Here is a 57,671-nt window from a genome sequence, read left to right on the forward strand (position 1 = left end):
GCCGGCCAGGGAGCCCTTGCCGGGCTACCGCAAGGTCATGCCCATGGTTTACTGCGGCCTGTTCCCGGTGGACTCGGAACAATTTGACAACCTGCGGGATGCCCTGGAAAAGCTACAGTTAAATGACGCCTCATTAAGCTTTGAGCCGGAAACCTCAGTGGCCCTGGGTTTCGGCTTTCGCTGTGGCTTCCTGGGACTGCTGCACATGGAGATTATCCAGGAGCGGCTGGAAAGGGAGTATGGCCTGGAACTCATAACTACCGCGCCCAGCGTAGTCTACCGGGTGGTGCGGACCGACGGCGGGGTGGAGATGGTTGACAATCCCACCGCCCTGCCGGCACCTAACTTGATTGACCATATTGAAGAGCCCTATGTCGAGGCCACCATCATGACGCCCAGGGAATATGTAGGGCCGGTAATGGAACTCTGCCAAGGAAAACGCGGTACTTTCCTTAATATGGATTACCTTTCCGAGAAAAGGGTGGCTTTAAAATACGACCTGCCGCTGGCGGAAATTATCTACGATTTCTTTGACCAGCTTAAGAGCCGGACGCGGGGCTATGCTTCCCTGGATTATGAAGTCAAGGGCTACCGGCCGGCGGAGCTGGTAAAGATGGATATCCTTATTAATAATGAAGTGGTGGATGCCCTGTCGGTAATCACCCACCGGGACCAGGCCTACCACCGCGGCCGGGCCCTGGTGGAACGCCTGCGCCAGCTGATCCCGCGCCAGCTCTTTGACGTGCCCATCCAGGCCGCCATCGGCAGCCGGATCATCGCCCGGGAAACCATCCCGGCGCTGCGCAAAAACGTCCTGGCCAAGTGTTACGGCGGCGATGTGACGCGGAAGCGCAAGCTCCTGGAGAAACAAAAGGAAGGCAAGAAGCGCATGAAACAGGTGGGCACGGTGGACATCCCCCAGGAGGCCTTTATGGCCGTGCTGAAGGTAGGGAAGTCGTAGGCTGTGGTCATCATATCTAAGACTGGCTTTAGTTTGGAGCGAGCGACTTGGCCCGAGCGGCGAATTGGCCTTGGTGAAGCCGAAGAGCGAGGGCGGGGCCGAGGACAGCGAGGCCTTCGGCCGGCCTTTGAGGCAAGGACGCCGAATAGGCCGGGAACCCCGCCTGAGCCTGAGGCTGAACCTTAGGCCAATCCGCAAGGGCCAGGGAGCGAGCGAAAACAAAGCCAGTCATATTTACATCCACATACCCTTCTGTATTCGCAAGTGCCATTACTGCGACTTCGTCTCCTATCCCAGCCGGTCACCGGAGGAAATGTCCGCCTACTGCCGCGCCCTGGAGCGGGAAATGGAGCTGATGTCCCAGAAGTGGCAGCCGGGGCCGGCGGCCACTGTTTATATCGGCGGCGGTACCCCGACCCTGCTCCCCGCTCGGGATCTGGAGCAGGTCCTGGAGGCAGCGGCCCGCTACTTCGGCCGGCAGCCGGGGGCAGAAGTTTCTATAGAGGCCAACCCCGGCACGGTAGATGAAGCTAAACTCCGGGACCTGCGGGCCGCTGGGGTGAACCGCCTCTCCCTAGGAGCCCAGGCCTTTGACGACGACCTCCTTGGTGCCATGGGCCGCATCCACCGGCGCCGGGACATCTACCAGGCCTGCGAGCTGGCGCGCCGGGCCGGCTTTAATAACATCAACCTGGACCTGATCTTCGGCCTGCCGGGCCAGACCCTGGACGGCTGGCGGGCTACCTTAAAGGAAGCCATTGCCCTGCAGCCCGAGCATATTGCCGCTTACAGCCTCCAGGTGGAGGAAGGTACGCCCTGGGGTAACCTGGCGGCTGCCGGCGAGTTACCCTTGCCCGGGGAAGAACTGGAACTGGCCATGTACCAGGAAGCCCGGGAAAGGCTGGCAGCTGCCGGTTACCGGCAATATGAAATATCCAACTTCGCCCGGCCGGGGTACCAGTGCCGCCACAACCTCACTTACTGGTTTAACCAGCCCTACCTGGGCCTGGGGGCGGCCGCAGCCTCCTCCTGGCAGGGCCAGCGCTGGCAGAATTTCAGCGACCTGCAGCTGTACCGGGACGCCTTATCCCGCGGCCAGCTACCCCGGGCGGAAATAGAAACCTTAACACCCCGCCAGCAGATGGCTGAAACCATGTTTATGGGCCTGCGCCTGCTGGCCGGCGTCGACTTGCAGGCCTTCCGGCAGCGTTTCGGGATTGACGCCCGGGAGATTTATGCCCGGGAGCTGGACCAGCTTTACCAGGTAGGACTGGTAGAGGAAAAAAACGGCCATTTAAGGCTCACCGAAAAGGGTTTGCCCCTGGCCAATGAAGTTTTTGTGCAGTTTGTCTCTAGTTCCTGTCCATCTTAAAAAGGCCAGGGGCCAGTACCTTTACCGCTACCGATGCGCCAGCACAAACAGCAAATGCGACCCTCCCATGAAGTTGCCGCCAGCAAGGGCTTCGCTGGCGGCATTATATTAGGGCCGGTTGGCCAGGGCAGGCAGCTTTTGCTTTTGTTTTGTATGCCAGTACAAAAATTAATGGGCAAGACTTGCAGACTGAGACAAAGGAAAGAGATCCAGGGATGTTGAAATAACCTTGTAATCAAGGCGATAATTCTTTTTATATATGTGAACGTTAGGACACTCGTAAATCTGAGGGGAGGTCGGCCCATGACCCCGGCGGACAACCTGGCCCGCAAGTGGGAAGGCATCCAGATCCTTTGCGAGGACAGGATGTTTGCTTATAACTTACTGCGCACCACCTTTATCCAGGAGCCTGCCCGGGAGTTCCTCGATCTCTTGGCGGGGGATGCCTTGATCCAGGTATTTCCCTTCACTGCAGAAAACCGGGAAATCGGGGCCGGGGTGGATCAGGTAAATAAATACCTGGAGAGGTATACCTCCCTGGCGGCGGACGGCCGGGGTGAAGAGTTGGAGAGGTTGCGGTGGGATTATACCCGGATGTTCGTTGGCCCCTACCAACTCCCGGCACCACCGTGGGAATCGGCCTATCTAAATGACGAGCGCCTTCTTTTGCAGGCAGAAACCCTGGCCGTCAGACGCGTCTATCTTAGTTACGGCTTTATCCCCAGGAACTATCACCAGGAGGCCGATGACCACCTGGGGCTGGAACTGGAATTCATGTTCCGGTTGAGCGAAATGGTGGCGGGGAAAATGGCCCTCAGGGATACTGCGGGAGCTGCGGCCATACTCAAAGACCAGGAGGCATTTCTGGCTGATCACATCCTGAAATGGGTGCCCCGGTTTGCCGGGGATGTAATGCATAGCTCGGCCACTGATTTTTACCAGGGGATGGCCCGCCTGCTGAAGGGATTTATCCATCTGGACCGGCAGGCCACAGCAGAACTTTTGCAGGCGATTGCTTGAGAGGGCGTAACGGGACTTTATCGGAGGTGAGGGGAGCATGAGTAATCTCATCGAAAAAGCCCTGGAATACAAAATGAACCGCAGGGCTTTCCTGAAATCGACGGCTGTTGCCTCGGCAGCCCTTACCCTGGCGGGCTGCAGCGGTGGTTTGACTCAAGTTTCCAGCGAAGAGGCGGCCCGGCTGGCCCGTAAGGAAGGCCGGTGGCTTTCCGCCGCCTGCTGGCATAACTGCGGCGGCCGCTGCCTGAATAAAGCCTATGTAGTTGACGGTGTGGTCGTGCGGCAAAAGACCGATGACACCCATCCCGACAGCCCTGATTTCCCCCAGCAGCGGGGCTGCGCCCGGGGTCGTTCCCAGCGCAAGCAGGTCTTCGGCGTCGACCGGCTGAAGTACCCCATGAAGCGCAAGCACTGGGAGCCGGGGGGCGGCAGGAAGGAACTCCGGGGCCGGGACGAATGGGTGCGCATTTCCTGGGATGAGGCCCTGGACATTGTAGCCGGCGAGATTAAAAGGATCAAGGAGAAATACGGCAGCAGGGCTATCTTTGTCGGCGGCGGCAATGAAATCAGCAATATCCTGGCCCTCTACGGCGGCTATGTATCCCATTGGGGTACTACCTCCTGGGGTTCCTGGCGTTACACCGGTGACATCATCGGCCTGGCGGATGGTTACTTTAATTTCAGCCACAACGACCGCTTTGACTTGCGCAATTCCCGGCTTATCGTCCTCTGGGGAGCCAACCCGGCCTGGAGCAGCCTGGGCAACCCCACCTATAACTACCTGCAGGCCAAAAAGGCCGGGGCTAAATTCATTTTTATCGACCCTATCTACACCGACGCGGCCCGGGTCCTGGGAGGGGAGTGGATCCCCATCCGGCCGGCTACCGACCACGCCATGCTCCTGGGTATGGCCTATACCCTGATTACAGAAGACGACCCGGGCACCAACCCGTTAATCGACTGGGACTTCCTGAACCGCTGCACCATTGGTTTCGATGCCGACCACATGCCGCCGGGGGTGGACCCCAAAGAAAACTTTAAAGACTATGTCCTGGGCACTTATGACGGCGTGCCCAAGACGCCGGAGTGGGCGGCGGAGATCTGCGGCGTCGACCCCGAAAGGATACGCAGCCTGGCCCGGGAGATCGCTACCACCAAAAGGGTCGCCCTCCTCACCGGCTGGGCGCCGGCCCGGGTCCGCAACAGTGATTCCTGGCCGCAGATGTTCATGACCCTGGGCTGCATGACCGGCCACATCGGCCAGCCGGGCCGGATGACGGGTGTCAGCTGCCATCGAAGCACCGCTGACGGCGGGCCGCCCCTGGTTCTCCCCGGCAGCAGCGGTTTGCCCGGCATTAAAAATCCAGTTGCCGACAGCATCAACGATAATGAGATTTGGGATGCGATTCTCAAAGGTAAATACACCGCCGGTTATAACGACATCCGGGAGATCAATATCCAGATGATCTACCACGGCGGCGGCGCCACCCTGCAGACCCGGGACGGGATGATTAAAGGCATTGAGGCCCATCGCAAGGTGGAATTTGTTGTTTCCCATTCCCAGTTCCTGACGACCAACTCCAGGTATGCCGACGTGGTTCTCCCGGTGACTACCGAGTGGGAACGGGAAGGGGGACTCCTTACCGGCAACCGGGAAATTTTAATCTACTACACTAAAATAACCGAACCGCTATACGAAGCCCGGGACGACCAGTGGATCGCTATCGAGATCGCCAGGAGGCTGGGCCTTGACCCCCGGCAGGCTTACCCAATCTCCCCCAAACAGCAGCTCTTCAACCAGCTGGCCGGGGCCAAGGTAATGAAGGAGGACGGTTCCGGGTTTGAGAAGCTGTTGACCATTACGGCAGCGGACATCGCCGCCTGGGGCGTCCAGGGCGAGCCCCAGCAGGGCCGGATCACTTTACAGGAATTCCAGGAGAAGGGGATTTACCAGGTACCCCGGAAACCCGGCGACAAACTGGGCTTTATCGCCCTGAAGGACTTCCGTGAGGACCCCCAGGGCCACCCCTTAAAGACTGCTACCGGTAAATTGGAGATTTATTCCCAGGCCCTGGCCAAAATGGTCAAGGATAAAGGCTGGACGGAAATCAGGCCCATACCAGCTTACAACCCGCCCCGGGAGGGTTATGAGGACACCTTTGCCGATTGGTCCAAAAAGATTAAGGGAGATTATCCTCTGCAGCTAATTACGCCCCATTATCTCCGGCGGTCCCACTCGGTCTTCGACAATATCCCCTGGCTGCGGGAGGCCTTCCCCAACCATGCCTGGATGAATCCAGTCGATGCCGCGGCGCGGGGGATTAAAGAGGGAGACACCATCCTGATAACCAGCCGGCACGGTAAGACTTTACGCCCGGTACACCTGACGGAACGGATAATGCCCGGGGTAGTCGCCTGTCCCCACGGCGCCTGGGTGGAGATGGACGAAAAGACGGGTATCGATAAAGCCGGTGCCGATAATATCCTCTGCGGGGCCATCCCTACGGGTCAGGGGACCTCGGGTTGGAACTCCTGCAATGTCCAGGTCGAAAGATGGACCGGGGCGCCCTTGCCGCCTGACGACCAATGGCCCCTGCGCATCGTTTTTTAGGGAGGCGGGATAATGGCTCAACTGGGCTTTTACTACGACATGACTGCCTGCATCGGCTGCAAAACCTGCCAGGTCGCCTGTAAAGATAAGAATAACCTGGAGGCAGGGGTGCTCTTCCGCCAGGTCTATACCGTAGAAGGCGGCAAGTTCCCGCACCCCTGGTTTTACCACATCTCCCTGGGTTGCAACCATTGCGCCCAGGCGCCCTGTGTCCGGAATTGTCCTACCGGCGCCCTCTATAAAAGGGAAGACGGCGTTGTCATGCAGGACCGGAATAAATGCATCGGTTGCCGCTACTGCGTCTGGTCCTGCCCCTACGGTGCCCCGCAATATATCGCGTCCGAGGGTAAAGTAGGCAAGTGTAACCTGTGCGCGGATTTAATTGACAGGGGCGAACAACCGGCCTGCGTCGCCGCCTGCATAATGCGCGCCCTGGACTGCGGCGATATTGAGGAACTGCGGCGGAAATACGGTGGCACGGCGGACATCAAAGGCCTGCCGGCCGCCAGTATAACCCATCCCTCTATTACCATTAAACCGGCCGATGCAGCCAGGAAATAAGAGCGGAAAACGGTCCCTTTAACCCCGGGGTGCCGGTGGCCATCAACAGGGGTGGCGAATGTGATTATTGATATCTGCCAGGAAACCCTGTCCCAGATCAAAAACCCTGCCCTGGCGAAATACGCCGGGATGTATACGCAGATTTACGAAGAATTTATGGAACAAGTCCGGAGTAGCGGTATAGACGTTGCCCGGGAGAATTGCCATAAAGAGACGCGGCGGCGAATAGAGGATTTGCGCCGGAAGGGTGTAGTCGTCCGCAACGACGCTAAGAGCCTGTATATCAACCGTATTTCCCCGGCGTGCCTGGCCTGCCAGAAGGGCGTGGGGAGCCTGACCTTTTTCATCTCCCTTCAATGCCACCGCCGCTGCTTTTTTTGCTTTAACCCCAACCAGGAGAATTACGATTACTACTCCCATAATAAAAGGGATTGCCTTCAGGAACTGGAGTTTTTACAAAAAACCGGCCGGGAAATAAACCACCTGGCCCTGACAGGGGGAGAACCCCTCCTCCACCCGGCAGAAACCCTGGCCTTCTTCCGCGCCGCCAAGGAGAAATTTCCAGGTGTTTATACCCGGCTCTATACGGCCGGCGACTTGGCCGGCAAAGAGATCCTGGCAGAATTGCAAAGGGCCGGCCTGGATGAAATCCGCTTTAGTATCAGGCTGCATGACCCGGAAGGGGTGCGGCGGCGTACTTACGAGCATATCGCCCTGGCCAGGAAGTATGTTCCCCGGGTAATGGTGGAAATGCCCGTCCTGCCCGGCACAGTTAAACCCATGCAGGAAGTTTTGCTGGAACTGGACCGCCTGGGCATCTTTGGCGTAAATTTGCTCGAGTTCTGTTTTCCCTTTAATAACGTGGAAATATACAACGAAAGGGGGTATAAGATCAAGACCCCCCCTTACCGGGTGCTTTACAACTACTGGTACGGCGGGGGGCTGCCGGTAGCCGGGAGCGAGCTGGATTGCCTGGAGTTATTAGCCTTTGCCCTGGAGAAGGGGTTGCAGCTGGGCGTTCACTACTGCTCCCTGGAAAATAAAAACACCGGCCAGATTTACCAGCAAAACTACGGCCAGGAAGTAGCCGCCACCCTGTATTTCTCGCCCCGGGATTACTTCTTTAAATCGGCCAAGGTGTTCGGTGACGACATTCCCCGGGTCCTGGAAGTCTTTAAGAAGATTAATTACGACCAGTATACCATCAATAAGCAATACCGTTATCTTGAATTTCATATCAGCAAGGTTCAAGAGCTGGCGGGACACGACATTGAGGTGGGTATTTCCACCAGCGTGATGGAGAAACGCCGGGACGGCAGCTACCTGCGGGAATTGAAGGTCGACCTGACGCGCCCGATAATATTTAATCCGGAAACCGACATTTAAGTCAAAAAGGAGGAGAGGGAGTATGGCTGAGGACACCAAACTGTGGCTCAAGCCCATCTCCAGGCGCAAGTTTTTAGCCCTCAGCGCGGCGGCGGCCGGCGGGGCGGCAGCCCTGGCAACCCTGTCATGGGACAGCAAGGCCGGGGCGGCAGGCGGTGGTGCTGCCGCTGCTACGGAGGAAACAATTATCCCCACCAGCTGCGTCCATAACTGCGGCGGCCGCTGTCCCCTGAATGCCCATGTTAAAGACGGTGTGATAACCTGGTTTACTTCCGATCAAGAAGGTAACGACAGTCCTGATTTTCCCCAGGCCCGCGCCTGCCTGAAGGGACGTTCCCAGAGGAAACGCCTCTACCATCCTGACCGGTTGAAATATCCCATGAAGCGGGTAGGTAAACGTGGCGAAGGCAAATTTGAAAGGATTTCCTGGGACGAAGCCCTGGATACCATTGCCGGTGAACTGCGACGCATCAAAAGCACCTATGGTAACGAAGCGATCTATATCAATTACGCCACCGGCATCTACGGCCAGATCAGCCAGTCCTGGATAACCCCGGCCTTTGGCGGGGCTTTGAAACGCTTTCTCAATATGTTTGGCGGCTTTCTCGGTTACTACAACACCTATAGCACGGCATGCTACAGCTATACAGCGCCGTTCACTTACGGGACGGTAGAGGGCGTAAGCCCGGACAACCTGCTGTATTCAAAGCTTATCGTCCTCTTTGCCGATAACTCGGCGGAAACCCGCATGGGCGGAGCCAATCACCATTATTTCCTGCTCCAGGCCAAAGAAAAAGGGGCGCGGATAATCGTAGTGGACCCGCGCTATACGGATACCGCGGTAAATGTGGCCGACGAATGGATCCCCATCCGGCCTACTACGGATAACGCCCTCCTTGCCGCCCTGGCCTACGTCATGATCACGGAAAACCTTCACGACCAGGCCTTTCTGGATAAGTACTGCCTGGGGTTTGATGAAGAGCACATGCCGCCTGATGTGCCTCCCGGCAACTCCTTTAAAAGCTATATCTTAGGTCTAGGTGAAGACAGGACGCCGAAAACGCCGGCGTGGGCGGAGGCCATTACCGGCGTGCCCCGGAACACCATCATTAAACTGGCGCGGCAAATCGCTACCATCAAGCCCTGCTGTCTCATCCAGGGCTGGGGTTGGCAACGCCACGCCTATGGCGAACAGCCGGTAAGGGGTTTACCGGTCCTGGCGGCCATGACGGGCAATATCGGCCTTAAGGGAGGGGGGCCGGGCCTGTACTACGGGGGCCACGGGGTGCCTGTAGCCTGGATGCCTGCGGGAGAAAATCCGGTCAAAGCTTCTATCCCCTGCTTCATGTGGACGGAGGCCATTGAGCGAGGCCATGAAATGACCGCTGCCGACGGGGTCAAAGGGGCAGATAAGCTCTCCACTGACATCAAGGTGGTCTGGAATTACGCCAGCAATACTTTGGTAAACCAGCATGCAGATGCCAACCGGACAGCCCGGATACTGTCCGATGAAAAGAAATGCGAACTAATAATAGTGCACGACATCTTCCTCACTCCCAGCGCCAGGTTTGCCGATATACTGCTGCCTGACGTCACCCACTTTGAACGGGAAGATATCGTTACTTTCGCCTCTGGCATCGGCTATGCTATTTACCATCAAAAGGTGATAGATCCACCCCATGAATGCCGGAGCCTCTACTGGGTCTGTAGCGAACTAGCCAAACGGCTGGGCTTTGGCGACAGGTACACCGAAGGGAAGACAGAAGAAGACTGGCTGCGCTATATTGTGGAGGAAACCCGCAAGGCGAATCCGGACTTCCCTACCTTTGAAGAATTCCGGCGCAAGGGTATTTATAAAGTGGCGCCCAGGGAACCCATTATCCCCTACAAAAAGCAGATTGAAGATCCGGCCAATAACCCCTTCAAGACGCCTTCGGGGAAGATAGAGATTTTCTCCCCCCGCCTGTGGGCCATGAACAACCCCCGGGAGATACCGGCCATCCCCAAATATGTCCCGGCCTGGGAGGGTCCGGAAGATCCCTTGAAGGAGAAATATCCCCTGCAGTGCATCAGTCCCCACTACAAGCGGCGGGTACATTCCACCTTCGATAATGTGGCCTGGCTGGAAGAGGCGGCCCGGCAAGAGCTATGGATAAACCCGGCAGATGCAGAGAAGCGGGGCATCCGGGACGGTGACCGGGTAAAGGTGTTCAACGACCGCGGTGCAACTATAACTTACGCCAGGGTAACCCCCCGGATTCTGCCCGGCGTGGTATCCTTACCCCAGGGCGCCTGGTGGACGCCGGATCCGGACGGGGTAGATACCAGGGGCTGCGTCAACGTCCTCACTAAATACCATCCCACGCCCCTGGCCCACGGCAACCCCCAGCACACCAACCTGGTGCAGGTGGTTAAAGCTTAAAGGCCGAAGCACCTGGATAAGCCAAAAAGATAAAAACAGAACGGAGGAGAAACTATGGCCGGACAGCTAGGTTTTCACGTCCAGCAGGACCGCTGTATCGGCTGCTTTACCTGCCAGATCGCCTGCAAGGATAAAAACGACCTGGAGGTAGGACAGCTCTTCAGGAAAGTCCATGAGATAGCCGGCGGCGGCTATACCGTGGTGGGCAACAACGCCGTTAAAGCCGACGTCTACGCCTACTGGATTTCAATAAGTTGCAACCACTGCCAGGAGGCGCCCTGCGTTAAGAACTGCCCCACCGGCGCTATGCAGAAGCGCCCGGAGGATGGGGTCGTCTTTGTCGATCAGAATAAATGTATCGGTTGCCGTTACTGCGTCTGGAGCTGCCCCTACGAGGCGCCCCAGTATAACCCCGAAAGCGGCAAGGTAGGCAAGTGCGACTTCTGCCGCGATCTCCTGGCCAAAGGGGAACAGCCGGCCTGCGTAACCGCCTGCCCCATGCGGGTACTGGATTTCGGCCCCCTGGACGAACTCAAGAAGAAATACGGCGGTACCAACCAGATCAAAGGCCTGCCTGACCCCAACCTTACCAAACCTTCAATTTTAATAACTCCCCACCGGGATGCAGCCCTGGGGAAATAGGAATGGGAGGAGAAGCTAATGGGTAAAGAATGGGCGCTGGTACTTTTCACCTTACTGGCCCAGATGAGCGTAGGTTTAATGGTCGTCGCCCAGGCCTTGAATTTAAAGCAGAGGGAAGGGCTCAAGCCGGTTCTCCTGTGGGTAGGCATCCTTATGGCGGCCAGCATGATTGTCTCTCTAGGACACCTGGGCAGCCCTGTAGGAGCGCCGCTGGCTGTTCTGAATTTGAAGACCTCGTGGCTCAGCCGGGAGATTTTCTTCTCGGCCGGGTTCTTCGTCCTGTGGCTGGTGAGTTACTATGTTGAGGTGCGCAGCGGGGCCGGTGAGGGGGCCAGGGCCGCCCTGGGCTGGCTGGCCGGCCTGTGCGGGATAATAGCCCTCGTCAGCATGGCCAACATCTATGTCCACACCATCCTGCCGGCGTGGGAGACGGCCTATACCCATATAGTCTTCTACAGTACGGCCCTGGTGCTGGGGGCCATCCTCTACGCCGTGCTGGCCTACCGGGCCCGGCAGGAAGGCCAGGGAAGCATGCTGAAAACAACGGTCATCCTGGCGGTCATCGGCGTGGCCCTGCAGCTGGTCAGCCTGCCGCCCTACCTGGCCAGCTTGAGCGCCGGACCGGTAGCGGCGCAGGAGAGTGCCCGCCTGCTCCTGGGAGCAGCGCCGGCCCTGGTATTGAGCCAGGCCCTGGCGATAATCGGTGGCCTTGTCTTTACCTTCCTGGCCCTGCGGGCGTACGGCGAAAATGGTTCGGCCCTGACGGGACAGTGGCTCTACGGCGCCCTGGCCCTCCTCATCCTGGCCGAACTAGCCAGCCGCTATCTTTTCTATGCCACCGGGGTCAGCATTATGGTCGGCCAGTTCTGAGTCAGGCTATCATATTATTACTTACGCCTGACTGACATTAACAAAGGATATGGCAGGTATCTTCTTCCACCTTCTTGACCGTGCGCAAGTAAAGTACGATAATATAAAGTGAGAATTTTAGTTTAGAAGCGGGCTGACCATGCCCGCTTTTTCAAAATGAGGGCGGGAAAACTCTGGAGACTATTGCCGGGAGCCTTTCAGGCCTATGCAACCATAACCTTGCCGGACCGCTGATTAACGGAGGTGGAGCTTGATGGCGCCGCGTTTTTACCGCCATACCTGCCCCCGGAATTGCTACAACACCTGCGGCCTGATCTCCCTGGTAGAAGGGGGAAAAATCAAGGAGCTGGCCGGCGATCCGGCCCACGGTTACAGCCGGGGACACCTTTGCCGTCTCGGCTACAGCTACCTGGAGATCTTCAACCATCCAGAGCGGGTGCTGCACCCTTTACGGCAGGAGCCCCGGGGTTCCGGCAACTGGCGCCGGATAGGCTGGGACGAAGCCCTGGCCCTCATTGCCGGTAAAATGCTGGACCTCAAGGGACGTTACGGTTCCTTTTTACCAGTCTTCTTTTACAGCAGTTCGGGTAACATAGGTCTCCTGCACCAGGCCTGGAACTGGCTGGCCCGCAGCCTGGGCGAGGTGACGGTAGCGTCGGGTTCCCTCTGCTGGAGCGCCGGCCTGGACGCCATGGTCTACGGTTACGGCACCCACAACCACCCCGACCCGGAGGTCATGGCCCGGGCCAGCTACCTGTTGCTCTGGGGGGCCAACCCGGCCTGGACGGCAGTCCACCAGATGGAATATATCTACCAGGCCCGGGAAAGGGGTGCCCGTCTGGTTGTTATTGATCCTGTTTTTACAGCCACGGCGGCCCGGGCCGACTTCTATGTCCAGATTAAACCCGGCAGCGACGGCGCCCTGGCTTTAGGACTGGCCCGCCATCTGTGGCAGAAAGGGTTGGTAGATAATTACTACCTGGAAAACCATGTGCAGGGATGGCCGGAGTGGCGGGAATACCTGGCCGGCCTGGATCCCGCGGAGCTGGCTGCAGCTTCGGGCGTGCCACCGGCCCTAATGGCCCGCCTGGCGGAGGAGTACGCCGCCGGCAACCCGGCGGCCATCTGGATAGGGATAGGCCTGCAGCGCCACATCAATGGCGGCCAGAACATTCGGGCCATCAACGCCCTGGCGGCCATGACCGGAAACCTGGGCCGGGAGGGGGGCGGCGTTTATTATGCCACCCCGGTAGTGAGCGAGCTTTTTACCACCTCCTGGCCGGGGTGGATGCGCCCTGCCGGCAGCGCAAGGCAAATACCTATCCATAATCTGGCCCGGGGCCTGAAGGAGGCAGACAATCCCCCGGTGAAAATGGCCCTCCTGGCCAATGCCAACCCCTTGAGCCAAAACGCTGTTACAGAAGAATTACATCGGACCCTGGCGAATCTGGAGCTGGTGGTCTTAAGCGGCCAGTTCCTGACCGAGACGGCGCGGGTGGCCGACATCTTCCTGCCGGCAACTACCTTTTTTGAAAGCTGGGATGTTGTTCCCAGCTACTGGCACCGCTGGATAGGGATCAATGAACCGGCCGTACCTCCCCGGGGTGAATGCCGCTCCGAACTCCAGATGGCGAGTGACCTGGCCAGGGTTCTAAAGCAAATGAACCCTGGAAGCTGTCCTTTTCCCACCGGTTGGACGGAAGAAGAGTGGCTGGAGCAGGTTTTTAACCCGGAGGTTTACCGGTTACTGGGGATAAACCATTACCGCGAACTCCTGGACGGCCCCAGGAAATTAAAACTGCCGGTCAATCCCTGGACCGGGGAGCGGTTCGCCACCCCTTCCGGGCGGTATGAAATCTTTTCGGACCGGGCGGCGACAGCCGGCCTGCTTCCCCTGCCGGTTTACCAGCCGGCAGCCGCAGGTACGGAGGCCTACCCCTACCGTCTTCTGACCCCTCACACCAGCGCCGGCTTGAACTCCCAGTTTTATAACCTCGACGACGTACCGGAAGCCTTGGCCCTGGTCGATCCCAGCCTGGCCAGGGAGCGGGGCCTGGCCGACGGCAGCCCGGCCCGCCTTTACAATGAGTTGGGAGAAGTTATAATCACGGTGGGCATAACTGAACTGGTGCCGCCGCAAACTATCCTCTGCCACCAGCGGCCCCTGCCCGGAGGCCAGGCTATCAACGACCTTACCCCGCCCCTGGCCACTGATATGGGAAGCATCACCAGCGGCGGCCCCGCCTTGGCCTATTATGACACCTTTGTCAATATCGCCCCGGTGTAGGAAAGACCGGCGGGCAGGTTCCCTGAAGGCGCGCTTGCGCCTTGACTAAGAAGAGCAGAGCAGACCGAGGAAAAAAGCGAGGTCGAAGTTTCAAGTTTCACGGCCCGCAGGGCCGGGTTTAGCCGCGCCCGAGACCTGCGGAGCTTGAACAAGTATAGGGGCGCAACAGCGCCTGAAGGGAACCTGCCCTACCAGGTAGCACAATGACTTGATAAGCATTTTCGGAGGGGGGTGCGAAGGATGCGACTGGGTTTTTTCCTGGACCTGAACCGTTGCCTTGGTTGCCGGGCCTGTGAGGGGGCCTGCCAGCACTGGAAGGGTCTCGGGTTTCCCCTGCGGCAGGTGCGGACCTTTGCCGGCCAGGTAAGGGGCCGGTGGCAGGAATATTATCTCTCCCTGGCCTGCAACCATTGTGAAAACCCCGAGTGTTTCCGGGTCTGTCCCGAACGCACCTATAACAAGCGACGGGACGGCATCGTCCTGCATAACAGCGGGCGGTGCAGAGGTTGTAACCGTTGCGTCCGCGCCTGCCCCTTCGGGGCTCCCCGTTACAACCTGACAACAGGGAAAGTTGAAAAGTGTGACCTCTGCGTAGAGAGAATAGAAAATGGCCTGCCACCGGCCTGCGTTGAAGCCTGTCCGGTCAAGGCCCTGCAGGTGTTACAATTAGATGAGGGTAAGGAACTGGGAGAGAAGTGGGTACCGGGGCTGGCTGACGTCAACATCACCCGACCCACCCTGCGCCTGAAGGCTCCGGAGGAAGGGGAAAGGTTCTTTCTTGTTGGTTAATACAAATATCAACGGTGATTTTTGTATGGAACCACAAAAATGGTGCCGTTTTCTGGAGATGGCTGCTGCGGGCAAGGGCCTGGTTTCCATTGCCCGCCTCCTGGCGGAGGTTAGCGGGCGGCCCGCTGTAGTCTGCGACCTTACCCTGCGCATCCTGGCCAGCCAGGCGCCGCCGGGTAAGACCCTGAACTTTGGTGATTACCTGCCAGTGGAACTCCCCCGGGAGACAGTAGAGGGGGCGTTTTATCGCGGCCGTTTACAGGAAGCCGGTACAGGAATATTCTTTCTCATGCTCCCCATTGGTGAGGTTACGCTGTATGGTTACCTCTTTCTCCTGGAGGTGGCCGAGGACTGGCACCCTTACCGGGAGCCCCTGAAAGCAGCCGCTCTGGCGGCCATGATTGAGATGTCCCGGGCCCGCATAGCCCAGGAAACCGAGAGGCGTTACCGGAATGAATTCATCCAGGATATCCTGTATAATAATTTACCAAACCGGGAAGCCATAGTCAACAGGGGCCGCCTCTGGGGCTGGGACTTAACCCGGCCCCATTTACTGGTGGTCCTCTCCCTGGACCGGCAGGACCAGCAGGAAAGAGACGAAACCCTGTGGGAACGGTGGCGCCAGTTAATGCAGTCTCACCTGAAACAACAGGCGCCGGAGATTATCCTTGCTGATCGCAGTGACCAGCTAATTCTCTTAATACCGTTCGCTACAAATGAAGCAGGGGTTAATAAAGGCAAAATCGCCGGACTGGTTAAATCCCTGCAAAAATCGACTGCCGCTCACCTGGACGGCAGGACCTTCTCCGCCGGGGTCGGGCGCTTTTACGAAAACGTAGCCGATCTCTACCGGGCCTACCAGGAAGCCAAGGTGGCCCTGGAGATCAGCCGCCTCCTGCGGCGTCGAGGAGTCTTGACCTTTTTTGATGAACTAGGGGTCCTGCGATTGATCTTTAACCAGGGGGAACAGGAACTGGAGGACTATTATGAAGAAACCTTAGGCGCTCTCCAGAAATATGATGCCGAGCATAACGCCAATCTTTTGGAAACCCTGGCTTCCTACCTGTACGCCTCCGGAGACCACAACCGTGCGGCGAAGGATATGTTCATCCACGTCAATACCCTGCGCTACCGCCTGAAAAAGATAGAAGAGCTCCTGGGCCAGGACCTGCGCCGGATTGAGGTTCTGGTCAACCTGTATACCGCCCTCCAGGTTAAGGTTATGCTCGGCCGGTGAAGGTGTATCGTTACTTTCACTTGACAAAAGCCAGGGCCGGTGGTATGTTTTAAGTAAGCTCTTAGCACTCTGGCCTTAAGAGTGCTAATAAGAAGGTGAGAACATGCGGATGGATGAGCGGAAAAAACAGGTCCTGGCCGCCATTGTCCAGGATTATATCCTTACCGGCGAACCGGTAGGCTCGCGCACCATTGCCCGGCGGTACAACCTGGGGGTAAGTCCGGCCACCATCCGGAATGAGATGGCCGACCTGGAGGAAATGGGCTTGCTGGAGCAACCCCATACCTCGGCCGGCCGTATACCTTCGGACTACGGTTATCGTTACTACGTTGACTGCCTTATGGAGCCGGAAAAATTAACCCCGGCGGAAGAAGAATACGTGCGCAAGCGCTATAACCAAAAAATGCTGGAAATCGAGCAGGTCCTGGAGGAAACGGCCCGTTTACTTTCCGAGATGACCGCCTATACGGCAATTGCCCTGGGACCCAACCAGAACAATGCCATCCTGGAGCAGGTGCAGATTTTACCTGTCCATTCAACCAACAAGGCCCTGCTGGTAGCGATTACCAGCACCGGTATGGTTGAGCACCGGATCTTTACCATTCCCGTCAATGTAACCCCGGAGGATCTTACCCGTATCTCCCGGGTTCTCAATGCCAGCCTGCAGGGTATAGCCCTGGAAGAGCTGCGCCAGGCAGTGTTGAGGGATATCTACCGGGAAGTAGCCCAGCACCGGGGTTTAATCAAACAGGTGATTGACCTTTTGCAACAAATCCTGGCCCTGGAAGGCGGCGAGAAGGTTTACCTGGAAGGCATCCTCAACATTTTAAGCCAGCCGGAGTTTAAAAATTTAGAGAAGGTCAAGGAAATCCTGGCTTTTCTCGAGCGGGAAGAGGCCCTGCGGCGTATTTTTAAAGCCACTCCGGCAAGCGGCCTGACGATCAGGATCGGCCAGGAGAATAAAGAAGAAGGCATTGATAAATGCAGTGTAGTAACGATTAGCTATGCCGTCGAAGGGAAAATAATGGGTAAAGTGGGCTTACTCGGACCAACGCGGATGCACTATTCCCGGGTTATATCGGTCCTCCAGTGTGTGGCCGATAGCTTGTCCCGGTCCTTGAAGCAATTTTACCGCTGAGTTTCAGGGCCACCTGGATCAGGCCGGTGCCTTTAGGTGCTGGCCTTTTTTACGAAAGGGAGTGACCGTAAGAAGTTATGGATGCCAGGCAGGACAATAAAATGAATAATGGACCGGCAAGTGGGGAAAGGGAAGAAAGGCTGACCAGGCCGGGAGAACCGCCTGCCGGAGAAGCAGGGGAAGGAGCAGGGCAGGAAGCCAGCGGCGGACCAGCGGGGGCTGGGGAAAAACCGGTCGAGGAAAATAACGAGACGGCCGGAGAAGCCAGCCAGGAAGTATTAACCCGCCTCCAGGCGGAGCTGGCCGCTAAAGAGGAAGCTTTAGCCGGGCTGCAGCAGCGCTATTTGCGCCTGCAGGCCGATTTTGACAACTACCGCAAGCGTACCCGCCGCGAGCAGGAAGAACTGACCCGGCTGGCCAATGCCCGGCTCATTGAGAGCCTCTTGCCCGTCCTGGATAACCTGGAGCGGGCCCTGGCAGCAGCTCCAGGAGCGGAAAAGCAGGCCCTGGAAACCGGGGTGGAGATGACCCTGCGTCATTTAAAAGAAATCTTAAGCCAGGAAGGGCTAATGCCCGTAGCCGCTCTGGGCCAGCCCTTTGATCCTGAAGTTCACGAAGCAGTAGCGCGGGAAGAAACACCGGAACCGGATAAAATAAACCTGGTGGTGGAAGAGTTCCGCCGGGGTTATACTTTGTATGGCAAGCTCATACGGCCGGCCATGGTCAAAGTGGCGGTAGCGGCCGGTGCCACAGAACAGGAAACCAAACAAGAAGCTGGAGAACAGGAGGTAGATCACAATGGGTAAAGTAATCGGTATCGACCTGGGTACAACCAACTCCTGCGTAGCCGTCATGGAAGGCGGGGAAGCAGTAGTCATCCCCAATGCGGAAGGCGGCCGCACCACGCCTTCCGTAGTGGCCTTTACCAAGGACGGCGAGCGGGTTGTCGGCCAGGTAGCTAAACGCCAGGCCATCACCAATCCCGACCGGACCGTCATGTCCATTAAACGCCATATGGGCACCAATTATAAAGTTAAAATCGATGACAAGGAATACCCAAGTTCGACAGTTGCTAGGTGAATAATAAGCGCAACAGCTTGTCGCGCAAGGGTTTCAGGGTTCGGCTTTTGGGGCGCGTGTTACTAGGGACCCTTTCTGGCCTTTGTTTCGACCGCGATTATTTGCGGCGGTTCCTTTATCCCAAGGGTCTTGAAGATATGCTGCTGTGGCGGGGTTGTTTCCGTCCTTTGGAGTATCCTGCCCTCAGGACCAACAAATTCGCCCAGGTGCATGCGTTCCAGGGTCTGGCGGATGTTCCGCCAGCTATCCTGCACTTTCGTTTCAGCTACCCGGATTAGGAGCAGTCCCAGCCAGCACAGGAGGACATGGGCATGGATGCGGTCGCTCAGGCGATGATAAATAGGCCGCAGCTCTAAGGACTGTTTCATGGTACGGAAGGCGTCTTCTACTTCGAGAAGCTGCTTGTAGCCGAGGGCCACGTCTTCCGGGCTTAAAGTATCGTCCGAGGTCCGTAACAGGTATTTGCCGTCCAGCTTTTCTTCGGCTTTCACCTTGGCCATATCGATATACGGTTGCCCTTTCTTGTCGGTCTTGAGATAGCGGCCATAGGTGGGATGGGCGATAAGCTGGCAGCAGGCTTTGGTATGGGGTTCGCCTTTAAGGTCGCCGATGGCTTTTAGTTCTTCCTTGAGGCGGGTCAATATTTTCTCCCGCTCAAGTCTGTCTTTTTCTGCTTCTTTGGGGTTGCGGACCAGGATATAGCGTACCCTTTTTTCACCGTCGCCGACGATAACTTCTTTGACTTCAAGGTTATCTTTGACGGTTTTGTAGCGGCCCGGTCTGGTCAGGGCTTCTTCTACGGTTTCTTTGCCGCTGCGCATCTTTTCGCCGGCAATATAGTGGCCACCGGCACGCTGGAGGTAGCGAAGGTTATCTTCCGAAGCAAAGCCGCGGTCGACAACGGTGATGACCCGGCCCAGTTGCCAGCCCACCAGGTCCTTTTTGACTTGCTCGATTACCGCCATATCGGCGGTGTTCCCGGGCCAGACCCAGCAGCGTACTGGGAGGCCTTCCCTGGTGACCGCCAGGCCGATTACAGCCTGCGGTAAATCCGGCCGGTGGTCCTTGGAGTTGCCTTTACGCCGAAGGTGCTGCTTATGGTCCTCCGGATTATCCTCCTCTTCCACTTCAAAGTAGGTGGAGGTGGTATCGAAGTACAGGAGATCTACTTCCAGGTTAAAGAGGTGGGCCACGGCGAAGAAGATATCCTTTTGTATCTCTTCCGCAGCCTCCAGTAAGAAGTCCATGGCCCGGTAAAGGTGTTGCACCGGTACCTCCGGGAGGCCGGGAATGAAAACGTCGTGGCTGACCCAATCCTCGGTCTTAAGTTTACTGGCCGGGTGCAAAGCCCGGTTGGCTACCATGGCGAAGATGGCCCGTTCGACCGGATTCTGGAACTTACGTTTGGCCAGCAACCTGACTAAAACGTCGCTAATACCCAGCCGGTTCCACAGTTCGTTTAATACCCAGGCGCCGCCCATAGGCCGGCTGGAGACAAATTTCAGGGGAGTGCTGCCGTTTAACTCTCCTTGGGTGCGCAAAACCTCTTCCGGTCCCAAAAAACGCGTAATACTCTTTACCAGGCGGACCAGGGCTTCCCGGTCTACATCCTCTTCGCGGCCGAAGTTGAATAGTACTTTGGCTTTCGGATAGCCGGCTTGGGGGTCCCAGACGTTGTGGGCAAGCTGGATATAACGGACAACAGAGCCGTCCTTGTTTTTGCGGGAAATAGTTCTTATGTACATGTCTATATTATAGCGCATGTACTACATAGCCATCAAGCTCTAATTCCGGAATCGTGTGCCTATGTGATTTTTGATTTTTGAGCTCTCCCAAGAGCGGGAAACGTTGATTTATAAGGTTTCTTCATCTGAAAAGCAGCCATTTTTGCCTAGCAACTGTCGAACTCGGGGAATACACACCCCAGGAAATCTCGGCCATGATCCTGCAAAAGCTGAAGGCCGACGCGGAGGCCTACCTGGGAGAAAAGGTGACCCAGGCGGTCATCACGGTACCGGCCTACTTCACCGACAGCCAGCGCCAGGCTACCAAAGACGCCGGCCGCATTGCCGGCCTGGAGGTTTTAAGGATTATCAACGAGCCGACGGCTGCCTCCCTGGCCTACGGCCTGGATAAAGAAGAAGACCAGACCATCCTTGTTTATGACCTGGGCGGCGGCACTTTTGACGTTTCCATCCTGGAACTGGGGGACGGCGTCTTTGAAGTCAAGGCCACCAGCGGTAATAACCGCCTGGGCGGCGACGACTTTGACCAGCGGATTATGGACTACCTGGTAGACATCTGCCGCCGGGAGCACGGGGTGGACCTGAGGCAGGATAAAATGGCCATGCAGCGCCTGAAGGAAGCGGCGGAAAAAGCTAAAATCGAGCTTTCCAGCATGACCAGCACCAACATTAACCTGCCCTTCATCTCGGCGACGCCCAGCGGCCCCATCCACCTGGATGTAAATCTCACCCGGGCCAAGTTTGAAGAATTGATAGCCGACCTGGTAGAAAAGACCGTCGGTCCCACCAGGCAGGCCCTGGCTGACGCCGGGCTGGAGCCCAAGGATATTGACAAGGTGTTACTGGTAGGCGGCTCCACCAGGGTGCCTCTGGTCCAGGAGACGGTGCGCAAGATCCTGGGCAAAGAACCACACAAGGGTATTAACCCGGATGAGTGTGTCGCCCTGGGCGCCGCCATCCAGGCCGGGGTCCTGGCCGGCGAGGTCAAGGACGTCCTGCTCCTGGATGTTACCCCGCTGTCCCTGGGTATTGAAACCCTGGGCGGCGTGTTTACGAAAATAATTGAACGTAATACCACCATCCCGACGTCCAAGAGCCAGATCTTTTCCACCGCCGCCGACAACCAGACCATGGTGGAAATCCACGTCCTCCAGGGCGAGCGGGCCATGGCCGCCGACAATAAAACCCTGGGCCGTTTCCAGCTGACGGGTATCCCCCCGGCGCCCCGGGGTGTACCCCAGATTGAAGTCAAGTTTGATATCGACGCCAACGGCATCGTGCACGTCTCGGCTAAAGACCTGGCTACCGGTAAACAGCAGGCCATAACCATTACTTCTTCCAGCGGCCTCACAGAAGAAGAAATCCAGCGCATGGTTAAGGATGCCGAGGCCTATGCCGAGAGCGACCGCAAGCGTAAAGAGGAAATTGAAACCAGGAACCAGGCGGATTCCCTCATCTACCAGGCCGACCGCACCCTGAAGGAGTTTAAAGATAAAGCCGACAAGGCCGACGTGGACCGCATCGAACAGGCGAAGAAAGAACTCCAGGACGTCCTGGATAGCAAGAATACAGCTAAGATCAAAGAAAAGATGGAAGCCCTTTCCCAGGCCCTCTATGCCCTGACCACAAAAGTGTACCAGCAGGCCGGTGCCCAGGCCGGCGGCGGGGCCCAGGGTGGAACCGGTCCTACCGGCGGGGCGCAACAGGACGGCAATGTCTATGATGCCGACTACAAAATCGTCGATGACGACAAGAAATAAAAACCGGTGACCAGCCATGGCCAAGCGCGATTATTACGAGGTCCTGGGGGTTTCCCGGGACGCCTCCGAGGCGGAAATCAAGAAGGCTTACCGCCAGCTGGCGCGCAAGTACCACCCGGATATGAACCCGGGGAATAAAGAGGCCGAAGAAAAGTTCAAAGAGGTCCAGGAAGCCTACGAAGTCTTGAGCGACCCGGAGAAGAGGGCCCGCTACGACCAGTTCGGCCATGCCGGCATGGAGACGGGCGGGCCCGGCTTCGGCGGTTTTGACTTCGGCGGCGCCGGTGCTGATTTCGGAACCTTTGGCGACATCTTTGACATGTTTTTTGGCGGCGGTTTTGGCCGGACAGCCAGGCGCCAGGGTCCCCAGCGGGGCGATGACCTGCGCCTGGATATAGAAATTTCCTTTGAAGAAGCCGCCTCTGGCGGGGAAAAGGAAATCGGCGTACCGCGCCAGGAAAAGTGCCCTGCCTGTGACGGCAGCGGCGCGGCGCCCGGTACCAGGCTTAAGACCTGCCCCACCTGCCACGGCACCGGGCAGGTCCGCATCTCCCAGAGTACCCCCCTGGGACATTTCCAGACCATACGCACCTGTCACCACTGCCACGGCCAGGGGACCATTATTGAAACGCCCTGCCCCACCTGCCGCGGCCGGGGTGTAGTGCAGCGCACCCGCAAGATAAAGATCAAAATTCCCCCGGGGGTGGATACCGGTGCCCGCCTGCGTATGGCCGGCGAAGGCGAGAGCGGCATCCGCGGCGGGCCGCCGGGCGACCTCTATGTCTATATTAACGTCCGGCCCCATCCCTTTTTCCGGCGGGACGGTTATGATGTCCTCTGCGAGGTGCCGGTAACCATGGTCCAGGCGGCCCTGGGCGACAGGATCCTGGTGCCCACCCTGGACGGTAAAGCCGAACTCAATATCCCCGCCGGCACCCAGAGCGGGGCCACCTTCAGGCTGAAGGGCAAGGGCATCCCCCGCTTGAACGGCGCCGGCCGGGGTGACCAGCATGTACGGATTCATGTTGAGACGCCTACCAACCTTAATGAAAAACAAAAGGAGCTGCTGCGGGAGTTCGGTCGCCTGTATGGCTGGGAGCCTAAAGGCGCCAGGGAGCAGGATAAAGGCTTCTTTAAGAAAGTAAAGGATGCCTTCATGGGATAACTTTATAAATATCCCTGCAGGGCTGCCTGGCAATCTTCAAAAGGCCTGAAACCGGCGCAGCCGGTTTCTACGAGGCAACCGATCTCCGACTTCCTGTATCCAACTTCTGTGCAGGGGGTGAGCCGTTATGGCCCACCATTTTTTTCTGCCTGCCCTGATCGTTCCCAGCGAACCGGTCATCCTGGAGGGGGAAAACGCTCATCACGCCCTCCGCGTCCTGCGGTTGCAGGTGGGAGAAACTATATCTCTGGCCGATAAAAGCGGCCGGGGGTACCTGGCGGAAATCGTAACCATCCACAAAGACCGGCTAATTGCTTCTATTAAGGCCCCCCTGGACAGCCCGGAGCCGCGGGTAAAAGTGACCCTCTACCAGGGCTGGCCCAAGGGGGATAAAATGGATTTTATCATTGAAAAATGTACAGAATTAGGGGTAGCCCGGATTGTCGTCCTGGTTACGGAACGTTCCATCCCCCGGCCGGACCCGGAGGCCTGCACCCGGCGCAGGGAACGCTGGCAGCAAAAGGCGCAGGCAGCAGCCCGCCAGAGCCGCCGGCACCTGATCCCGGCGGTGGACGGCCCCCTGGAACTGCAGGCAGCCCTGGCCGGGCTTAAACCCGGTACCCTGTTGCTGGTCCCCTGGGAAGAAGAACGCTCCCGTGACCTCAGGTCAATACTCCCTGCAGTCCCGGAGGAACAGGAACTGGCCCTGCTTATTGGCCCCGAAGGGGGCTTGAGCCGGGTGGAAGTTGACCTGGCCCGTAAATTTGGCGGTTTACCCATCACCCTGGGTCCCCGCATCTTGAGGACAGAAACGGCCGGCCTGGTCTGCCTGGCCGCCATCATGTACGCCCTGGGGGAGCTGGGGGGCTGACGCCCCCTTCAGGGAGACATGAAAATTCATCTGGGCGTTAGGATGGGGATATGTCCCGGAGCCGCGAATAGTGGAGCGCCGGTAACAGGACAGGTGAGGTGAGGCAACCGCTGCCGACGCCGAGGACGCCTGAGCGTACCTATGTGAGGGAACAACGTAATCTCATAGAAGGAGTAAAGTTTGCGGAACCAGGAGCCTGTTCATGGGCAATCCGCAGGCGGCGAGCAGCGGTCCGAACCGAGCCGTAGTCCTGTCGGCGCGTAACTCCTGAGCGGCGCAGGGACATATCCCCACCAGAAGGAACCATTTCTGGCGGAGAACCCTATTTTCGGAGGATTAGAGGTGAAACTCGTGCCCTCACCTCGGGTAGCCCTGGTGAGCCTGGGCTGCAAAGTCAACCAGAACGAACTGGAAGCCATCAAGCACCTCTTCCGGGCGGCCGGCTACGAGATCGTGCCCTTCCCGGAAAAGGCCGACGTCTACGTCGTCCACACCTGCACCGTCACCCACATCAGCGACCGCAAGTCGCGGCAGCTGATCCGCCGCGCCGTCCGGGCCAACCCGGAGGCAGTGGTGGTTGTTACCGGCTGCTATGCCCAGGTAGCCCCGGGGGAGGTGCTGGCTATCCCCGGCGTCGATGTGGTAGTCGGCACCCGGGAGCGGCAGCGGCTGGTAGAACTGGTGGCCAAGGCCAGGGAGGAAGGTGCCCCTGTTAACGCCGTCCGCGCCCACGAACCCGGGGAAGCCTTTGAAGAGCTGCCCCTGGTGGAAGTAAGCCGGGCCCGGGCCTTCCTCAAGATCCAGGAAGGTTGTGAGGAATTCTGTACTTACTGCATCGTCCCTTATGCCCGCGGGCCGTTGCGCAGCCGGGCACCAGAAGCGATCCTGGCCGAGGTGGAGCGCCTGGTAGCTGCCGGGTACCTGGAAATCGTTCTCGCCGGCGTCCACACCGGCGCCTATGGCCGTGACCTTCCCGGGGGGATAGACCTGGCTGGTCTTTTGAAAAGAATCGTCCAGATACCAGGGCTGCAGCGCCTTCGCATCAGCTCCATTGATCCCCTGGATTTTACTCCCGCATTAAAGGCCGTGCTGGCGGGGGAAGAGGTTATCTGCCCCCATTACCACATTCCCCTCCAGAGCGGTGATGATAACATCTTGCAAAAAATGGGACGCCGTTATACCGGCCATTTCTACCTGGAGTTAATCGCTTCCTTACGCTCCAAACGGCCCCGGGCGGCCTTTACCAGCGATGTCATGGTCGGCTTTCCCGGGGAAACGGAAGACCAGTTTCAAAATACCATGGCAGTAGTCAAGGAAGCGGCCCTGGCCGCCATCCATGTTTTTCCCTATTCCCCCCGCCGGGATACCCCGGCGGCGGCCATGCCCGGCCAGGTGGCCCCGGGGGTAAAAAAGGACCGGGAACGGCGGCTCCTGCAGCTGGGACGCCGCCTGGCCCGCCAGTATGCCCGGGAATTTTTAAACGAAACCCTCACGGTACTGGTAGAAAGGCCCCTGCCCGGTCAACCGGGTGTTTTCGAAGGCCATACCGGCAATTACCTGACGGTAGCCTTTGCGGCAACAGGTGACTTAACAGGACGGCTGGTCCCGGTCAGGCTGCAGGAATTACGGGGAGGTTTAATCTGGGGCAAATTAGAAAAAGATGTTAAGGACGAGCAGGAAAATAGCCCTGGAGGGAGAAATTAATATTAAGCCTAGTATTAAGAAGGGAGCAACACACGTGGCCGAGGAATGCATCTTTTGTAGAATAGCCGGGGGTCAACTCCCGGCAGAAGTGGTTTACCAGGATGAGCAGGTGGTAGCCTTTAAAGATATCCGGCCGGTGGCCCCGGTACATATTTTAATTATCCCCAGGAAGCATATACCTGATCTGACGGCCATAACCCCGGAAGATAAAGAGCTGCTCGGCCATATCCACCTGGTGGCGGTGCAAATTGCCCGGGAACTGGGCCTGGCCGGGCGCGGTTTTCGCCTGGTAAATAATTGTAAAGAAGAGGGCGGGCAGGTTGTTTATCACCTCCATTTCCACCTTCTGGGAGGGCGGCAACTGCGGATCCTGGGTTGACGCTTAAAAAGGGATAGAGTATAATTAAATTCATGCTGAGCTGTTGAAGGCAGCGTCCACCGGGCTGGCGGGGGGAGGGAAGCAAGGGTTGAGCGAGGTTAAAATTGGCAAAAATGAATCCATTGATGCCGCTTTAAAGCGATTCAAGCGCATTTGCCAGAAGGCAGGCATTCTTTCGGAAGCCCGGCGCCGGGAACATTACGAAAAACCCAGCGTCAGGCGCAAGAAAAAATCCGAAGCGGCTCGCAAACGCCGCTGGCATTAACAGAGGTTAGAAGTCGGAATTCGGAGAACGGATGCTGGTAGGGACTGGCTGGAGCCAGTTCCTGATTGAACCCAAACGCTGCTGTTTTCCTCTCCTCCCGAAGCCTTAAAGGCGGCACGATAGTCGCACATGATATATACCCGGTGGCAGCTTTCGTGGAGATATCTGCCCGGTCCTGCAGGACCGGGTTTTTTTGCGGTCTTTTTTGCCCTGCCTTTGCATAAAGTATTGGCAGGAGGGGACAGGATGGGGAAAAATCGTTCCCGGCGCAGCTGGATGGACAGGGCCCGGCGGCTGGAGAGAGCCATTACCGATTATTTAGAGTTACCGGCAGACGCCGTCCTGGACCTGCCGCGCCTCACCCTGCTGGGCAATAGCCGGCTGGTAGTGGAAAACCACCGGGGCATCAGCGAGTACCAGCCGGACCTGGTACGCCTGCTACTCAGTACCGGCGAACTGGAGATCAAGGGGACAGGCATGCTCCTGCGGGAGATCAAACCGGACGCCATCGCCCTGGAAGGTACCATCCAGTCCCTGAGATTTTTGTAATTGTTTTCACATGGGAGGAAGAAACCGGTGGCCTGGCGAAACTGGCTGGCTTACCTGGAGGGCTATCTGGTACTTACCGTCAGCGGTGACGACCCGGAAGGCTTTCTCAATCTAGCCCTGGCTCAAGGCATCAGCCTCTGGGATATCACCCGGAGCAGGAGCGGCAGCCTCCAGGCAAAAATGCCGGCCCGCGAATACCGCGCCCTGCGCTCCCTGGCCCGGCAGAGCCGCTGCCGGGTCCGTATTGTGGACAAGCGGGGCTGGCCCTTTTTCAGCCGCCGCCTGCGGGGACGGCAGGTACTACTCCTGGGCAGCCTTTTCTTTTTGCTGGCCATCTACCTCCTGTCCACCTTTATCTGGGTGGTGGACGTCAGGCCGGAAAACGGGCCGTTACGCCGGGTAACGCCGGACCAGGTCCTGGCCGCGGCCCGTGCGGAGGGGCTAAAGCCCGGTGCCAGGAAAAGCGCCCTGGATACCCGTATCCTGGAGTATGCCCTGGAGCGCCGTTTGCCCCAGTTGGCCTGGGTAGGTATCCGCTTCCATGGTACCAGGGCCGAGATCACCGTGGTGGAAAAGGCAGCCCCTCCCGGGGAGGAAGCCGTCGACCGGCCGGCCAGCATCATTGCCGCCAAAGACGGGGTAATAAAGGATATCCTGGTCGTTAATGGCGAGGGCAGGGTAAAGGCCGGTGATACGGTCCGGCAAGGAGAAATACTAATTTCAGGTTTGATCCTGCCCCCCCGGCCGGAAAAAAAGCCGGGAGAAGCAGCTCCTCCTGAGCAGCCACCGCCTCAACCCCGCCTGGTCCGGGCCCGGGGCATTGTGCGGGCCAGGGTCTGGTATGAAGGGGAAAAACAGATCAACCGTCGCCAGGTCCAGGAAGTGCCAACCGGCCGGCAGCAGATGGCGGTAATGGTCCAGACACCCGGCCACTGCTATATCTTGAAAGGACCACAACGTCCTCCCTATACCAATTACCGCCAGGAAAATAAAGTTGTGGCCCTGCCATCGTGGAGGAATTTTACCCTGCCCGTCGAACTCATCATTACGACCTATTATGAAGTCCAGGTCCGGTACCGGCAGCTTACTTATGAAGAGGCAGTAAGGGCTGCCGGCCAGCAGATCCTGGCGGAACTCAAGGAAAAGTTACCCCCGGGAGCCAGCATTACCGGGCAGAAGATAGTTCCTTTGACCAAAGCTGAAGATGAGGTAGTTCGGGTCCGGGCCTGGGTGGAAACGGAAGAGGACATCGGCCGGGTTGTTCCCCTTAGCGGGACTGGTTAAGCAGGAAAAACAAGCAAAACGGTAGCCTTTACGCTGGCGCCTGTATATGTTAAAATAGACTGATTAGCATCATAAAGGAGTTGATGGATAAAGCCTTGACAACCAATTACGAAACCAGGCTGACTGTTGGTAGCAATGGCGAGGCCGTCAATCTTTTTGGCCACCAGGATGAAAACCTGAAATTTATTGAGAGCCATACCTCAGCCCGGATCGTAGCCCGGGGGAATGAACTGACTTTAAGCGGGACGCGCCAGGAAGTCGAGGAACTGGAAAGACTATTCCGGCAGTTAATTAAACTGGCCCGTTCCGGCACGACCATTAATACAGCAACCATTAACTACACCTGGAACCTGGTCCGGCGCCAGGATGACATGGCGGGCAAGACCGACCTGGCCCAGGCCCTGGGGGAAGTACTTTACGTTACTCCCCGGGGCAAACAGATTCGCCCCAAAACCCTGGGGCAGCTCCGCTATGTCCAGGCCATGCGCCGTTATGATATTGTCTTCGGCATCGGCCCGGCCGGTACCGGGAAAACCTACCTGGCAGTAGTTATGGCCGTCAACGCCCTGCGGTCCCGCAGTGTGGAGCGGATAATACTCGCCCGGCCGGCAGTTGAGGCCGGGGAAAAGCTGGGCTTCCTGCCCGGCGACCTGCAGGAGAAGGTTAACCCCTATCTGCGGCCCCTCTACGACGGCCTTTACGATATTTTAGGTATGGAAACGGCACAAAAGTATATGGAAAAAAATATTATAGAAGTAGCGCCCCTGGCCTATATGCGGGGGCGCACCCTGGATGACGCCTTCATTATCCTGGATGAAGCCCAGAACACTACTTCCGAACAGATGAAGATGTTCCTGACCCGCATTGGCTTTGGCTCCCGGGCCGTCATTACCGGTGACGTTACCCAGGTAGACCTGCCCCGGGATACAACCTCCGGCCTGGTAGAAGCCCAGCGGATCTTAAGGGGTATTGACGGCATCGCCATTGAGTATCTAACCGAAGCCGATGTCGTCCGCCATCCCCTGGTACAGGAAATTATTAAAGCATACGAGAGGAGTGACCGGATGTGCCATGGCAGCGGCTAGAATGGTTAATGCACCCGCTGCTGGTCCGGCTTGGTCCTAAATTTTTAAGATCCAGGGTCATCTGGGGGATGGCCCTGTTTGCCGTTGCCGTAACCATTACGGCCCTGGATTACCTGCCGCAAAAGCTGGATTTAAAAGTGGGGCAGCCCAGCCCCCAGGATTTCAAGGCGCCCCAGGGCATTGTTTACGAAAGTGAGGTTTTGACGCAAAAGGCCAGGGAAGAGGCGGCCCGGCAGGTAACTCCCGTTTACCGGGTGGACAGCTCGGTGGAAGCTGCTCTGACCGGCCAGGTAGATAATATTTTCCAGTCGCTAAGGGAAATTAATAATAGTACAAGTGACAGCAACGAAAGGGTGGCCCGTTTAAAGGCCCGGTTAAGCCACTTAAAATTAACGGCACCCACCCTCCAGGCCCTGGCGGCAGCCGATGCCACTACCCTCAATAACCTGGCCGGCATTACCAGGAATATTGTCAACCAGGTAATGGGCGAAGCTGTACCCCAGGATGCCGTGAATATCGCCCGGGACAAGATGCTGGCTGCCGTAGAGACGGCAGGAATAGAGACCCGCTATAAACCTGTAGTGGCAGCTATTATCCAGCAGCTGGAATTAAAACCCAATCTCATCTATGACGTTGCCGCTACCATGCAGAAGCGGGAGAAAGCTGCCGCCGAGGTGAGCCCGGTCCAGGTAACCATCCGCCAGAATGAAAAGATCGTCAGCGATGGCGAACTGGTAACGGCGGAAGATATTGAAGCCCTGCAAAAACTCGGCCTGCTGCGCTCCGGGGCTTCCTGGGGCGCGCTTTTTGGCCTGGTCTTTTTCCAGGCCCTCCTGGTAGCCCTGCTGCTCCTGTATTTACGCTTTTTTAAACCGGGTATTTATAACAGCAACCAGCTGTTACTATTGCTGGGTCTTTTATGGCTGATCTTCCTTGTTTTTTCCCGGGGCGTAGCGGCCATCAGCCTGGGCAGCCGGGCAGAATTTACCCGCCTGGTGGGATATCTCATGCCGGTAGCTGCCGGCTCCATGCTGGTGGCCATCCTGCTGGATGCCCAGGTGGCCGTGATTTTTACCTTCTTCCTGGCCCTGGAGGCCGGGATCATCGGCGGCAATCTCTACCAGTTTACGGCCATGGGCGCCGCCAGCGGCCTGGTGGGTATTTACTGTGTCACCCACTTAAGCCAGCGTTCGGATCTCGCCCGTTCCAGCCTCTTTTTAATGCTGGCCAACCTGTTAAGTGTTGTCGCCCTGGGACTGATGCTCAAGTCCACCCTGTCCCAGTTGAGCATCGCCGCGGTCCTGGCCCTGGCCAATGGCCTGCTTTCAACGGTTTTAACCATCGGCTTCCTGCCCTTTCTGGAGAACAGCTTTGGCATTACCACGGCGGTGAAGCTCTTAGAGCTGTCCAATCCTAATCATCCTTTGTTAAAGCGCCTGCTCCTGGAAGCCCCGGGGACCTACCACCACAGCATCCTGGTGGGGAACCTGGCCGAGGCGGCGGCCGATGCCGTGGGGGCCGATTCCCTCCTGGCCCGGGTAGGGGCCTATTACCATGATATTGGGAAGCTAAAGCGGCCCTACTTTTTCATTGAAAACCAGGTGACGGCGGAAAACCCCCATGACCGGCTGGCACCGACTTTAAGTACCCTGATCATTTCCTGCCATGTCAAAGACGGCCTGGAAATGGCGCGGGAGTATCGCCTGCCCCGGGTTATCCAGGATATTATTGCCCAGCACCACGGCGCCAGTTTGATGACCTATTTCTACCACAAGGCCCGGGAAAGCGGCCGGGGAGACAGCGTCAGTGAAGACGACTTTCGCTATGAAGGTCCGATACCCAGGAGCAAAGAAGCCGCGATAGTCATGCTGGCCGACAGCGTGGAGGCCGGCATCCGTTCCCTGCCCAAACCCACACCGGGCCGCATGGAGGGTTTCGTGCGCAAGATTATCCGGGAAAAGCTGGAGGACGGCCAGCTGGAGGCGAGCGATTTAACGTTCCGGGAACTGGCGGTTATCGCCAAGGCCTTTATGCGCGTCTTAAACGGCATCTTCCACACCCGGGTGGAATACCCGGAAGTGGTCCTGAAGGAAATGGAAAGGAGAAAAAGCCGTAATGGAGTGCTCCATAAACAATCAGCAGGATGATTACCCCCTGGGAGAGGAACTAATATCCTTGCTGGAGAAGGTTCTCCAGGAGGCCGCCGCTATGGAGGGAGTGGACCCGGGAACCGAGATAGGCCTGACCCTGGTTGATGACGCCGCCATCCAGGACCTCAACCGGACCTACCGGGGTATTGATGCCCCTACCGACGTCCTTTCCTTTGCTTTAGAAGAAACAGGCCCCGGGGAACCTGCTTTTGTTGACCCGGGGGTGGACAGGCTCCTGGGAGATATCGTTGTTGCGGTACCCACAGCCGCCCGCCAGGCGCAAAACTATGGCCATTCCCTGGCCAGGGAACTGGCTTTTCTCACCGTCCACGGTTTCCTGCACCTTCTTGGCTATGACCACGGTACAGAAGAAGAAGCCGCCAGGATGGAGGCACGCCAGGAAGCAATACTCGCCAGGATGGGGCTGGAGCGGTAATGCTGGTCAAGTTCCGGGCCGCCCTGGCCGGAGTCCTCTACTGCCTGCGGACGCAGATCAATATGGTCATTCACCTGGCAGCCATGGTGGCCGTCATAGGGGCCGGCTGGTATTTCCAGGTCCAGCCCTGGGAATGGGTAGCACTGACCATAACCATCACCCTCGTCCTGGCTGCCGAGGCCTTCAATACAGCGGTAGAAGTGACCATAAATCTCTATACTGGCAAATACCATCCCTTAGCGCGCATCGCCAAGGACGTCGCCGCCGGGGCCGTTTTAATTACCGCCCTGGGGGCGGTAGCCGTGGCTTATTTCATTTTTGGCCCGCGCCTGGGACTTTAGGAGGATCTGGCCCTTGCGTCGTTTGCGCCGTTTCTTTCTCACCGGAGTTATTGTGACGCTACCCGCGGTAGCAACCATTTACGTGCTATGGCTGGTCTTTAATTTCCTCGACCAGCTGGCAGGGAAGGTAGTAATTTTACTCCTGGGCCAGCGCATTCCGGGGCTGGGGCTGGTGGTCACAGTAACTGTGGTAATAGTTGCTGGTTTCCTGGCCACCAATTATATCGGGCGTTTCCTCTTAAACCTGTGGGATGAACTCATGTACCGCATCCCCCTGGTCAATTCCATTTACCGTACCGTCAAGCAGATGGTAGAAGCCATCTGGCGGGAAGACAAAAAGGCCTTTCAAAAGGTGGTAATGATCGAGTATCCCCGCCATGGTATTTTTTCTTTAGGCTTTTTAACCGGCCCGGCCCCGGCCGAGGCCAGCATGCGGGCTGCTGCCGACCTGGTAAACGTATTTATTCCCACCACCCCGAATCCCACTTCCGGTTTCCTGCTCATGGTACCTGCCGAGGATGTCGTCCCCCTGGATATGCCGGTGGAAGATGGGATCAAGCTGATTATCTCCGCCGGGGTAGTAGGGCCGGCGGGGCGTACTGCAGCTGCCGGCGGCGGGATAGGCTGGAGCCAGCTTTTAAAGGGCCTGGCCGCGGAGGGTACGGTAAAGGATGCTGGCCGGCGGGGCGGGCGGGGTACCGTCCAGCAGGCCCCAGGCGGCCAGGAGTTCCTTTAACCCCCTGGTCAGGGGATAGGTAGTTACTTTGTGCAGGGGTACCCAGCAGGCGGCTGCGGCATCGGTGGCCGGGCATAAGCTCCCGCTGCGGTATTCGGCCCAGAAATCAATCAGGACGTAATGGTATTTAACCCGGCCGCTGCCATCGGTATAGATGCTGTCCAGGACGGCAATGGGTGGCCCGGCAGCTACCCTGATGCCGCACTCTTCCAAAACTTCACGTTCCACAGCCTCCTGGGCCGTTTCCCCCGTTTCCTGGCCGCCACCGGGCAGGCTCCATAAACCTGCCGCCGGCGGTGAACCCCGGCGCACCAGCAAGATATGACCTTCCTTAATGACCACCGCCCCTACCCCCACAACAGGGTGGGGAGGATAGGTTCGTTTCATTGCTTCACCCTTTTCAGCCATCTTTTTCCCATTCTTTCTCAGGGATTCCTGCTTTGCGGCTCCTCAAAACCTAAAGAGCGTAGACGCCGGATTAACTCTCGCCTGCTTTAATATTATATCCCAGGGTAAGAGGGCGGGGCCAGTATTTCGTTAAAATTGACCTCTAACTTAACTGAATGGTAAAATTAGATAGGGAGGAAACCTCAGTGGCCTGTAATCCAGAAGATTTAATAGCCATGGCAGCCGGGGCTAAAGAGAAGGCCTACGCGCCTTATTCCCGCTTTCCGGTGGGCGCGGCCCTGCTTACGGCCGGGGACAAGGTCTATACCGGCTGCAATATTGAAAATGCCTCCTACAGTTTGACCATTTGCGCCGAGCGGGTGGCCCTGTTCCAGGCCGTGGCTGCCGGCGAACGGGAGTTTGTCGCCCTGGCTGTCGTTGGCGGGGACCTCACAGCGTGTTTTCCCTGCGGTGCCTGCCGCCAGGTACTGGCCGAATTTGCTCCGGAGCTGGAAATTATCACCGGCCAGCCAGGTGGTCCCGTTCACCGCCGCTCACTCAAGGAGCTGTTGCCGGATACCTTTACCTTGAAATGAGGTGCCTGATTCCTTGACCGCGGATTACGTTTCCGGCTTTGCCGGGCTCATCGGCCGCCCCAATGCCGGTAAATCCACCCTCTTAAACCGGCTGGTGGGCCGCAAAATCGCCATCATGTCCGATAAGCCCCAGACGACCCGCAATAAGATTTTAGGGGTGCTGACGACAGACAGTTACCAGATCGTTTTTTTAGATACTCCCGGCATCCACAAGCCCCAGCACCAGCTGGGGGAGTATATGGTAGCCGTGGCCCGGAACACCCTGGCCGAAGTCGATGTCATCCTGTACGTGGTCGACGCTGCCGTTTCACCCGGGGCCGGTGAGGAATATATCATCGCGCAATTAAAAGAGGTGGCTACCCCCAAAATCCTGATCCTCAATAAAATTGACCTGGTGGATGCCGCCACCCTGGCGCAACGGGAGGAATTTTTCCGGGCCCGCCTGGATTTTAAAGCCGTCCAGGCGGTGTCGGCCCTGGCAGGTACCAATGTAGCCGACCTGCCGGAGTTAATCAGCCCTTTCCTGCCCCCGGGACCCCAGTATTACCCCCCGGAAATGGTCACCGACCAGCCGGAGAAATTTGTCATGGCCGAGTTGATCCGGGAACAGGTCCTCCGGGTTACCAGGGAAGAAGTCCCCCATGCGGTGGCCGTGGTGGTTGAGGAAATAGCCGGGCGCCCCAATGACTATCTCTACGTCGACGCCGTGATCTACGTGGAAAGGGATTCCCAGAAGGGTATTATCATTGGCCAGGGAGGGCAGCGGCTGAAAGAGATTGGCACCGGGGCCCGCCGGGAAATGGAAGCCCTTTTGGGCAGCAAAATTTTTTTAAACCTGCGGGTGCGGGTAAAGAAAAACTGGCGCCAGCAGGAACTGGCCTTAAGGCAGCTGGGTTATGATCGCCGGCTCATCCAGTAGAACCCTGGTATAAGACCCGGCATTCAGGCCAGCCTAATAAGTACCTGACCAGTAGGAGAAACCCGGAAAGGATGACACCCATGAAAATAAGCGAAGCATGGTGGCACCTGTTTACCCTGACGGGCAGTATCGAGGCCTACCTCCTTTACCGTGGCATCCTGGAACCGGTTGCATCCTCCCCGCCGGCAGCCGGCAAATCATACGGCGGGAAATACGGCTTTTTGTGTATCCTGGAACCGGATGGCTCGCCACCGGCAGCAACCAGCCCGCCGGGTACCAGCAGCCCGCAGCAAGGTTGAGGTTAGCTTCCGGCTGGGCAAGGGGGCCGGCTCCGGAGCCAGGGATTAAAATTTAGCCAGGGTGGTCAAAGTTCTTCCGGAGGTCATCAAAATGGCGGGTTATTTCCGGGCCGAAGGCATAGTCCTGAAAAGCAGGGACTACCAGGAAACAGACCAGCTACTGACAATTTTAACTCCCAGCCACGGCAAGGTAGACGCCATCGTAAAAGGGGTGCGTAAACCCAAAAGCAGCCTGCGCAGCGGTACCCAGCAGCTCTGCCGGTCCCGCTTTTTATTTTACGCCGGTAAAAGCCTGGCCACCGTCACCCAGTGTGAGGTGCAGTCTATCTTTGCCCCTTTACGCCAGGACCTGAGGCGCCTGGCCTATGCTTGCTACCTGGTGGAGATAGCCGACAGCGTCGTCATGCCCGGCCAGGTGAACCCTGCCATGTACAACCTTTTAAAACAGGGGCTGGAGCTGCTGGCCGGGGTGCCGCCGGGCCTGGTGGCCCGGGCCTTTGAAGCCCGGACGTTAAAAATCCTGGGCCTGGAGCCCCGCCTGGACCGCTGCGCCTCCTGCGGGGGGCCTTTAAGGAGTACCGGGCGGGTAATCGTAGCCCCAGCCGCTGGCGGTACCATTTGCCCGGACTGCCGGGGCCGGGAGGGCCCGGAGTACCAGGTAATGCCGGGCAGTATAAAGATCTGGCAACAGTTAAATCATATGAACTGGCGGAATCTCCAGCGATTGCAGATCAGCCCTTACCTCGCCCGGGAACTGGAGGAAATTATGCCCGCCTTTTTGGAATACTATTTAGACAGGAAACTGAAATCCCGTGCTTTGATTAATGAAATAGGGGGCAATGATGATGACGGAACTGGAAAAAATCGACCAGTTGCGCGAGCGCTTAGGATTAAGTTACCGGGAAGCCAGGGAGGCCCTGGAGCGGGCCGGCGGTGATGTCCTGGAGGCCCTGGTCCAGTATGAAGAGAGTACCAGGGAAGGGCTGCAGAGGGAACTGGCCGGCTGGAGCGGTAAACTGGTGGAACGCATTCGCAGCATCCTGCGCCAGGGTAATGTCATGCGGATTAAAGTCAAGAAGGACGGCAAAACCGTGGCTGAAATACCGGCAACCGTGGGCGCCCTGGGGGTCTTAGGTGTCCTGGCCAGCAGCGAACTGGCCATCCTGGCCGGTTTGAGCACGGTAGCGGCCCTCTTTAACCGCTATACCCTGGAAGTAGAGCGGCGTGACGGCCAGGTGGAAGAACATCCCCTGGATGTAGAGAACCAGGTTGACAAGTAGAGGAGGTTTTGCTAAATTATTGTCATGTGAGGCTGGCCAGGGGCCGGCCGCTATGTTGCCACGAAAAGTTAGCTCCCGTCCCTGGCAGGGCGGGGGCTTCTTTTATTAAGAGGGGAGTAATTCACTTGAATTTCCAGGAACTCATCATGACCCTGCAGCAGTACTGGGCGGCCCGGGGCTGCGTTATCCAGCAGCCCTACGACCTGGAAAAAGGAGCCGGCACCATGCAACCGGCTACCTTTTTACGGGTACTGGGACCGGAGCCCTGGCGGGTAGCCTATGTCGAACCCTCCCGCCGGCCTACCGACGGCCGCTACGGTGAAAACCCCAACCGCCTCCAGCATTACTACCAGTACCAGGTCATCTTAAAGCCCTCCCCCGACGATGTCCAGGATTTATACTTAAAGAGCCTGGAAGCCATCGGCATCAATCCCCACGAGCATGATATCCGCTTTGTTGAGGATAACTGGGAATCTCCTACCCTGGGCGCCTGGGGCCTGGGGTGGGAGGTCTGGCTGGATGGCATGGAGATCACCCAGTTCACCTACTTCCAGCAGTGCGGCGGGTTTGACTGCCGGCCGGTGAGCGCCGAGATTACCTACGGCCTGGAACGGCTGGCCATGTACATCCAGCAGGTGAACAGCGTCTTTGATATTGAATGGGTAGACGGCATCACCTACGGTGACATCCACCACCAGGCAGAGGTTGACTACTCCCACTACAACTTTACCGTGGCCGACATCAGCATGCTTTTTGCCCTTTTTAATGCCTATGAAGCTGAAGCCAGGCGGGTGGTGGAACAGGGCCTGGTCCAGCCGGCCTATGACTATGTCCTCAAGTGTTCCCATACCTTTAACCTCCTGGATGCCCGGGGGGCCATCAGCGTTACCGAGCGGACGGCCTACATCGGCCGGGTACGCCACCTGGCCCGCCTGTGCGCCGCTGCGTATCTAGAGCAACGGCAAAAACTGGGCTATCCCTTGCTTAAGGGAGAGGGTGGGGTCATGGCGCCGTCAAGCCCTTCCCCTGCAGCTGTAGTCTCCGGCCAGGACCGCAAAGACGCCTTTGATGTTAAATAATACAAGAAACTGGCGCAGCCAGTTTCGTCAAAATGCCTGACTTCCGACTTCCTGCTTCCGATTTCCGTTTATGGAGGGATAGCCCGTGGCCCGCGACCTTGTATTTGAAATAGGCACCGAAGAGATTCCCGCCCGCTTCATGCCTCCGGCCCTGGAGCAAATGGCCGCTCTGGCCGGGCAGCTTTTACAGGAGTACCGCTTAAAATACCAGCAGGTAACAACATACGGTACCCCCCGCCGGCTGGCCCTTTACATAACCGGCCTGGCTGAAGAGCAGGAGGAACTGGTGCAGGAAATCAAGGGGCCACCGGTCAAAGTGGCCTTTACCGCTGACGGCCAGCCCACGAAGGCCGCCCTGGGATTTGCCAGGAACAACGGCGTGCCGGTGGAGGAACTGGTCACCCGTAAATTTAACGGCGGGGAGTATGTCTTTGCCGTTAAGAAAGAAGCCGGGCGGCCCGCCCGGGAAGTCCTCCCGGACCTGCTGGCGGCCGTAGTTGACGGCTTAACTTTCCCCAAACCCATGCGCTGGGGCTCCCTGGAGATGCGTTTCGCCCGCCCCATTCGCTGGCTCCTGGCCCTCTTCGGGGAGGAGGTCGTCCCCCTGGAGCTGGCCGGTCTCACCTCCGGCCGCGTAACTTACGGCCACCGCGTCCTGGCCCCCGGTCCCCATGAAGTGCCGGCTGCTCCCGCCTACCTCCAGGTCCTGGAGCAGAATTACGTCCTGGCCGACCAGCACCGCCGCCGGCGGCTGATCTGGGAACAGATTACTCAACTTGCCGCCCGGGAAGGAGGCCGGGTGGAGGAAGACCCCGATTTGCTGGAAGAGATCAATTACCTGCTGGAATACCCCACCGCCCTGGCCGGCCGCTTTAACCCGGAATACTTAAAGCTCCCCCGGGAAGTGGTCATTACCCCCATGCGCGACCACCAGCGCTATTTCCCCGTATGGAATAACCGGGGCGAACTCCTCCCCCTGTTTATTACCGTCCATAACGGTACGGCCGGGCACCTGGATACCATCAGCCGCGGCAATGAAAGGGTGCTGGCAGCCAGGCTCGCCGACGCCGCTTTCTTTTACCGGGAAGACCAGAAGACACCCCTGGCGGCCAGGGTGGCTAAACTGGAGGAAATTGTCTTCCAGGAAAGCCTGGGGACCATGCTGGCCAAGACCCGGCGGTTGATGCGGTTGAGCCGGATGCTGGTCCGGACCCTGGACCTGCCGGGGGAACTGGCCCCGGTGGTCGAGCGCACGGCGGAGCTGGCCAAGGCCGACCTGGTAACCTCCATGGTCTATGAATTCCCCGAACTCCAGGGGATTATGGGCTCCTATTACGCCGCCCACGACGGGGAGGCCCCCGAAGTCTGCCAGGGTATCCGCCAGCACTACTGGCCGCGCTTTGCCGGCGACCGCCTGCCCGATTCCCTGACGGGCATGGTCGTGGGCCTGGCCGACCGCCTGGACACCCTGGTGGGCTGTTTTGGTGCCGGGTTAATACCGACCGGCTCCCAGGACCCCTACGCCTTGCGCCGCCAGGCCACAGGTTTGGTGACCATGGCCGTGGAACTCAATCTCAAGTTTTCCCTGGCCGGGGTCATTGCTGCCGCCTATGAAGGTTACACGGAGGGCGGCATCCGGCTGGCCCAGGATTTACCTGCCGTCCAGGAGCAGCTGGCCGGGTTCTGCCGCCAGCGGCTGGAGCATATCCTGGCCGAAAAAGGCATACGTTTTGATGTGATCCAGGCCTGCCTGGCTGCCGGCAGCGACGACCTGGCCGGTGTCTACCACCGCGCCCGGGATCTCAGCGCTTTCCGGGAAGAGGAAGGTTTTGCCGCCCTGCAGACGGCCTTCACCCGCGCCTTCAACCTGGCCCGCCAGGCGGGGGAAAGGTATGTCCTGCAGCCGGGAGCATTAACAGAGAAAGTGGAAATCGACCTTTACCGGGCCCTGGAACAGGCCCGCCGGCAGGCAGAACCCCTGCTCCGGGAAGGCAATTACCTGGGTGCGTTAAAGGCCATGGCTGCTCTACGAGAACCTATTGACGCCTTCTTTGACGGTGTCCTGGTCATGGCGCCGGAAAAAGAAGTTCGCAACAACCGCCTGGCCCTGCTCCAGGGGGTCGTGGACCTGGTTTTCCAGGTAGCCGATTTTTCCCGCCTGGTTCCCTAGCAGAAATTTTTTGATAAGCGAGAAGGAAAATGGCCGGGTATGTGGTATACATTACAAAGTATACAGGCAGGGGGGCCGGGAGGAGGGGTAAAAGGTGCAGCTTTCCCCGCGGCAACAGCAGATAGTGGCCATCGTTAAACGTTCCGGGCCCATTACCAGCCGGCAGATTGCCGAGGAGTTAAATCTTACCCGCGCCGCCCTGCGCCCGGACCTGGCCGTCCTCACCATGTCAGGCATCCTGGAAGCCCGTCCCCGGGTAGGCTATTTTTTAAGCAGCAAGCCCTCCCAGGCCCTGGTGGCGGAAGAGATTAAAAAAATCAAGGTGGGAGACGTCAAAGGACTGCCGCGGGTCATCAGGGCCAGTGCCTCTGTCTATGATGCCATCGTGAACATGTTTATCGAAGACGTCGGTACCCTGATGGTGGTCGACGAAGAAGGCCACCTGGAGGGTGTTCTTTCCCGTAAAGACTTGCTTAAAGCCGCCATTGGCGGCGGTAACCTGCAAAAGATGCCGGCCTCGGTGGTTATGACCCGCATGCCCAACATTATCTGCACCACACCGGAAGAATCCGTCCTGACAGCTGCCCGTAAAATAATTGAACACGAGGTCGATGCCCTGCCGGTGGTCCGCCCGGTGGACGGGCAGGCTAAAAAACTGGAGGTAATAGGCCGCCTGACCAAGACGACCATTACCAGGCTGTTTGTGGAACTGGGAGAAGGCAGATCTTAGCAAGGAGCTATATCCCGGCGGCCATCCATCGCCACCATCGCCAGGAGTCCATTTCTACCAGGCTTCCTGCCTCTGACTTCCGAGTAAAGGAGGGTTTACCATCGGCGTTATCTACGTTATTTCCGACTCCTTAGGGGAAACGGCCGAATATGTAGCCCGGGCGGCGGCCAGCCAGTTTGACGGCGGCGAGCTGGACATCCGCCGGGTACCCTATGTGACCGATGCCGAGCACCTGGAAGAGGTCATTAACGAAGCGGCCCAGGAACAGGGCATTATTGCCTTTACCCTGGTCCTGCCGGAATTAAAAAAGCAGCTGCTGGAACTGGCGGCAGGCCGGGGGCTGGCGGCCGTAGACCTGTTGGGCCCCCTGATGGATGCCATTGCCCGGGTGACGGGGGTGCAGCCGCGGCTGGAGCCGGGCCTCATCCGCCGCCTGGACGAAGATTATTTCCGCAAGATGGAGGCCATTGATTTTGCCGTTAAATATGACAACGGCAAGGATACCCGCGGCCTCAGTCACGCCGACCTGGTCTTGATCGGCGTATCCAGGACTTCCAAGACGCCGGTGTGTATGTACCTGGCCCACAAGCGCCTGCGGGCCGCCAATCTCGCCCTGGTACCGGAGGTACCCCTCCCGGAAGAATTGCTTTCCCTGCCGCCGGAAAAGATAATAGGGCTGACCATAGATGCTGAAAAGTTGTACCAGATTCGCCAGGAACGCCTGAAAACCCTGGGTTTGCCCGGGCAGGCCGGTTACGCCACCCGGAGCCGTATTGAGGAGGAGCTGGCCTATGCCCGTAAAGTGATGGAGCAGCTGGGCTGCCCGGTTATTGACGTTACCAATAAGGCCGTCGAAGAGACGGCCGGTAAAATACTCCAAATCTATTATCGGAGGGAAGGTTATGGCAAGTAAAAAGTATGTCTACCTGTTTAGCGAGGGTAGGGCCGATATGCGGCGCCTCCTCGGGGGTAAAGGGGCAAACCTCGCCGAAATGACCAACATCGGCCTGCCCGTGCCCCAGGGGATTACCATTACCTGCGAGGCCTGCAATGAATACAACCGCCTGGGCCAGCAGTTCCCGCCCGGCATGGAGGAAGAAGTTGCCGCCCGCCTGAAGGATCTCGAGGCCATTAACGGCAAAAAACTCGGCGACCCCCAGAATCCCCTGCTTGTCTCCGTCCGTTCCGGGGCACCCGTATCCATGCCCGGAATGATGGATACCATCCTGAACCTGGGGTTAAACGACGAGTCGGTAAAGGGCCTGGCCGCCCAGACGGGCGACGAGCGCTTTGCCCTGGACTGCTACCGCCGCTTCATCCAGATGTTTGGCAATGTCGTCCTGGGAATCGAACATAACAATTTTGAAGCTGTCCTGGAAAAACATAAAGAACGCCTGGGTGTCAAATTTGACAACGAGTTGACCCCGGAAGCTTTACGCGAGGTTATTGCCGAGTACAAGGATGTCGTCAAGAACCAGAGCGGCCGCGACTTCCCCCAGGACCCCCAGGAACAGCTTTACATGGCCATCCGCGCCGTCTTTGGCTCCTGGAACAACCCGCGGGCCATCGTCTACCGCAAGATCAATAAGATTCCCGATGACCTGGGTACCGCCGTCAACATCCAGACCATGGTCTTCGGCAACATGGGCCCCACCAGCGGTACCGGCGTGGCCTTTACCCGCAACCCGTCCACCGGCGAGAAGGGCGTTTACGGCGAGTACCTCATCAACGCCCAGGGCGAGGACGTGGTGGCCGGCATCCGCACGCCCAAGCCAATCAGCAGCCTGAAGGAAGAGATGCCGGAAGTCTACCGCCAGTTTGAAGACATCTGCCAGCTCCTGGAGAAGCACTACCGCGATATGCAGGATATCGAGTTTACCATTGAGAAAGGCAAGCTCTTCATCCTCCAGACCCGCAACGGCAAGCGCACGGCGGCTGCGGCCGTTAAAATTGCCGTCGACATGGTCAACGAAGGCCTGATTACCAGGGAAGAAGCCGTCCTGCGCGTCGACGCCGATCAACTGGGCCAGCTAATGCACCGCCGCATCGACCCAAAGGCCAAACTGCAGGTGGTAGCCAAAGGCCTGCCGGCCTCTCCCGGCGCCGCCTCCGGCCAGGTGGTCTTTGACGCCGATGAAGCCGAAAAAATGGGCCTCGACGGGCAAAAGGTCATCCTGGTGCGTACTGAAACTACCCCGGACGACATCCATGGCATCGTCCAGGCCCAGGGTGTGCTGACGGCCCGGGGCGGCATGACCAGCCATGCGGCCGTGGTGGCCCGGGGCATGGGTAAACCGGCCGTCACCGGCTGCGACGCCATTAAAATTGACGTCGAAAACAAGCGCTTCTTTATCGGCGACCTGGTGGTCAAAGAAGGCGACGTCATCTCCATCGACGGCTCCACCGGCAACGTCATGCTGGGCGAAGTCCCCTTGATTGACCCGCAGCTGACCGGTGAATTTGAAACCATCCTGGAGTGGGCCGACTCCTTCCGCCGGCTCAAAGTCCGCGCCAATGCCGACACGCCGGAAGACGCCCGCAGGGCAAGGGAATTCGGCGCCGAGGGCATCGGCCTCACCCGTACCGAGCACATGTTCATGCAGGTCGACCGGCTGCCTGTTGTCCAGGAGATGATCCTGGCTAAGACCAAAGAAGAACGCGAAGCAGCCCTGGCCAGGCTCCTGCCCATGCAGCAGGGCGACTTCTACGGCATCTTGAAGGCCATGGAAGGCCTGCCGGTGACCATCCGGCTTCTCGACCCGCCCCTGCACGAGTTCCTGCCCAATATTGAAGAACTGCTGGTGGATGTCACCCGCCTGCAGGCGACAAACGGCGACCCCAAAGAGCTGGAAGCCAAGCAGGCCCTGCTGCGCGAGGTGCGGGCGCGGCATGAGTTTAACCCCATGCTGGGTCACCGCGGCTGCCGCTTAGGGATCACCTACCCGGAGATCTACGCCATGCAGGCCCGGGCCATCTTCCAGGCCGTCGCCCAGCTGGTAAAGGAAGGGATCAAGGTCCTGCCGGAAGTGGAGATCCCCCTGGTCATCCATGTCAACGAGTTAAAGCGCCTCCACGAGCTGGTGGATGAGGTGGCCGCAGCGGTGAAAAAGGAAACGGGCGTCGACTTCGAGTACAGGGTCGGCACCATGATCGAAATGCCGCGGGCCTGCGCCACGGCCGATGAAATTGCCAGGGAAGCCGAGTTCTTCTCCTTCGGCACCAACGACCTGACCCAGACCACCTTTGGCTTCAGCCGTGACGACGCCGAAGGCAAATTCCTGCACCAGTATGTGGAAGAGAAGATCCTGAAAGAGGATCCCTTCATCGTCCTCGACCGTGACGGCGTGGGCAAATTCATGAAGATGGCCGTCGAACTGGGCCGCAGCACCAATCCCAAGCTGGAAGTCGGCATCTGCGGCGAGCACGGCGGCGAACCCAGCTCGGTGGAGTTCTGCCACCAGATCGGCCTCAACTACGTCAGCTGCTCACCCTTCCGGGTGCCGGTAGCCAGGCTGGCCGCCGCCCAGGCCGCTTTGAAGGAAAAGAAGGGCCAGCTGGAGCAAAAGGGAGAATAATAAGGTAGGATAACAGAGTAAAAGTTGCAGGCTGCTGACTTGCACCGGTCAGCAGCCTTTCTTGATCTTATTATCATATACTACCTCCGGGGACCGAGCTTTTCGATGTAGCCGCTCCTTAGGGCTTGTTGCCAGGGTATCCGGCAACAAGCAGCATAGATTAACTGGCATCAATCACTGGTAGTTTCACGTAGTGCCAATAAAAATTCGGCAGGAGACAGTATACAAATACCCCTGAATTCTTTAAGTGGCCGTAGATGGCGGCTATCGCCGGTAATTATATATTTGGCTTCGCCCGCCATAGCACACTCCAAAAAGCGATTATCTGCCTCATCTTCTTGAATAACCTCCAGCCTGGTTCCAGGGGTAACCAGCCTGGTAATAGTCCGGAGCTCTTCAAGTGTCAGGCTAATCTGCTCATCGGTCCACCCAAATTTCCTTTTAAGAACCCCGCTCACTTCAGCAAGGATGTCTTCTGAAATCAATAACTCAATCTCATTGTTTCTAGCCATGGCTATAATTTCTTCCGGCTTGCCGCCAAAAAGGAAGGCCGAAATATAAACGTTAGTATCGCAAACCACCTTAATCATTACGGCCTTCCTTCCGCATCGTGTGGATTATTTCTTCAATATCGTTTTCATCTTTAAGTTGGAGCTGCCGGGCTGATGCCTGTCCCCATTTTCTAATATATTGCCAGCGTTTTTCGCTTTCTATATATCTGGTTATGGCCTCGCGGGCGAATTCTGCTTTAGTTTTGGCTTTTTCCCTTGCCATTGCCTCCAGATCCTCATACAAAGTAACCGGCAGGGAAATGTTTAAAATCCTTCTTTTGATCACATCACCCATGGTTAATACCCTCCGCAACAAAAATGGTTACAACTAAATACTAACTTGTAGGCCAAAGAATGTCAATCAATCGGCATTTTATCCTGAGCTCAAATTTATTTAAAAAAATTTTACGAACCAGCAGGAGATGTTCAGTGTTTGGCGAATATGTTATAACAAAAGAACGATATCAAACAAAACAGCACATCATGGAGGCTTTATGATTTCCATCCAGCGCCGTAAAATAATTATCGATAAAATTAACTCAGGCATGCCCTTAAGCGTCAGCGAGCTCAGCCGGGAACTGGGCGTATCGCCGATGACCATTCGCCGCGACCTCAGCAGCCTGGAGAAGGAGGGCCTCCTCACCCGTACCCATGGAGGGGCGGTACCTGTAGGCGGGGGCAGTGAGGAAGAGCCTTCTTTCGATGAAAAGCTCAACCAGTTCCCCGCGGAAAAGCTGGCCATCGCCCGCAAAGCGGCGGAACTGATTAAAGACGGCGACACCATACTTCTCAATGCCGGCACCACGGTCACGGCCCTGGCCTGGTTGCTTAAAGACCGCCAGAATTTAACAGTAGTTACCAACACCGTCAACATCGCCATGGAACTGGCCCAGAGCGAAGGTATCAACCTGGTGCTGACGGGAGGCAACATGCGGACCAGGTCCTATGCCATGGTGGGTTCCCTGACGGAACGGGTATTAAGGGAGATTCACGTCCAGAAGGCTTTCCTGGGCGTCAACGGCATCAGCATCGAACACGGCTTGACGACGCCCAATATGACCGAAGCTCATACCAATAGCTTAATGATTAAAGCTGCCGACGAAATAATAGTCCTGGCCGACCATTCCAAAATCGGCCGGGTGACTTTATCACGCTTTGCCCCCATTGAAGCTGTAACTACCCTTATTACTGATAGAGCTGCCCCGCCGGATTTCATTGAAGAACTGGCCAGGCGCGGCATTGAAGTAATTGTTGTTTAAACCAGTAAAGCCTGCCAGTGAGCGGAACGGTAGAGGGGGAGAAAAAGCATGTCACAGTACGTTGTCGGGATCGACCTCGGTGGCACTAATATAGCAGCCATCTTAATGGATGCAGCAGGGCAGACCAGGAGCTGGGCAACCTGGCCGACGGAAGCGGGCAGTGGGCCGGCTGGAGTTATCGAGCGAATCATTGCTTTAATTAAATTCATAATGGATCAAAATGGTATAACAGCACAACAATTACGGGGCATTGGCCTGGGCGTGCCGGGGCTGGTGGACAGCCGGGAGGGCAAGTCGGTTTTTTCGCCTAATTTACCGGGTTGGCGGGATATTCCTGTAGCTGAAATGGTGGGCCGGGAAATTAGCGTCCCGCTGATTATCGACAACGACGTGCGCATGGCCGCCTGGGGGGAAAAACTACTGGGCGCCGGCCGGGGTTGGGAAGACGTTATATGCCTGACCCTGGGGACGGGCATAGGTTCTGGCATCTTTATCCAGGGTAAAATGTTTAAGGGACGCGACGAAAGCGCCGGCGAAATCGGCCACGTAACGGTGGAAAAAGACGGGCCCCGTTGCAACTGCGGTAACTATGGCTGCCTGGAAATGTACGCCTCCGGCCGGGGCATCGCCAGCCAGGCACGGGAAGCCCTGGAACGGGGCGGTTCGAGTTTGCTGCTGGACCTGGCGGGAGGCAATGCGGGCAGCATTACCGCCGCTACCGTCTGCCAGGCGGCACTCCAGGGCGACAACCTGGCGCGGCAGGTTATGGAAAAGACGGCCCTGTACCTGGGCATCGCCCTGGCCGGCCTGGCGAATATCCTCAACCCCCAGCGGATCGTCCTGGGGGGCGGGGTCATGGGCGCCGGGGAACTCCTGCTGGAGCCGGTGCGGCGGGTGGTCCGGGAACGCGCCATGCCCCTGAACCGGGAAGTTGCAATAGTAGCCGCTGAACTGGGTGAGCGGGCGGGGGCCATCGGGGCAGCGGCCCTGGCCAGGCAGGAATTCATATTGGGAGAGGGTAGGACAAAATGGATCTGGTAAATCCCCGCGACATGCTGGTAGAAGCCCGGCGGGGTGGTTACGCAATCGGTGCCTTTAACATCCACAACCTGGAGACCCTGCAGGCTGTGGTGGAAGCCGCCGTCGAAGCCGCAGCGCCGGTGATTCTCCAGGCGACCCCGGGGACGGTTAAATACGTGGGCGCCGATTACCTGGTGGCCATGGCCAGGGTGGCGTCCAGGCGGGCCGGCGTGCCCGTAGCCCTTCACCTGGACCACGCCTCCGATATCGACCTCATCGGCGCCTGCCTGGAGGCGGGTTTCACCTCCGTCATGTTCGACGGTTCAACCCTACCCCTGGAGGAAAATATCGCCAGCACCCGCCAGGTGATCGTCATGGCCCATGCGAAAGGTGCGGCCGTGGAAGCCGAACTGGGCCGCCTGGGCGGCCGGGAGGACGATCTGGACGTTGACGAAGCTATGGCCAATTACACCGATCCGGAAGAGGCGGTACTATTTACCGGGGCCACCGGGATCGACTCCCTGGCCGTGGCCATCGGCACCGCCCACGGCGTCTACCGCGGCGAGCCGCGCCTTGACTTCGACCGCCTTAAAGCGATAGCCGCCCGGGTGAGCCTGCCCCTGGTCCTCCACGGCGCTTCCGGGCTGCCCGACGCGGCCGTCGCCCGCTGCATTGCCCTGGGCATATGCAAAGTTAATATCGCCACCGAGTTGAAGCTCGCCCTGGCCGCCAGTTTGAGGGCAACCCTGGCCGCCCGCCCGGAAGAGACGGACCCGCGCCATTACTTCGCCCCGGCGCGCCGGGCGGTAAAAGACGTAGCCCTGGGAAAAATGCGCCTCTGCGGCGCCGCCGGCCGGGTCCCGCCTGGCTGAAGGCATAATGCTGGTAGTAATGCTGAACTTCGCCCCCAACTTCTCACTTTTCATATAAGGAGAGGATTGCCGCAATGTACATCGACCTTGACGACCTGATGGCCTTACAACAACTGGACAGCGCCGGAGCCCTGCGGGATACCGTAGACTACTCCCGCCAGTTTGCTGAAGGCTGGGAACTGGCGCAGAAATGGCCGCAAAATTTACCGGCCGGGGAAATACGAAAAATAATCGTCCTGGCCACCGGCGGCGGTTCCGCAGCCAGCGTCAGCCTTTTACAATCCTATCTCTTTGACGAACTGCGGGTACCCATGGTCCTGAACCAGGGCTATACCATCCCGGCCTGGGTTGATGCCAACACCCTGGCGGTTGTAATCAGCCATTCGGGCAATACCGAAGAAATTTTAAGCGCCTACACCCAGGCCATAGACGGAGGTGCGCAGATTGCCGTTATCACTGCCGGGGGACAACTGCAGGCCCTGGCCAGGGAGAAAGGACACCCTGTACTCCTTGTTCCCGGCGGCATGATGCCCCGCATCGCCCTGGGATACATTTTCCTGCCCCTGCTGGGCCTGCTCCAGCGCCTGGGCCTGGTGCCGGATAAAACGGCGGAGGTAAAAGAAACCATCGCCCTGCTTAAAGACCTGGCCGGCCATTACGGCCCCGAGGTTCCGGCTAAGGATAACCTGGCCAAAACCATGGCCATGGAGATGGATGGATACATCCCGGTCATTTACGGCTCCCTGCCCTTTACCGACGCCATAGCCTGGCGCTGGAAAAACCAGATGGGGGAGAACAGTAAATTAATCGCCATGTTCAATGCTATACCGAGCCTGCACCATGACGAGGTCGTCGGCTGGGACGCCCCCAGCGCCTACTTAAAGCACTTTTACTTTACCTTCTTACGTGATGCTGAGGACAGCGAGAAAATCAGGCGTCGCATGGCCACCTCCCAGGAGATTTTGAGGCGCCGGGCTGCCGGGGTAAGGGAAGTCAGCTCCCGGGGGCATTCTCGCCTGGCACGTCTTTTCTCCCTGGTTTACCTGGGTGACTTTATCACCCTGTATCTGGCCCTGGCCCGGGGAGTAGACCCGACACCGGTGGAGGTCATCGACCTTTTCAAACGGAAAATGGCAGCAGGGGAATAATGCCGTATGATTACCACGGTTACCGTTAATACCGCCATTGATAAGACATATATAGTGGAAAATTTTGGCATCAATGGTGTCTTCCGCGTCCAGCGCGTCATGGCCCAGGCCGGCGGCAAGGGGCTGAATGTTGCTCGGGTTGTAAAGGCCCTGGGCGAAGAAGTGGTGGCTACGGGTTTCTTAGGCGGCCATAATGGCAGGTTTTTTGCAGATAACCTGGTGGCTGAAAGGATTAAGGGAGATTTTGTCCCAATAGCTGGCGAGACGCGTATCTGCCTGAATATCCTGGACCCGGCAGGCAAAACCCAGACCGAACTGCTGGAACCCGGGCCGGAAGTCAGCGTCGAAGAAGGGGAGAAGCTGAGGGAGAAGGTAAGGGTACTTGCCCGCCACAGCCGGGTGGTCACTATGTCGGGAAGCCTAGCCCAGGGTTTACCTTCTGATTATTACGCCCAGTTGATTGAAATGGCTCATCAGGAAGGAACAAAAGTTATTCTCGATACCAGTGGTACAGCCCTGCTAGAAGGTCTGAAAGCCAGGCCCTTCATGGTGAAACCCAATCTACAGGAAGCCGAGGCCCTGACCGGCAAACCCCTGAATGATGAAACGGCCCGGTGGGATTTTCTGTGCAGGCTACTCAACGCGGGGGTTGAGATAGCTGTCCTTTCCCTGGGCGAGGAGGGAGCACTATTCGCTACAGGAAACAACTTTTTCAGAGTAACTCCCCCGGAGGTCCAGGTCATAAACACCGTCGGTTGTGGAGATGCCTTTGTAGCCGGTTTCGCCGTCGCCCTGGCGCGGGGTGAGGATGTGCCGGACGCAGCCAGGCTGGCTACCGCTGCTGCCGCTGCCAACGCCGCAAGTTTGGGAACAGGCCAATGCAATGTTGAAGTAGTAGAAAAGCTTATAGCACAAGTAGAATTATTTTATACCATGATAAAATGAAAATGGCAATTAAGTATAAGTTTTAGGCAGTTGAATTCTTAGGAGGCTATGATTTATGACGCATAAAGAGCGTGTCATTCGGACTATTAAACGTGAATCTATTGATTTCTTACCCAGCCAGATTGACTTTACTCCTTCCGATGTTAAGCGAATATGCACTTATTTAGGAATATCGGAATCAGAGGATGCCTTGCATAAATATGCGGACAATCATCTTATTTATGCCTATTCCCTATCGAGTGCCGAAGAATATATGCATAACCAGCGAGTTTTAGATTATGCTTTGAAGCATAATTTAGCCAGAGTTGATGACGAACATCACGTAATTTTTGACCAGTGGGGAGTTGGCTGGGATACAGAATCGGAAGGGGTATGGGTTGCCGTTCATCCCCTGGCAGATATAGCAGCCTATAAAGATTATCAATTTCCCGATCCCCAGGTCCCCCATCTAATGGATGAAGTTGAACGGGTGGTACATGAATACGGGCAGGAATATTTTATTTTAGGCTTTCAGCATATCTCTTTATTTGAGCGCGCTTGGGCTTTAAGAGGTTATGAAAACTTTATGATGGATATTTATGTTAACCCTGATTTTGTTCAAGAGTTGTTAGACCGGATTACCGATTATCAGGTTGCATGTGCAAAAAGATTTGTGGCAGCGGGAGTTGATGGGGTTCGTATTGGAGATGATTATGGATTGCAAAAGGGGTTAATGATGAAACCGGAAACATGGCGTAAGCTGTTTAAACCACGGCTGGCTAAAATATATGCAGTATACCAGGAAGCAGGATTACCAGTATTTCAACATTCTTGCGGCGATATCAGTTCTATTTTACCCGATCTTATAGAGATAGGTTTATCAGTTATCCATCCGGTTCAGCCCTTGGCTATGTCAATTGAAGAACTAGCAGAAAAATATGCCGATAGGTTAATCTTCTTTGGTGGGATTGATACTCAGCAAGTATTGCCTTATGGTTCCCCAGAAAAGGTACGGGATGCTACTAGACGTTGTGTGCAAATTTTAGGTAGTAAGAAAGGTTACATTGTGGCACCTTCTCAAGAAGTAATGACTGATGTACCCCTTGAAAACGTTGCAGCATTAATTTCTGCAGTTAAAGAATTTCGTTTACAAATTGGGTAACTTTGTTTTTAAAGGGAGACAGGAAAAATGAGTGGCCAATATCTTTTACAAATGAGATCGATCTCTAAAAGCTTTCCAGGAGTTCAAGCATTAAATCGGGTTGATTTCGACTTACAAAAAGGAGAAATCCATGCACTTGTAGGAGAAAACGGAGCCGGAAAAAGCACTTTGATTAAGATACTTGCCGGTGCATATATACCGGACGAAGGGAAAATTGAATTTAAGGGTCAAACCGTTACAATTGATAGCCCTGTCGTGGCTCAAAACTTGGGTATTGCCATTGTCCATCAGGAAACAAATTTATTTCCTAGTTTAAGTGTTGCTGAAAATATTTTTGCAGGTAGACAGCCCGTAAAAGGTCACCTAACTTTTATTGATAAGAATGCTATGTGGTATGAAACCCGTAAATTATTGCAGCTTTTTAATGTTCGCATCCACCCTGAGACTAAAATTCAGGAGTTAAGCGTTGGCCAGCGCCAGATTGTAGAGATTGCCAAGGCGCTTTCATTAAAGGCGGAAATCTTAATCTTAGATGAACCGACTTCAGCTTTAACTCAAAATGAAGTTAATTTGTTGTTTAATATCATTGATGAGTTAAGAAACCGGGGATTGGGTATTATTTATATTTCCCATCGACTGGAAGAAATATTCAAGGTTTCCGACAGGATTACAGTCTTACGCGATGGGCAAAAGGTAGGTACTATTAAGACACCCAGTGCCAGTCCACAGCAAATTATTAACATGATGGTTGGGCGTCAGTTAAATGATTTTTACGGCCAGCGTTTGAACCAGCCTGGAGAAGCAATATTATCTGTTAGTAACTTAAGTTTACCAGGGAAATTTTATGATATCAGCTTATCTTTACGGCGGGGTGAAATTTTAGGGTTTGCCGGGTTAATAGGTTCAGGACGTACCGATGTGGCTCTGGCTTTGTTTGGCTATCAACCAGCCTTGTCTGGCGAACTCTGGCTAGAGGGCAAAAAAATCTGGCCGCGATCGCCTCGGGAAGCAATGCGTCTGGGTATAGCTTATGTTAGCGAAGACCGGCGTGAGAAAGGGTTATTTACCTCGATGTCTTTGCGTGACAATATCTCAGTGACTCAGCTACGCCGGTTGTCAAGGTGGGGCCTGATGGATATGCAACGCGAAAATGCAGCGGCAATAGAGATGATTAGCAGACTTCGCATACGTACCCCGACTATTATGCAAAAGGTATTAAATTTAAGCGGTGGTAATCAACAAAAGGTTGCCCTGGCCAAGTGGCTGGCACTTAATCCTAAAGTATTAATTGTTGATGAACCTACCAGAGGTGTAGATGTAGGAGCTAAGGCTGAGATTTACGGGATACTTCGCTCCTTAGCTAAGCAGGGAGTAGCTGTACTGATGATTTCCTCGGAATTACCAGAAATCTTGGGTTTGAGCGATAGAATTTTAGTTATGCATGAAGGCCGCTTGGCTGGTGAGGTCCTGGCAGACAAGGCTACTGAAGAGCTGATAATGACCTATGCTGCGGGGCAAGGGTCTGTAAAAATAGCGAATTAGGGGGATTGAAATAATTATGGGTGAAGTCACTATAAAAGACGTTGAGGCAAAAAACAAATCTGTTAATGAAGAAATAAAGGTGGGTAATTCTAGAGGGAGGTTCAGAGCTTTTACCGGTGCCCGTGAAATTCGTATCTTGTTTGTAGTAATCTGCGTGGCTATTATTATGTACTTGTTGAGTCCTACTTTTCTTACCCGTTCCAATATAACTGCTGTCGCTATTGGGTTCGCAACTGATGCAATCATTGCAATTGCCATGACCATAGTGCTTATTGGTGGTGGGTTTGATCTTTCGGTTGGCTCCGTACTTGCCTTTGGCGGTGTTATAGTGGCTTTATTATTAAACAAGGGTATGGCTATATTCCCTGCTATCCTGGTTACTTTAATTGCAGGTGCCTTGATAGGTACCATTAGCGGCTTGGTAATTACAAAACTTCGCGTTAATGCTCTGATTACTACCCTTGGTATGATGAGTATTATTTCCAGCGCTACCCTGGTCGTTTCCGGTGGTTACCCCTTATCAAATTTGCCAAAGGAGTTTTTATTCCTGGGACAAGGTTTTATTGGCGGTATACCAGTTGCTGTAGTAATTATGGCGGTTCTAGTTTTGGCAGGCGATTTCTTATTACGCCGGACCCGCTTGCTTCGCCTGGTATATTATGTTGGCAGTAACCCTGGCGCTGCGGCCCTTTCAGGGATATCTGTTGATAGAGTAATAATTGCCACTTATATTGTATCAGGTTTAACCGCGGCATTTGCAGGTGTAATTGCAACATCACGGCTTAGTGCAGCTTTTCCGATGGCAGGTGTAGGAACGGAAATGCGAGTAATTTCAGCATGTGTGATAGGTGGATGCAGCCTGTCTGGTGGCGAAGGGACAGTGATTGGTTCGCTTCTAGGTGTCCTATTAATGGCTTTAATCAACAATGCCCTGGTTTTATTAAATGTATCGATTTATTGGCAAGGGATCGTAAGTGGGTTAATCCTGATTGCGGCGGTTGCCTTTGATATGTTAAGCAAGAAAAAACGTACAGCCTGAGGAAGCATAAACAAAAAATAATGGGAGGTGATGGCTTAAAAATTTCCTGTTAAACCTGAAGGAGGGTGAGAATAGCAGAACTCAAGCAAAAACCAAATAAGAGCGGCAAAGAAACGACCATCTTCCCCCAAAGGATGCAATAAAAAGACTACTTTGTCTGGGGAGAAAATGGTCCAGTAACAGATTACCTCAAATAGCAAATCGTTGCAAGTTCTAATTACAAACCTGGTCAGGTTCGTTGAAAATTCTTTTCTGGGAGGGAGATTCTCATGAAAAAAATAAAAGCATTTACGCTGGCAAGTATTTTCATTCTGGTGTTCGTAGTATTGGCAGGTTGCCAGTCAAAAAGTGCACCAAGTAATCAGGGTAACCAGGCGAATACCACTCAATCACAAACAGGAAATCAAAGTGAAACTCCCAAAGCCACCTCAAATGAAGAATATGTAATGGTTTCAAACGTTGCCGGGCACCCCTACTGGCTGGACGCTCAGGACGGAGGACGCGACGCGGCTGCAGAGTTGGGCGTCAAATGGACATACACCGGCCCTTCAGATTTTAATACTGCGGCTCAGGTTACCACTCTGGAGCAAATTATTGCTAAAAAACCTGCTGGTATTATAGTAGCTGCCCTGCAGCCAGATGCCCTGACGCCAGCTATTAATAAGGCGGTCGAGGCCGGTATACCTGTAGTGACGGTAGATACAGACGCACCTGCCAGTAAACGTATGACGTATCTTGGTACGGATAACTATCAAGCCGGACGGGTAATGGGCGAAAGACTAGCCCAGGTAGTGAATGGTAACGGCAACATAGGCCTGGCTACTGTTCCGGGTCAGTTTAACCTGGAAGAACGTATTCGCGGTATCAAGGATGTGCTTTTACAGAAATATCCCAATGTCAAAGTCGCAAGTATTGTTGATGACAAGAATGACGATAGTGCTACGGCGACAGCGGTAGTGGCGATGTTGCAGGCCAATCCGGATATTAAGGCTGTTGCTTCTATCAATGCTGTCGGCGCTGGTGTAGCCGCTGCACTGCGCCAGGCTAATAAAGTAGGCCAGGTCAAAGCGGTTACCTTTGATATTACTGATCCTATTCTCAATGGTATTGAGGATGGCACTATAGACAGTACTATTGTTCAACGTACCTATATGATGACCTACCTTGGCGTGAAACTACTTTACAACTATAATCACCGGTCGAAATACCTGGACAATTGGTTCCAAAACAAGCTTAATATCCTTCCCAATGCTGTTGATACTGGTGTTATGGTTATTACAAAAGATCAGGCCAGGGCTTTTAAGAGGAAGTAAATTTTTAGGCATTTCGTTTAGGCATTTCGCGGGGCAACATCTTATGCTACCCCGCGAAAAAATAAAATTTAGGTAGAAGAGGATTTCTAACGTTGTTCCGATTGTCGTAGATTTTGTGCGGCCATTTTCACGATTTTTAAGCCGTTTGCATGGTGATGGATGATTTTATAAGCATTTGCTTCAGCTTGACCTCCTTCAGGAGCGGCTATTATCTCTTCAGGCTTGCTACCAAAAAGGAAGACCGGAATATAAACCTCGCGGGATTCTTACAATAGGGAAGGATTGGTTCACTCAAATAATTAAAATAGATAAAGGAAAACTGGAAATGCCTGATATTTTAACCTTATAGCTATAGCAGGAAACACTGTTGATGACCTAATACCAGCGTTTCTAAAAAGATATCCAATTCAGGACAGGAGGGTGCCTGGGCTTCAGCCATCAAGCCCGGGCACTTGCGTTTAAATTTTATTATGGACGCCTATCCCTTCAGGAAGCGTTTACATAAATTTAAACCAACGTGGTAGCGCAAGGTGCTTGCCCTCCATATAGCTCCGCCTTGTATTAACGTGAGCCTGTACCCGGTCCCTGGAGCATGCCAATTAATTCCGCCAGTGGGTCATCATGACCACCACGCCGTTCTTCTCTTTCGGTTTTTGAAGATTTAACCCCTAATTTCCGAAATAACTCCTCTTTTTGTTGGGGAGATAGCTTCTTTATCTCTTCGACCAAACGTTCAACGGCCATGATATATCACCTCTATTGTTATACTTATGTTATCAGGCTGCCTTTTTTCCAGATTATACTATGATATGTTAACGGCAGCAATAATCATTACGGCTGTCCTTCCGTATCAGGTGAATTATTTAAGCTATGCTTAATTGTGAAATCCGGCACAAAAGCGGAGAGAAAGCGGTGATGATGTGGAGGATGTGGGGGGTAATGTTAGTTAAGTACAATTTAAAAGCTAGGGTGGTTGCTGCCCAGGCCGCTATGAAGGAAAGGAAGGGCCACCTGGCGCAAGTAATTACTTTTCCAGGCGCAGGTGCTTTAGAATAAACTTCTATACCGCTAAAAAAGAAAAATGGTATAATATAACTACCGGGGAGAGAGGCCGTGACCGGTAAAGCAGAAAAGAAGAAGAAATACGAGCGCCTGGACCCGAAGAATGATTTCCTCTTTAAGAAACTCTTTTCCAGTCCCGGGAATGAGGACCTGCTTATAGATTGGCTCAATGCCAGCGGAAAGACATTATCGATATTCTTAGTGAACGTTTTGGTGTTATAAAAACAGATTTGAGCAATAAGCTCGGTCCCTGCAAGAACAGCCCCGGCCGGCAGTTTGCAGTAGTTTATCCAAAAGTAACCCTTAGCTAAAGTTTTGGTAGCAAAGATGGTATAATACCTTCATAAAAGATAATGAAAAGCCTGTGTAGACAGGAGGCAGGGATTATGCGTAAGTTCACAGTAATTCTTATTCCCGAAGACGATGGCCGCTGGACCGCTGAGGTTCCTTCGCTTCCGGGTTGCGTTACCTGGGGCAACACCCAACAGCAAGCATTAGAGCGAATTAAAGAAGCGATAGAACTCTACCTGGAAGTGCTTATTAACGACGGCAAGCCCATCCCGGAAGACCGGAGCGTTTTAACCAGGATAGAGGTGGCTATGTGAGCAATTTACCTCATATAACCGGCCCGGAATTAATACGTGCATTGCAACGTTTAGGTTTTTATGTTGCCCGCAGGAAGGGAAGTCATAATTTTCTCCCCCATGTGGAAGATCCCACTCGCGTGGCTGTTGTTGCCACCCATAACGGTGAAACAATACCGCCTGGCACCCTAACTGCTATTCTTCGCACCGCAAAAATAACCGTTGAGGAACTGCGTAAGTACATATAACAAACCGCATTGATAATCTACTTCCTTACAGGTTACCGTCGTCAATCTGGAAGAGCCGCCACCAGCGAACGTTGGAAAATAAGAAAGAGGGATCCCTTTGGCTGTCGAACAGGCTACTTCCCTGCTGAAAGCTATACCGGAGACCAGCTACCTGACGGCCCAGAATGTGGGCCGTTATCGCTGTATTATGCGTTTCTTTTACCTCCAGCACCAGCGCCTGCGCTACTGGCTGCGGCCGGAAGATGTCTACCAGGGGGTAAGGGCCATGGGCTTGTTGCCGGACTATACCCTGGAGATGTGCCAGCAGGACCTGAACCAGCTGGTAGAGTGGCAGGACCTGGTGCCCCGCCACGACGGCGGTCGCGCCTGTACGGTGGAGGAGTACCTGCGCAAGCGCTTTCGCTACCAGATGACCCCTTACGCCGTAGAAATCGAGCGCCTGGTCCTGGGCCTGGAAAAGGTCCGCGGCTATGGGGGCTCCCTGGAGCCATCCCTTTTTGAAACCATCGAGGCCGCCCTGCGGGAACCACCGGCGGCAGGGCGTTTTCCAGCCCGGTGAGGCCGAAGCCCTCTGGGAGGAACTCTACGGTACCTTTGTACGCCTCACGGAAAACGCCTCCGACTATATCGCCAGCCTGCAGAGTGCCAGGGCCGAGGAACTGATGGCCACCGAGGCCTTCTTAGCCTATAAAGACGCCGTTACCGGCTACTTGCAGAGCTTTGTCCAGGGGCTACAGCGCCAGCTTCAACGTCTTGAGCGGCGGCGAAAAGGCCATGGCCATGTACATCCCCCTCTTTGCCGCCACCTATTCCCGCTATAGCGACGCCCGCGCCGACGCCCCGCGGCTGATCTCCCTGGACGAAGCCTTTGCCGGGGTGGATGAGAAAAACCTCCAGGATATGTTCGGCCTCCTGACGGAAATGGGCTTTAACTATATGATGACCAGCCAGGTCCTCTGGGGGTGCTATGCCACGGTGCCCGGCCTGGCCATCTACGAGCTCTACCGGCCCCGGGGCGCTACCTGCGTCACCCTCTTTCACTACCGCTGGGACGGTAACCAGCGCC

The 57,671-nt window shown here is 56.1% G+C and carries 56 protein-coding genes and 2 pseudogenes (2 of these 58 only partly in view); 53 read left to right on the top strand and 5 right to left on the bottom strand.

Features of this window, described 5'->3' with window-relative positions:
• The 15 genes and pseudogenes from lepA to MGLY_RS09385 form a co-directional block, all read left to right on the top strand.
• Positions 1 to 961, top strand: partial view of a translation elongation factor 4 gene (lepA, locus tag MGLY_RS09315; RefSeq protein ID WP_277997838.1) — the 3' portion only. Its footprint begins 845 nt before the window's first position; the window shows 961 of its 1,806 coding nt (coding positions 846-1,806); its start codon lies off the left edge, out of view; it ends in the stop codon at positions 959 to 961.
• Positions 962 to 1,151: 190 nt separating this feature from the next.
• Complete coding sequence (gene hemW / locus MGLY_RS09320; RefSeq protein ID WP_156276339.1) at positions 1,152 to 2,333, top strand: radical SAM family heme chaperone HemW; 1,182 nt, start codon at positions 1,152 to 1,154, stop codon at positions 2,331 to 2,333.
• A gap of 303 nt (positions 2,334 to 2,636) precedes the next feature.
• Positions 2,637 to 3,353 carry a TorD/DmsD family molecular chaperone gene (locus tag MGLY_RS09325; RefSeq protein WP_156273271.1) on the top strand — a complete coding sequence of 239 codons (717 nt, stop codon included), beginning with the start codon at positions 2,637 to 2,639 and terminating at the stop codon, positions 3,351 to 3,353.
• 37 nt (positions 3,354 to 3,390) lie between these two features.
• Positions 3,391 to 5,964, top strand: a complete 2,574-nt coding sequence (locus MGLY_RS09330) for a dimethyl sulfoxide reductase subunit A (protein ID WP_156273273.1) — start codon at positions 3,391 to 3,393, stop codon at positions 5,962 to 5,964.
• A gap of 12 nt (positions 5,965 to 5,976) precedes the next feature.
• A complete protein-coding gene (locus MGLY_RS09335; RefSeq protein WP_156273275.1) occupies positions 5,977 to 6,525 on the top strand; it encodes a DMSO/selenate family reductase complex B subunit in 549 nt (182 codons plus the stop codon).
• 60 nt (positions 6,526 to 6,585) lie between these two features.
• Positions 6,586 to 7,911, top strand: coding sequence for a radical SAM protein (locus tag MGLY_RS09340; protein WP_156276341.1), 1,326 nt, complete (start codon positions 6,586 to 6,588; stop codon positions 7,909 to 7,911).
• Positions 7,912 to 7,933: 22 nt separating this feature from the next.
• The gene (locus tag MGLY_RS09345; RefSeq protein ID WP_156273277.1) at positions 7,934 to 10,333 is read left to right on the top strand and encodes a DMSO/selenate family reductase complex A subunit; all 2,400 of its coding nucleotides are present in this window, start codon (positions 7,934 to 7,936) and stop codon (positions 10,331 to 10,333) included.
• Positions 10,334 to 10,387: 54 nt separating this feature from the next.
• Positions 10,388 to 10,975, top strand: coding sequence for a DMSO/selenate family reductase complex B subunit (locus MGLY_RS09350; RefSeq protein WP_156271741.1), 588 nt, complete (start codon positions 10,388 to 10,390; stop codon positions 10,973 to 10,975).
• 18 nt (positions 10,976 to 10,993) lie between these two features.
• Positions 10,994 to 11,845, top strand: a complete 852-nt coding sequence (locus MGLY_RS09355) for a dimethyl sulfoxide reductase anchor subunit family protein (RefSeq protein ID WP_156271739.1) — start codon at positions 10,994 to 10,996, stop codon at positions 11,843 to 11,845.
• 253 nt (positions 11,846 to 12,098) lie between these two features.
• Positions 12,099 to 14,132 carry a molybdopterin-dependent oxidoreductase gene (locus tag MGLY_RS09360; RefSeq protein WP_156273279.1) on the top strand — a complete coding sequence of 678 codons (2,034 nt, stop codon included), beginning with the start codon at positions 12,099 to 12,101 and terminating at the stop codon, positions 14,130 to 14,132.
• A 240-nt stretch (positions 14,133 to 14,372) separates the two neighbouring features.
• A complete protein-coding gene (locus MGLY_RS09365) occupies positions 14,373 to 14,921 on the top strand; it encodes a 4Fe-4S dicluster domain-containing protein (RefSeq protein ID WP_156273281.1) in 549 nt (182 codons plus the stop codon).
• Between the two features lie 25 nt (positions 14,922 to 14,946).
• Entirely contained in the window at positions 14,947 to 16,158 is a 1,212-nt protein-coding gene (locus MGLY_RS09370) for a PucR family transcriptional regulator (protein WP_156273283.1), read from the top strand.
• Between the two features lie 103 nt (positions 16,159 to 16,261).
• Positions 16,262 to 17,296, top strand: a complete 1,035-nt coding sequence (gene hrcA, locus MGLY_RS09375) for a heat-inducible transcriptional repressor HrcA (protein WP_156273285.1) — start codon at positions 16,262 to 16,264, stop codon at positions 17,294 to 17,296.
• A gap of 77 nt (positions 17,297 to 17,373) precedes the next feature.
• Positions 17,374 to 18,102, top strand: coding sequence for a nucleotide exchange factor GrpE (gene grpE, locus MGLY_RS09380; protein WP_211661846.1), 729 nt, complete (start codon positions 17,374 to 17,376; stop codon positions 18,100 to 18,102).
• Positions 18,095 to 18,370: pseudogene (locus tag MGLY_RS09385) on the top strand (Hsp70 family protein); the annotation flags it as partial. The gene grpE and the pseudogene MGLY_RS09385, both read left to right, overlap by 8 nt.
• A 68-nt stretch (positions 18,371 to 18,438) precedes the next feature.
• Here MGLY_RS09385 and MGLY_RS09390 read toward each other — a convergent pair.
• Positions 18,439 to 20,121, bottom strand: coding sequence for an IS1634 family transposase (locus MGLY_RS09390; protein ID WP_422880104.1), 1,683 nt, complete (start codon positions 20,119 to 20,121; stop codon positions 18,439 to 18,441).
• A 194-nt stretch (positions 20,122 to 20,315) separates the two neighbouring features.
• Between MGLY_RS09390 and dnaK the strand changes: the two genes are divergently transcribed.
• From dnaK to MGLY_RS09455, 13 genes are all read left to right on the top strand, one after another.
• Positions 20,316 to 21,881: a molecular chaperone DnaK gene (gene dnaK / locus MGLY_RS09395; RefSeq protein WP_422880090.1), complete on the top strand. Its 1,566-nt coding sequence runs from the start codon at positions 20,316 to 20,318 to the stop codon at positions 21,879 to 21,881.
• Between the two features lie 16 nt (positions 21,882 to 21,897).
• A complete protein-coding gene (gene dnaJ, locus MGLY_RS09400) occupies positions 21,898 to 23,046 on the top strand; it encodes a molecular chaperone DnaJ (RefSeq protein ID WP_156273287.1) in 1,149 nt (382 codons plus the stop codon).
• Positions 23,047 to 23,173: 127 nt separating this feature from the next.
• Positions 23,174 to 23,917 (top strand): 16S rRNA (uracil(1498)-N(3))-methyltransferase, encoded by a 744-nt coding sequence (locus tag MGLY_RS09405; RefSeq protein ID WP_156273289.1) that lies wholly within the window; start codon positions 23,174 to 23,176, stop codon positions 23,915 to 23,917.
• Between the two features lie 351 nt (positions 23,918 to 24,268).
• Positions 24,269 to 25,621, top strand: coding sequence for a tRNA (N(6)-L-threonylcarbamoyladenosine(37)-C(2))-methylthiotransferase MtaB (gene mtaB, locus MGLY_RS09410; protein WP_156276345.1), 1,353 nt, complete (start codon positions 24,269 to 24,271; stop codon positions 25,619 to 25,621).
• 34 nt (positions 25,622 to 25,655) lie between these two features.
• Complete coding sequence (locus MGLY_RS09415; protein WP_156273291.1) at positions 25,656 to 26,000, top strand: histidine triad nucleotide-binding protein; 345 nt, start codon at positions 25,656 to 25,658, stop codon at positions 25,998 to 26,000.
• 88 nt (positions 26,001 to 26,088) lie between these two features.
• Positions 26,089 to 26,265 carry a 30S ribosomal protein S21 gene (gene rpsU / locus MGLY_RS09420; protein WP_054937290.1) on the top strand — a complete coding sequence of 59 codons (177 nt, stop codon included), beginning with the start codon at positions 26,089 to 26,091 and terminating at the stop codon, positions 26,263 to 26,265.
• Between the two features lie 246 nt (positions 26,266 to 26,511).
• Entirely contained in the window at positions 26,512 to 26,814 is a 303-nt protein-coding gene (yqfC, locus tag MGLY_RS09425; RefSeq protein WP_211661847.1) for a sporulation protein YqfC, read from the top strand.
• Positions 26,815 to 26,841: 27 nt separating this feature from the next.
• Entirely contained in the window at positions 26,842 to 28,098 is a 1,257-nt protein-coding gene (gene yqfD, locus MGLY_RS09430; RefSeq protein WP_156273293.1) for a sporulation protein YqfD, read from the top strand.
• Positions 28,099 to 28,181: 83 nt separating this feature from the next.
• On the top strand, positions 28,182 to 29,183 hold the full coding sequence (locus MGLY_RS09435; protein ID WP_156273295.1) for a PhoH family protein: 1,002 nt from the start codon (positions 28,182 to 28,184) through the stop codon (positions 29,181 to 29,183).
• Entirely contained in the window at positions 29,165 to 31,330 is a 2,166-nt protein-coding gene (locus MGLY_RS09440) for an HD family phosphohydrolase (protein ID WP_156273297.1), read from the top strand. The genes MGLY_RS09435 and MGLY_RS09440 overlap by 19 nt, the downstream gene beginning before the upstream one ends.
• On the top strand, positions 31,299 to 31,769 hold the full coding sequence (ybeY, locus tag MGLY_RS09445; protein WP_156273299.1) for an rRNA maturation RNase YbeY: 471 nt from the start codon (positions 31,299 to 31,301) through the stop codon (positions 31,767 to 31,769). The genes MGLY_RS09440 and ybeY overlap by 32 nt, the downstream gene beginning before the upstream one ends.
• Positions 31,769 to 32,110 (top strand): diacylglycerol kinase family protein, encoded by a 342-nt coding sequence (locus MGLY_RS09450; RefSeq protein WP_156273301.1) that lies wholly within the window; start codon positions 31,769 to 31,771, stop codon positions 32,108 to 32,110. The genes ybeY and MGLY_RS09450 overlap by 1 nt, the downstream gene beginning before the upstream one ends.
• Positions 32,111 to 32,123: 13 nt before the next feature.
• On the top strand, positions 32,124 to 32,846 hold the full coding sequence (locus MGLY_RS09455) for a DUF502 domain-containing protein (RefSeq protein ID WP_156273303.1): 723 nt from the start codon (positions 32,124 to 32,126) through the stop codon (positions 32,844 to 32,846).
• Here MGLY_RS09455 and MGLY_RS09460 read toward each other — a convergent pair.
• Positions 32,748 to 33,254 carry an NUDIX hydrolase gene (locus MGLY_RS09460; protein ID WP_277997841.1) on the bottom strand — a complete coding sequence of 169 codons (507 nt, stop codon included), beginning with the start codon at positions 33,252 to 33,254 and terminating at the stop codon, positions 32,748 to 32,750. The two genes, MGLY_RS09455 and MGLY_RS09460, sit on opposite strands and share 99 nt — an antisense overlap.
• A 185-nt stretch (positions 33,255 to 33,439) precedes the next feature.
• Between MGLY_RS09460 and MGLY_RS09465 the strand changes: the two genes are divergently transcribed.
• From MGLY_RS09465 to ppdK, 10 genes are all read left to right on the top strand, one after another.
• Positions 33,440 to 33,829 carry a cytidine deaminase gene (locus MGLY_RS09465; protein WP_156273305.1) on the top strand — a complete coding sequence of 130 codons (390 nt, stop codon included), beginning with the start codon at positions 33,440 to 33,442 and terminating at the stop codon, positions 33,827 to 33,829.
• Position 33,830: 1 nt separating this feature from the next.
• Positions 33,831 to 34,748 carry a GTPase Era gene (gene era / locus MGLY_RS09470; protein ID WP_246187297.1) on the top strand — a complete coding sequence of 306 codons (918 nt, stop codon included), beginning with the start codon at positions 33,831 to 33,833 and terminating at the stop codon, positions 34,746 to 34,748.
• A 71-nt stretch (positions 34,749 to 34,819) separates the two neighbouring features.
• On the top strand, positions 34,820 to 35,047 hold the full coding sequence (locus MGLY_RS09475) for a hypothetical protein (RefSeq protein ID WP_156273309.1): 228 nt from the start codon (positions 34,820 to 34,822) through the stop codon (positions 35,045 to 35,047).
• 61 nt (positions 35,048 to 35,108) lie between these two features.
• Positions 35,109 to 35,984, top strand: coding sequence for a DNA repair protein RecO (gene recO / locus MGLY_RS09480; RefSeq protein WP_211661848.1), 876 nt, complete (start codon positions 35,109 to 35,111; stop codon positions 35,982 to 35,984).
• A complete protein-coding gene (locus MGLY_RS09485) occupies positions 35,893 to 36,327 on the top strand; it encodes a DUF4342 domain-containing protein (RefSeq protein ID WP_156273311.1) in 435 nt (144 codons plus the stop codon). Before recO ends, MGLY_RS09485 begins: the two co-directional genes overlap by 92 nt.
• Before the next feature lie 125 nt (positions 36,328 to 36,452).
• A complete protein-coding gene (gene glyQ, locus MGLY_RS09490; protein WP_156273313.1) occupies positions 36,453 to 37,406 on the top strand; it encodes a glycine--tRNA ligase subunit alpha in 954 nt (317 codons plus the stop codon).
• Positions 37,407 to 37,491: 85 nt separating this feature from the next.
• Entirely contained in the window at positions 37,492 to 39,576 is a 2,085-nt protein-coding gene (gene glyS, locus MGLY_RS09495; protein ID WP_156273315.1) for a glycine--tRNA ligase subunit beta, read from the top strand.
• Between the two features lie 94 nt (positions 39,577 to 39,670).
• Positions 39,671 to 40,306, top strand: coding sequence for a transcriptional regulator CcpN (gene ccpN, locus MGLY_RS09500; RefSeq protein WP_156273317.1), 636 nt, complete (start codon positions 39,671 to 39,673; stop codon positions 40,304 to 40,306).
• A gap of 118 nt (positions 40,307 to 40,424) precedes the next feature.
• Positions 40,425 to 41,219, top strand: a complete 795-nt coding sequence (locus MGLY_RS09505) for a pyruvate, water dikinase regulatory protein (RefSeq protein ID WP_277997928.1) — start codon at positions 40,425 to 40,427, stop codon at positions 41,217 to 41,219.
• The gene (gene ppdK / locus MGLY_RS09510) at positions 41,209 to 43,881 is read left to right on the top strand and encodes a pyruvate, phosphate dikinase (RefSeq protein WP_156273321.1); all 2,673 of its coding nucleotides are present in this window, start codon (positions 41,209 to 41,211) and stop codon (positions 43,879 to 43,881) included. The genes MGLY_RS09505 and ppdK overlap by 11 nt, the downstream gene beginning before the upstream one ends.
• 170 nt (positions 43,882 to 44,051) lie before the next feature.
• Here the strand turns inward: ppdK and MGLY_RS09515 are convergent, their stop codons facing one another.
• Together MGLY_RS09515 and MGLY_RS09520 are read right to left on the bottom strand one after the other, a co-directional pair.
• Positions 44,052 to 44,471, bottom strand: a complete 420-nt coding sequence (locus MGLY_RS09515; protein ID WP_156273323.1) for a putative toxin-antitoxin system toxin component, PIN family — start codon at positions 44,469 to 44,471, stop codon at positions 44,052 to 44,054.
• On the bottom strand, positions 44,464 to 44,727 hold the full coding sequence (locus tag MGLY_RS09520) for a ribbon-helix-helix protein, CopG family (RefSeq protein WP_156273325.1): 264 nt from the start codon (positions 44,725 to 44,727) through the stop codon (positions 44,464 to 44,466). The genes MGLY_RS09515 and MGLY_RS09520 overlap by 8 nt, the downstream gene beginning before the upstream one ends.
• A gap of 199 nt (positions 44,728 to 44,926) precedes the next feature.
• On the opposite strand from MGLY_RS09520, the gene MGLY_RS09525 reads away from it, so the two are divergent.
• The 9 genes from MGLY_RS09525 to MGLY_RS09565 all read left to right on the top strand — a co-directional run bounded on the left by MGLY_RS09525 (position 44,927) and on the right by MGLY_RS09565 (position 54,711).
• Positions 44,927 to 45,691 (top strand): DeoR/GlpR family DNA-binding transcription regulator, encoded by a 765-nt coding sequence (locus MGLY_RS09525; RefSeq protein WP_156273327.1) that lies wholly within the window; start codon positions 44,927 to 44,929, stop codon positions 45,689 to 45,691.
• A 48-nt stretch (positions 45,692 to 45,739) separates the two neighbouring features.
• Positions 45,740 to 46,732, top strand: coding sequence for an ROK family protein (locus MGLY_RS09530; RefSeq protein ID WP_156273329.1), 993 nt, complete (start codon positions 45,740 to 45,742; stop codon positions 46,730 to 46,732).
• The gene (locus tag MGLY_RS09535; RefSeq protein ID WP_156273331.1) at positions 46,720 to 47,583 is read left to right on the top strand and encodes a class II fructose-bisphosphate aldolase; all 864 of its coding nucleotides are present in this window, start codon (positions 46,720 to 46,722) and stop codon (positions 47,581 to 47,583) included. The genes MGLY_RS09530 and MGLY_RS09535 overlap by 13 nt, the downstream gene beginning before the upstream one ends.
• 74 nt (positions 47,584 to 47,657) lie before the next feature.
• Positions 47,658 to 48,731 (top strand): bifunctional phosphoglucose/phosphomannose isomerase, encoded by a 1,074-nt coding sequence (locus MGLY_RS09540; protein WP_156273333.1) that lies wholly within the window; start codon positions 47,658 to 47,660, stop codon positions 48,729 to 48,731.
• 6 nt (positions 48,732 to 48,737) lie between these two features.
• Positions 48,738 to 49,676, top strand: a complete 939-nt coding sequence (gene pfkB / locus MGLY_RS09545; protein WP_156273335.1) for a 1-phosphofructokinase — start codon at positions 48,738 to 48,740, stop codon at positions 49,674 to 49,676.
• A gap of 55 nt (positions 49,677 to 49,731) precedes the next feature.
• Positions 49,732 to 50,817 (top strand): uroporphyrinogen decarboxylase family protein, encoded by a 1,086-nt coding sequence (locus tag MGLY_RS09550; protein WP_156273337.1) that lies wholly within the window; start codon positions 49,732 to 49,734, stop codon positions 50,815 to 50,817.
• A gap of 27 nt (positions 50,818 to 50,844) precedes the next feature.
• Positions 50,845 to 52,359 (top strand): sugar ABC transporter ATP-binding protein, encoded by a 1,515-nt coding sequence (locus MGLY_RS09555; RefSeq protein ID WP_211661849.1) that lies wholly within the window; start codon positions 50,845 to 50,847, stop codon positions 52,357 to 52,359.
• A 16-nt stretch (positions 52,360 to 52,375) separates the two neighbouring features.
• Positions 52,376 to 53,398, top strand: coding sequence for an ABC transporter permease (locus MGLY_RS09560; protein WP_156273339.1), 1,023 nt, complete (start codon positions 52,376 to 52,378; stop codon positions 53,396 to 53,398).
• A 269-nt stretch (positions 53,399 to 53,667) separates the two neighbouring features.
• On the top strand, positions 53,668 to 54,711 hold the full coding sequence (locus tag MGLY_RS09565) for a substrate-binding domain-containing protein (protein WP_156273341.1): 1,044 nt from the start codon (positions 53,668 to 53,670) through the stop codon (positions 54,709 to 54,711).
• A 561-nt stretch (positions 54,712 to 55,272) separates the two neighbouring features.
• On the opposite strand, the gene MGLY_RS09570 is transcribed toward MGLY_RS09565, so the two are convergent.
• Positions 55,273 to 55,455: a hypothetical protein gene (locus MGLY_RS09570; RefSeq protein ID WP_156273343.1), complete on the bottom strand. Its 183-nt coding sequence runs from the start codon at positions 55,453 to 55,455 to the stop codon at positions 55,273 to 55,275.
• A 369-nt stretch (positions 55,456 to 55,824) separates the two neighbouring features.
• On the opposite strand from MGLY_RS09570, the gene MGLY_RS09575 reads away from it, so the two are divergent.
• The 6 genes and pseudogenes from MGLY_RS09575 to MGLY_RS09595 all read left to right on the top strand — a co-directional run.
• Entirely contained in the window at positions 55,825 to 55,995 is a 171-nt protein-coding gene (locus tag MGLY_RS09575; protein WP_156273345.1) for a PD-(D/E)XK nuclease family transposase, read from the top strand.
• Positions 55,996 to 56,159: 164 nt separating this feature from the next.
• Complete coding sequence (locus MGLY_RS09580; protein WP_156273347.1) at positions 56,160 to 56,378, top strand: type II toxin-antitoxin system HicB family antitoxin; 219 nt, start codon at positions 56,160 to 56,162, stop codon at positions 56,376 to 56,378.
• A complete protein-coding gene (locus MGLY_RS09585) occupies positions 56,375 to 56,605 on the top strand; it encodes a type II toxin-antitoxin system HicA family toxin (protein ID WP_156273349.1) in 231 nt (76 codons plus the stop codon). The genes MGLY_RS09580 and MGLY_RS09585 overlap by 4 nt, the downstream gene beginning before the upstream one ends.
• A 97-nt stretch (positions 56,606 to 56,702) precedes the next feature.
• Positions 56,703 to 57,164 (top strand): DUF2397 family protein, encoded by a 462-nt coding sequence (locus MGLY_RS18010; RefSeq protein WP_211661850.1) that lies wholly within the window; start codon positions 56,703 to 56,705, stop codon positions 57,162 to 57,164.
• On the top strand, positions 57,076 to 57,426 hold the full coding sequence (locus MGLY_RS18805; protein WP_422880091.1) for a DUF2397 family protein: 351 nt from the start codon (positions 57,076 to 57,078) through the stop codon (positions 57,424 to 57,426). Before MGLY_RS18010 ends, MGLY_RS18805 begins: the two co-directional genes overlap by 89 nt.
• Positions 57,350 to 57,671 (top strand): annotated as a pseudogene (locus MGLY_RS09595) (SbcC/MukB-like Walker B domain-containing protein) (its annotated part continues 95 nt past the right edge of the window); the annotation flags it as partial. The gene MGLY_RS18805 and the pseudogene MGLY_RS09595, both read left to right, overlap by 77 nt.

Source organism: Moorella glycerini, assembly GCF_009735625.1.
In the GTDB taxonomy this organism is placed as follows: domain Bacteria; phylum Bacillota; class DSM-521; order Neomoorellales; family Neomoorellaceae; genus Neomoorella; species Neomoorella glycerini.

Bases quoted from the DNA above. Each gene is read 5' to 3' on its own strand.
- MGLY_RS09325 (WP_156273271.1), top strand. From the start codon at position 2,637: ATGACCCCGGCGGACAACCTGGCCCGCAAGTGGGAAGGCATCCAGATC.
- MGLY_RS09330 (WP_156273273.1), top strand. From the start codon at position 3,391: ATGAGTAATCTCATCGAAAAAGCCCTGGAATACAAAATGAACCGCAGG.
- MGLY_RS09335 (WP_156273275.1), top strand. From the start codon at position 5,977: ATGGCTCAACTGGGCTTTTACTACGACATGACTGCCTGCATCGGCTGC.
- MGLY_RS09345 (WP_156273277.1), top strand. From the start codon at position 7,934: ATGGCTGAGGACACCAAACTGTGGCTCAAGCCCATCTCCAGGCGCAAG.
- MGLY_RS09350 (WP_156271741.1), top strand. From the start codon at position 10,388: ATGGCCGGACAGCTAGGTTTTCACGTCCAGCAGGACCGCTGTATCGGC.
- MGLY_RS09355 (WP_156271739.1), top strand. From the start codon at position 10,994: ATGGGTAAAGAATGGGCGCTGGTACTTTTCACCTTACTGGCCCAGATG.
- MGLY_RS09360 (WP_156273279.1), top strand. From the start codon at position 12,099: ATGGCGCCGCGTTTTTACCGCCATACCTGCCCCCGGAATTGCTACAAC.
- MGLY_RS09365 (WP_156273281.1), top strand. From the start codon at position 14,373: ATGCGACTGGGTTTTTTCCTGGACCTGAACCGTTGCCTTGGTTGCCGG.
- MGLY_RS09370 (WP_156273283.1), top strand. From the start codon at position 14,947: ATGGAACCACAAAAATGGTGCCGTTTTCTGGAGATGGCTGCTGCGGGC.
- hrcA (WP_156273285.1), top strand. From the start codon at position 16,262: ATGCGGATGGATGAGCGGAAAAAACAGGTCCTGGCCGCCATTGTCCAG.
- grpE (WP_211661846.1), top strand. From the start codon at position 17,374: ATGGATGCCAGGCAGGACAATAAAATGAATAATGGACCGGCAAGTGGG.
- MGLY_RS09390 (WP_422880104.1), bottom strand. From the start codon at position 20,121: ATGTACATAAGAACTATTTCCCGCAAAAACAAGGACGGCTCTGTTGTC.
- dnaK (WP_422880090.1), top strand. From the start codon at position 20,316: ATGATCCTGCAAAAGCTGAAGGCCGACGCGGAGGCCTACCTGGGAGAA.
- dnaJ (WP_156273287.1), top strand. From the start codon at position 21,898: ATGGCCAAGCGCGATTATTACGAGGTCCTGGGGGTTTCCCGGGACGCC.
- MGLY_RS09405 (WP_156273289.1), top strand. From the start codon at position 23,174: ATGGCCCACCATTTTTTTCTGCCTGCCCTGATCGTTCCCAGCGAACCG.
- yqfC (WP_211661847.1), top strand. From the start codon at position 26,512: ATGGGGAAAAATCGTTCCCGGCGCAGCTGGATGGACAGGGCCCGGCGG.
- MGLY_RS09435 (WP_156273295.1), top strand. From the start codon at position 28,182: ATGGATAAAGCCTTGACAACCAATTACGAAACCAGGCTGACTGTTGGT.
- ybeY (WP_156273299.1), top strand. From the start codon at position 31,299: ATGGAGTGCTCCATAAACAATCAGCAGGATGATTACCCCCTGGGAGAG.
- MGLY_RS09450 (WP_156273301.1), top strand. From the start codon at position 31,769: ATGCTGGTCAAGTTCCGGGCCGCCCTGGCCGGAGTCCTCTACTGCCTG.
- MGLY_RS09460 (WP_277997841.1), bottom strand. From the start codon at position 33,254: ATGGCTGAAAAGGGTGAAGCAATGAAACGAACCTATCCTCCCCACCCT.
- MGLY_RS09475 (WP_156273309.1), top strand. From the start codon at position 34,820: ATGACACCCATGAAAATAAGCGAAGCATGGTGGCACCTGTTTACCCTG.
- MGLY_RS09485 (WP_156273311.1), top strand. From the start codon at position 35,893: ATGACGGAACTGGAAAAAATCGACCAGTTGCGCGAGCGCTTAGGATTA.
- ppdK (WP_156273321.1), top strand. From the start codon at position 41,209: ATGGCAAGTAAAAAGTATGTCTACCTGTTTAGCGAGGGTAGGGCCGAT.
- MGLY_RS09515 (WP_156273323.1), bottom strand. From the start codon at position 44,471: ATGATTAAGGTGGTTTGCGATACTAACGTTTATATTTCGGCCTTCCTT.
- MGLY_RS09520 (WP_156273325.1), bottom strand. From the start codon at position 44,727: ATGGGTGATGTGATCAAAAGAAGGATTTTAAACATTTCCCTGCCGGTT.
- MGLY_RS09525 (WP_156273327.1), top strand. From the start codon at position 44,927: ATGATTTCCATCCAGCGCCGTAAAATAATTATCGATAAAATTAACTCA.
- MGLY_RS09530 (WP_156273329.1), top strand. From the start codon at position 45,740: ATGTCACAGTACGTTGTCGGGATCGACCTCGGTGGCACTAATATAGCA.
- MGLY_RS09535 (WP_156273331.1), top strand. From the start codon at position 46,720: ATGGATCTGGTAAATCCCCGCGACATGCTGGTAGAAGCCCGGCGGGGT.
- MGLY_RS09540 (WP_156273333.1), top strand. From the start codon at position 47,658: ATGTACATCGACCTTGACGACCTGATGGCCTTACAACAACTGGACAGC.
- pfkB (WP_156273335.1), top strand. From the start codon at position 48,738: ATGATTACCACGGTTACCGTTAATACCGCCATTGATAAGACATATATA.
- MGLY_RS09550 (WP_156273337.1), top strand. From the start codon at position 49,732: ATGACGCATAAAGAGCGTGTCATTCGGACTATTAAACGTGAATCTATT.
- MGLY_RS09555 (WP_211661849.1), top strand. From the start codon at position 50,845: ATGAGTGGCCAATATCTTTTACAAATGAGATCGATCTCTAAAAGCTTT.
- MGLY_RS09560 (WP_156273339.1), top strand. From the start codon at position 52,376: ATGGGTGAAGTCACTATAAAAGACGTTGAGGCAAAAAACAAATCTGTT.
- MGLY_RS09565 (WP_156273341.1), top strand. From the start codon at position 53,668: ATGAAAAAAATAAAAGCATTTACGCTGGCAAGTATTTTCATTCTGGTG.
- MGLY_RS09570 (WP_156273343.1), bottom strand. From the start codon at position 55,455: ATGGCCGTTGAACGTTTGGTCGAAGAGATAAAGAAGCTATCTCCCCAA.
- MGLY_RS09580 (WP_156273347.1), top strand. From the start codon at position 56,160: ATGCGTAAGTTCACAGTAATTCTTATTCCCGAAGACGATGGCCGCTGG.
- MGLY_RS18805 (WP_422880091.1), top strand. From the start codon at position 57,076: ATGGGGGCTCCCTGGAGCCATCCCTTTTTGAAACCATCGAGGCCGCCC.